This is a genomic window from Mycobacterium sp. ST-F2, from assembly GCF_001905655.1.
Lineage (GTDB): Bacteria > Actinomycetota > Actinomycetes > Mycobacteriales > Mycobacteriaceae > Mycobacterium.
In genome coordinates, this window is sequence record NZ_JMHT01000069.1 from 1 (window position 1) to 57,671 (window position 57,671).

Below are 57,671 nucleotides of genomic sequence, written 5' to 3' on the forward strand. Positions count from 1 at the left end.
TTACGTGACGGACAACCCCTCAAACCTGGGGAAATACGTGACCGCTGACAGTCGGCCGGTCCGCACACGATCGGTGCCGGGTCGGCGAGGAAGAGAGCCAGTTCGGCGCGCATGAAGATCTGTCGGCCGTCCTGCACCGCGTCGAGATGAAGCGGCTCGACCCGATCGATCAGCTCGCGGGCCAGATGCGCGGCGCCTGCGTCCATGGCGGCCTCCGCCGCGGCGAGTAGTCGGCTGTTTCGCGTGGGACAGGGTGGGGTGAGATCGGCGGCACGGGCCAGCAGCCGCGCCTGCGAGCCGCGCCCACCGCGCCTGGCCGCCAGTCCCGCGACCGCTTCAAGTCGATCGGCTACCCCCGCATCGAGCCCAGAGACGGCTTCGGCTGAGTGCCACGCCTCCAACTCGATCAGTCCTTGGCGTTTCGCTTCCGTGGCCAACGCATCATGGGCGCGACGGCGATCAGGTCCTGTGGCCGCGCCATACACCGCCGACCGCACCAACGGGTGGCGGAACGCCACCGTATCGCTGATCGTCACCAGGCCGGCCTGTTGGGCCTCCGTCGCGCAATCTGGCGAAAGACCCAGTGCGGCAGCGGCATTGGCGATGAGGAAGGACTGGCCCGCCGATTCGGCAGCCGCGACCAGCAACCACCGCTGCACGTCAGGCGACATCTCACGCACCTGGCGTAGGTAATGCGCCATCAACTGCCGGCTCAGCGGTATCGGGTCATATGACAGCGAGAGGTCCCCTAATTGCCGGATGCTCAAGTCCCGGGCGAGGTCGATGAGGGCAAGCGGATTACCGCCCGTGGCCACGGCAATCTGGATGGCCGCGTAGGGGTCGATGACGTCGGATGCTCGCGCTGTCAACAGTTGTACCGCCGCACGCTGGTCCAGACCGGTCAGGCGCAACGTTGAGACGCCCGCCAGCGCAGCATCGGACTCGTCGTTGTCACGCGCACCGAAGAGCAACACCGTCGACTCCGCCTGCAGGCGCCTCGCGACGAACGCGAGCACGACCCGCGACTCCGAGTCGATCCAATGCGCATCATCGACCACACAGATGACCGGCCGCTGGCCACCGGCTTCCGCGAACAGACCGAGCATGCCCAGCCCGACCAGATACGGCTCGGGCGCAGGTCCATCGTCGACGCCCCACGCGACACGCAGCGCCTGTTGCTGGCGAACGGGCAGTGCGTCGATGTATTCGGCCAAGGACAGCCCTATTCGCTGCAATGCGGCATACGGCATCGACAATTCCGCTTCGTAACCGTCGGAACGGATCACGGTGACACCGGTCAGGTTGGCCGTGACGTTCGTCAGCAGGGCCGACTTACCGATTCCCGGATCGCCACGCACCACCAGCGCCCCACCGGCTCCGTTGCGTGCTCGTGTCACAAGGGCACGCAGTACGCCCAATTCCACGGATCGGCCAAACAGGGCCATCCCATCGTTGTGCTCGATGCGTTGAAGAATAGAGCCGCGGCCAAGCCCTGGCCACACAACCTCGAACAAATGCCTACCGTCGTGACCGCCGGTGGCCCGTCGCCGCGACGGTTGCCACTGCGATGCAGACGGCGGTGCCCAGGAAGGCGATTCGTCGCGACGGTCGTTGATCCGGGCCGGGGGCAGGCGCCGACGGTGTGGCAGCTACCCGCGCCGGGGCAGGCGCGGGCGCACCGCCACTCACCGCCGCCAAAGGGTCGATCACACCGCGTCCCACCTGGGCGTTCCAGCCGTCAGCCGGATGGTGTGCGGTGTCCTCGATGCGGGCCATCACCTGCCGGGCCGACAGTTGCGGGAATCGTGAACGGACGAGTGCGACAACACCGCTGACAACGGGTGCGGCGAAACTGGTCCCCGACAGCGGGCGTCCGTCCGCCCGGCGGTCGACCAGGCCGTCGCCCTGCGCACTCAGCGACACCACCGACTCTCCCGGTGCGGCGACGTCGACCCAGGGGCCTGCCAGGCTGAATTGTGAAGGTGCGCCGGCGGGGTCGACCGAACCGACCGTCAGCACGTAGTCGTCGTACCACGCCGGGCTGACCACGGTGTGCACGTTGTCCCAGTCCGGTGTGCCCGGATGCTTGGGGTCGGACAGTGGATTCTGTTGTGCGCATTCACCATTGGTCGTGCCTGCGGCAGAGACCACTACGACGTTGCGGACCTCCACGGCGTAGGCCAGCGCGGCCCCCAACGACCGGTCGTCGAGCGGGTCGGCGACGGGCATGCAGGCGACCGACGAGATGTTGATGACGGTTGCGCCGGCGTCGGCAGCCGAGCGCACCGCGCGGGCGAGTGTCTCGACGTCGCCGACCCCAGAGGTGGCATGGTCGCTGGAGAGCCGGAACTTGTTGCTGGACTGGCGAATCGCCATGATGGTCGCCTCGGGCGCCACGCCGCGGAAGGAGCCGGGTTCGGTATCCGGGGGCGCGGCGCCGACCAGGCCCGCGATCGCGGTGCCGTGGCCATCGCAATCCTGCGTACCGTCGCCCGAGGAGACATAGTCCCCGCCGGGGACCAGGTGGGGCAGCAACCGGTGGCGGGTGACGCCGGTATCGATCACCGCCACCGTCTGTCCGCCGCCGCGGGAAAGCGGCCATACCGCAGCAAGGTTGAGCCCGTCGAGTTGACGTGTGGTGCGGTCGTCGGCGGGCTTCGCTGTGGCGCACCGGTCGGCCTGTTCGGTTCTGCCCGGCGGCGCCGGGGCCTCCGGCGCAGGCAGTTGACCCTGATCGACCGGCTTCGGAGCGATGGCGTGGGCGGCGGGAACCAGCGCCACCATCGCGACCGTGACGGCGACGGCGATGGCCGAACCGACGACGCTCATCGTCCGCGTACCAGCATGAAGATGTCTGCGGCCCAGAGTGCGGACGGCGGAACGGCAGCCAGCGCCGCGTATTCGAGGTAGCTGACGCGCTGGGCCATCGCGACGCTGACTGATCCCATCCGCCGGATACCCAGCGCCACCGCGACGATGCTGCCACCGAGCCAAGCCGTCCAGGCGGGGAACGTCGTCGCGGTGACCGCGAAAGCCGCAGTGGTGCAGACCATTCCGGCGACCAGAACAGTCCATCGGCGTACCGGCAGCCGATAGGAGGGTGCTCGCAGCGTCAGGGCGGCCGCTACTGCCCAACTGAACGCCAACGTTGCGATGCCGGACCGGTGCACGGCGGCCACGGCCACCACGACTGCACCGACCGCGACGGCTGCTGCGGCGCCCATCACCATCGCTGTGAGCGCCAGATGGGCCCGCTCGACTCGCCCCGGGTCACCCTCGGTCACTGTCGCCGACGGGGGCGCGAGCCCCGCGACGGTGACGGCGCACCGGGGTGCGGCAGACAGCACGACCAAAGCCACGGCGCTGAGGGCCACGCCGGTGCCGGTCAGCGGAATGGGCCAGGTACTCGCCACCGTCGTCACCACGATCATCGGCGCCGAAAATGCCATGGCCGCAATGGATACCGCGTGCACGCCGACTCGTAACAACACCAGGGCCACCGCGAACGCCGCCGCGGCACCGAGGAGGACATTCGGAGCGGCGGGCCCACCCGGTACCGCCGTGAACCCAGCGGTGAACGCCAGCACGAGGGCGGAGACGGACCACGCGGCAGGCCCGGACCGTAACGTCACCATCAACGCGCCCAGGGCGCCACCACACGCGATGGCGGCTGCGATCGTCTGGTCGCCGCGCGCCGCGGACCAGATCAGCATGCCGGAGGCGACGGTCACCGCCCACAACCCGAGTGTGGGTACGGCCAGGTGACCGGTACGGTCGGGCGTGGGCGTGCCGGCGGCCATTGTCACCGTCTGTGCCCGCCGCGCGCCGAGTACCGGGATGGTGGCGGACACCAGTTGCAGCACGTCCCCATCGTGAACGTCGTTTTGCCGCAACGACAATGATCCGTTGATCGGATCGCCGACTGTTCGATCGAGGTACCAGCTCACGCCGTGAGCCGGGCTCTGCGGACGAGCCAGTGCCACGATGTCCGGTAACAGCGTGTCCACGGCGGCGCCCGCCGGCAAGACCAGATCGGTGGTCTCGCTGGTGTATTCGCCATGTGACTGCACTGAAAGACGACAAACAGAGTCGGACATCGCACCCCCCGGATCGACATGCCCGATCTCACGGTAACTGCACATCGGACCCCTGCCCGACACGAAAATCGATGGAACCGAACAGTGTCCTGCTGCGTCTGAACATGCGATGGAATTCACGAGAGTCGCGCGATCTGCGGCAGCCGAACCAGCTCAGGGGGACATCGAGGTCCGCACACCGCCACAGGTGCCGCGGCTGGCGCCGGGCCACGTCGTCACCCGCGTCGCTCCGGTCCTGATGCTGGTGGCGATGGCCGGCATGATGGTGTTCTACTTCCGCTCGGGTTCGGTGACCGGACGCAGTCCGGTGTTCCTGCTGTTTCCGGCCATGATGGTGCTGTCCATGATCGGTAGCACCGTTCTCGGGTCGCGCGGTGCGCGCCGGGCCGGCGAGATCGATGCCGATCGCCGTGAGTACCTGGTGTACCTCGACGCGCTTGAGGAGTGTGCCGGCCGGACCGCCGCTGAGCAGCATCGCCTGCTGCATCAGAACCATCCGCCGCCCGCCGCCCTCTGGACCTTGACCGGGACCGACCGGATGTGGCAACGCCGTTGGAACGATGAGGACTTCACCGAGATGCGGGTGGGGGTCGGGGAGCGACCGCTGTGCACCAGGCTGGTCCCGTCGCCGGCGACCGGGGGCGAAATGACCGACCCAGTGGCCGCTTCGGCATTCGAACGGTTGCTGACAACCGGCGCCACCGTGCCGGAGGTTCCGGTGACCGTCGTATTGCGCCGCCACCGGCGCCTCGATGTCGGAGATGCCCCGGGACTGGCCCGCGCCATGGTGTGCCAGTTGGCGGTGTGGCACGGCCCTGATGAGGTGAAGATCGCTGCGGTCACCGGGGCTGCGGGGTGGGACTGGCTGAAATGGCTGCCGCACCATTACCGTTCGGGTGTCATCGGAGGGGCGCCGCTGCGCTTCGCCGAAGCCGCAGCCGTGCCCGTCATACCCGGCTGCCATCTGGTGGTGCTGGTGGACAGCGTCGCGGCCACCGCGTTCGACGGATCGGACGGGGTCACACTGCTGGTGCTCGGTCGGCCAGGATCGGCGTCAACGCTGCCGCGATGTTCGACGACCGATGCGCTGACGGTTGAGCAAGCCGAGACCTGTGCGCGCAGACTCGCGCGCTACCGATTGGCCGGCACCGCGGACGCGGCGCGGTGGCACCATGATTGGACACCGTCGTGGTCGCCCCGGCCGGCCCGGCACCGCTTGCGGGTCCCGATCGGCACCGACACCACTGGGGCGTCCGTCGAACTCGACCTCAAGGAACCCGCCGAGCACGGCATGGGACCGCACGGTTTGTGCATCGGCGCAACGGGTTCCGGCAAGTCCGAGTTTCTCCGCACCCTGACGTTGGGTCTGATCACCACGCATTCGCCGGACGAGCTGAACCTGGTCCTCGTCGATTTCAAAGGTGGTGCAACATTTCTCGGCTTCGAGAAGGCCAACCATGTCGCGGCCGTCATCACCAACCTGGAACAGGAGGCACATCTGGTGGCCCGGATGCGCGACGCCCTGGCCGGCGAGATGACCCGGCGGCAGGGGCTGTTACGGGCGGCGGGGAACCTGTCGGGCATCGGCGACTATCGCCGGGCCCGCGCGGCCGACGCCGAGCTTGCTCCGCTGCCCGCCCTGTTCATCGTGGTCGACGAATTCTCCGAATTGCTCAGCCACCATCCGGATTTCGCGGAGCTGTTCGTTGCCATCGGGCGTCTCGGCCGGTCGCTGGGCATCCATCTGCTTTTGGCCAGCCAGCGGCTGGACGAAGGCCGTCTGCGGGGCTTGGATACCCACCTCTCGTATCGGGTCTGTCTCAAGACCTTCTCGGCGGCCGAGTCCCGGGCGGTCATCGGGGTCACCGACGCCCACGAGCTGCCGGGGACACCCGGCGCGGGCTTGCTGCGGACCGCAGACGGAAAGCTGATGCGATTCCACACCACATTCGTTTCGGGCCCCGCACCGGACACCCACGGTGAGGACCCGGGCCCGGCGCTGTTCACCGGCGGGCCGGCTGCGACAGCAGATCCGGCAGCCGGTCCGAGCCTGCTGGACACGACTGTGCACCGGCTGGCAGGGCTTGGTCCCGACGCCCATCAGGTCTGGTTGCCGCCCCTCACCGAATCGCCCGCGTTGTCCGAACTGCTCATGACCGAGCCGGCCGGCCGGCCGCTGCGGGCACCGATCGGATTGGTGGACAACCCGTTCCAGCAATGCCGTGATCCACTGGTCGTCGACCTCAATGGCGCCGGCGGGCACGTGGCCGTCGTCGGGGGTCCGCGGTCCGGGAAATCGAGTGCGCTGCAGACACTGCTGCTCGGCCTGACCGCCACCGCGGCGCCACGACGACTCAGCATCTACGGTTTGGATCTCGGCGACGGCGTGCTCACGGCGCTGCGGCAGCACCCCCACGTCGGTACGATCGCCGGCCGGCATGAGCCGGAATTGCTGCGGCGCATCGTCTCTCAACTGTCCGCGCTGTGCCGCCGTCGCCAGGAGTTCCGGCAGCAGCACGGGCCGGCAGTGCCCTTCCCGGATCGATACGGCGATGTCATCCTGGCGGTCGACGGCTGGGCGGTGCTGCGCCGCGAGTCCGACGCGCTCGAGGACACCATCACGGCAATGGTGGCACAGGGACTGTCGGTCGGAATCCACGTGGTGCTCACCGCCAACCGGTGGGCTGAACTGCGCCCCATGCTGAAAGACCACATCGGTACCCGGATCGAATTGCGGCTCGGCGACCCCACCGAGTCCGAAATGGATCGTCGCCGTGCGCAGCTCCTCGCCAATTGCCCGCCGGGGCGCGGCCTCACCAGCGACGGCAAGGAGTTCGTGGTGGCGCTGCCGCAGCTCGACGTGGTGGCGGCCCAGCCCGAGCAACCCGCGCCGGTCATCGAGCTGCTGCCGCACCACGTGGACTACGCGGAGGTGGTCACGGCGACCGGCGGGGAATCATCCCGCCATGTCATCGGTATCTCCGAGGCGGAACTACAGCCGTTCGCCCTCGAAGCCGGTCCATACCTGATCCTGTTGGGCGACAACGGTTGCGGCAAGACGTCCGCGCTGCGGACCCTGTGCCGGGCGATCATCAGCCAGAGCGAGCCGGAGCAGGTCCGTGTGCTGATCGTCGATTTCCGTAGGACCTTGCTGGGCGTGGTCGAGTCGCCGCACCTGTGCGGCTACGCGATGTCGAGTGTCACGGCCACCGCGGAGCTGACGGCCGCGCTATCCGTTCTGACGGCTCGGCTGCCGGGCCCGGGCGTCACCCAGCAGCAACTCCGCGACCGATCCTGGTGGTGCGGCCCCGACATCCACATCGTCGTCGACGACTATGACCTGGTCGCGGGCGCGGCGGGAAATCCGTTGAGTCCCTTGCTCGACCTGCTGCCGCACGCCTCGGACATCGGCCTGCACCTGGTGATCGCGCGGCGCGCCGGCGGTGCCGCCCGAGCCATGTTCGACCCACTGTTCGCCCGGATGCGGGACCTCGGCGCCACCGGCATCCTCATGAGCGCCGACACCGAGGAGGGGCCGCTGCTGGGTGTTGCGCGTCCGATGATGCTCCCGCCAGGCCGTGCTGTCGTGGTGCGGCGTGGCCGGCCCGATGAGCTGGTCCAGATCGCCTGGACCGATCCGCCGTGACGGTCGTGGTGGTCGGCCCGGCGACCATCGTTGGACCGGGAAACGTTGATGCCGAGCTGGTTTCGGCGGCACTGGAGTGCGTCGACGAGCAGTTGGGCCTGCTCGACGCGGCAGTCCTGCCGGCCGAACGTATCTGGCGTGACGCGATGGCCGCGGCGATCGGCACCGCGCGCACCGTGACGGTGGTGTGCCCGGCCTGGTGGTCGGCGTCGAGGGTTCAGAGGGTGCGATCGGCCGCGGACGCCAACGGAGTATGTGTCGTTGTCCGGCGCCGAATCGACGCAATCCGGATCGCCTCCGGTGAACCGGATTGCACCGTGGTCGAAGTGGGGGAGGACCTGGTGACCGTCTCTCGGCCGGGAACGGCCTCGTCGGTCGTACGACGAACCGACAGCGCTGCCACGGACACAGTGGTTGCCCGCGCGGCAATGGACAGCCACGTCGTGGTCGATGCGCCGATCGGTGTTCCGGGTGCCGCGCCGCTGGCCGTGGAAATCCAAGCGCGGCTGCAGGATCATGGCGTCACGACACAGGTCCTCCGTTGCGACGACCTACTCGATGACGCCGACGTTGGCAGCGCGCCGGCCGTGGCGCACTCCACGCGGGGCCGCATCGCGATCGCCGCGGCGGCGGTGGTTGCCGTCGCCGGAACAGCGGCGCTGGGCCTGTCCAGCCGGGACGGCCCCGCGGCGGTGGTCCCTGCCGCCGACCCTGATCTCACGTGGCTGGTGGAAGGTCGCGTGGCGGTGCAGATTCCGGCACGCTGGCTGGTCGAGAGGGCGTTGTCGGGCGCGGGATCGGCTCGGGTGCAAATAGTTTCGCCCGACGATCGCGGGCAGATCATCCACCTCACCCAATCGGTGGTGCCACCGGGCCAGACGCCCGATACCGCAGCGCGGTCACTGCGAGAGGCGGCGGCGAAGCTGCCCGGCGGCGTCATCGTCGACTTCGAGGACGCCGGCGTCAGCGCCGGGCGCCCGGCCGTCAGATACCGGGAGGTGCGCGGCGGGCGGACGGTCGAATGGTCGGTCCTGCTCGACGGCCCGGTCCGGATCGCGGTGGGGTGTCAGGGTGACGCGGTCCGTGCGCCGTGTGACACCGCGATCCGCTCCGCGCGCCGAACCGATTGAAAAAACTTGGGCGGCAATGGAACCGAACGCTCACGGAGAACGTCTAAACAAGCAAACCCGAATGGAGAGGAAAACATGACAGCTCCGCTAAGTGGCACGCTGACCACAGATTTCGATCTGATGACAGGAATCGCCGGCAAGGTCGAGGTCCGCAACGAGGAGATCCGGGCCATGCTCGGTAACTTCATCGGCCAGATGACGGCCATCCCGCCGACCGTCTGGGGCGGCGTCGCGGCGGCCCGGTTCCAGGACGTGGTCACCCGGTGGAACGGCGAGTCGATGAAACTGCATGCGACGCTTGCGCGTATCGCCGAGACCATCCGATCGAACGCCACGGTGCTGAGCCAGGCGGCTGAGGCGCACGCCCAGCGCATCGGCGCCACCGGTCACGCGATCTGACGGGACAGAAGGAGGCAATCGGTGCTGTCCTACCACTTCGGCGAGATCGAATTCACTGTCCGCCAACAGATCCACGCCACGTCGGCAAGGATGAACACGGCGCTGGAAGAGCTTCGGCAACTGGTTGCACCGCTGCAGCAGTCGTGGACCCGCGAGGCCGCAGAGGCGTTCCAGGCCGAGCAGGCCCGCTGGAACCAGTCGGCAGCCGCCCTCAACGAGATCCTGCACAGCCTCGGCAACGCGGTCCGCGACGGTGCCGACGACGTCGCCGCAACCGACCGTCGTGCCGCCGGCGACTGGGTGTTCTGACCCATCACGAGCCCTGTGTGGTCCTGCCCCTGGAATGGAGAGCTGGGGGCGGGACCACACAGCACTACCCAACAGCTGCCGCGAAACACCGAGGTCGACTACCCTGGCGGCCACGCAGGTGTGTATCCGACCTGCGAGGAGTGTGAGTGTCGTGGGAATCAGCCGCACCGAGGGGTCGCCGGCCGGCTCAACGCTGCGCGCGGTACACCAGCGGTTCGTCACCGGCGAGATCGACGCCCAGCACCTGGACCCCACGGCCGTCCGCCCCGTCATCGCCGACAGTTGGCGCCGCAGCCTGGCCACGGGCGTGGATCCGGACCTCGGCGGTGCGCAGTTCACGCCCGTCGTGCCCAAGACCTTGGACCAGCTCCGCGCCGAACAACCCATCGCCGCCGCGTTACCGGTGATCAGGAAACTCCTGGTCGAGGACGCCAAGGACAGCGGTGTCATGGTGGCGGTGGCCGCGGCCGACGGCACGCTGCTGTGGGTCGAGGGCGACAAGACGGCCCTGGGCCGGGGCGAGGCCATGAACTTCGTGCCCGGCGCCGACTGGAGCGAGCGCAGCGCCGGCACCAACGCCCCGGGCACCGCGCTGGCCCTGGACCGGGAACTGCAGATCCACGGCTCGGAGCACTTCGCCCGGCTCGTCCAGCCCTGGACCTGCACCGCGGTGCCTGTGCACGACCCGACGACGGGCGAGCTCATCGGCTGCCTGGACCTGACCGGGGACAGCCAGGTCGCCTCGGCGCAGACCCTGGGCCTGGTACGTGCCACGGTGATGGCCATCGAAAATCACCTCGCCCTGCAGCGGCTGCTGCAGCCGGCCACCACCCGGACGACGCTGGCCCGCCTGACGGTGCTGGGCGGCGATCGGCCGCGCTGGGTCGCCACCGGGGACGACGGGCAGCCGCACCAGCACACCCTCAGCGGCCGGCACGCCGACATTCTGGTCCTGCTGAGCCGGCATCCCGAGGGCCTGAGCGCCGACCATCTCGCAATGTTGTTGGACGACAACGATCTTGACTCGGTCACCATCCGCGTCGAGATGTCCCGCCTGCGCCGGGTCATCGGTGCGCAGTACGTGGCGTCGCGGCCGTACCGGCTGCTCACCCCGATCGACAGTGACGTCGCCGACGTCTTCGCCGCGCTGCATCGCGGCGACGTCGACGGCGCGCTGTCCCACTACTCGGGGGCGCTGCTGCCGCAGTCGGTATCGCCGGCGATCGCCCGGTTGCGAACCGAGCTGGGGGAGAGCCTGCGGACCGCGGTGCTGTCGGCGTCCGCCGCCGGGCAGGTCGGACTGTTGCGCCGATGGCTGGCCCTGCCCGACGGCCGCGACGACCGGCACGGCTGGCAATTGCTGCGCAACCACCCGTCGGCGGACGCGGTGGTCCGGGCACAGGCCGTCGGGCACCTGGCGGGATTGGACGCCGACCTCGGCTGACGCGGTCACAGTTCGAACGCGTTCGACGATGCAACTGTGTTGCAACCCACTTCTGCGTAGCGTAGTGACCAGCAGCACATTTGTGTTTGTCAGCCACTGCGAGGAGTGAACCCATGACTGTTTACGCGCGTCCCGGTGCCGAGGGTTCGGTGATGACCTACCCGGCCCGCTACGACAACTTCATCGGCGGCGAATGGGTGGCGCCCGCTGCCGGACGCTACTTCGAGAACCGTACCCCCGTGACGGGCGAGGTGTTCATCGAGATCGCCCGCTCGGACGAATCCGACATCGAGAAGGCGCTCGACGCCGCTCACGCCGCCGCGCCCGCGTGGGGCAAGACCTCACCGGCCGCCCGCGCCCGGGTCCTGAACCTGATCGCCGACCGTATGGAGCAGAACCTCGAGGCCATCGCCGTCGCCGAGTCGTGGGACAACGGCAAGCCGGTCCGCGAGACCCTCAACGCCGACATCCCGTTGGCCGTCGATCACTTCCGCTATTTCGCGGGCGTGCTGCGGGCCCAGGAAGGCTCGATCTCCGAGATCGACGACGACACCGTCGCCTACCACTTCCACGAGCCGCTCGGCGTCGTCGGCCAGATCATCCCCTGGAACTTCCCGATCCTGATGGCCGTCTGGAAGCTGGCCCCCGCGCTGGCCGCCGGCAACGCCATCGTGCTCAAGCCTGCCGAGCAGACCCCGGCGTCGATCATGTACCTGTTCTCGCTCATCGGCGACCTGCTGCCTGCCGGTGTTGTCAACGTGGTCAACGGCTTTGGTGTCGAGGCCGGCAAGCCGCTGGCGTCGAGCAACCGCATCGCCAAGATCGCGTTCACCGGTGAGACCACCACGGGCCGGCTGATCATGCAGTACGCCAGCCAGAACCTGATCCCGGTCACCCTGGAGCTGGGCGGCAAGAGCCCGAACATCTTCTTCAGTGACATCATGGCCGCCAACGACGACTTCCAGGACAAGGCGCTGGAAGGCTTCACCATGTTCGCGCTGAACCAGGGCGAGGTCTGCACCTGCCCGTCGCGCAGCCTGATCCAGGCCGACATCTTCGACGAGTTCCTGGCACTGGCCGCCATCCGCACCAAGGCCGTCCGCCAGGGCGATCCGCTGGACACCGAGACCATGATCGGCGCGCAGGCCTCCAACGACCAGTTGGAGAAGATTCTCTCCTACATCGAGATCGGCAAATCCGAAGGCGCACAGCTGATCACCGGTGGTGAGCGGGCCGAGCTCGGCGGTGACCTCAACGGTGGCTACTACGTGACGCCGACGGTGTTCTCCGGCCACAACGGCATGCGCATCTTCCAGGAGGAGATCTTCGGACCGGTGCTGTCGGTGACGTCGTTCAAGGACTACGACGACGCCATCTCCATCGCCAACAACACGCTGTACGGCCTCGGCGCCGGCGTGTGGTCGCGCAACGGCAACGTCGCCTACCGGGCCGGCCGGGACATCAAGGCCGGCCGCGTGTGGACCAACTGCTACCACATGTACCCCGCGCACGCCGCGTTCGGCGGCTACAAGCAGTCCGGCATCGGCCGGGAGAACCACAAGATGATGCTGGACCACTACCAGCAGACGAAGAACCTGCTCGTCTCGTACTCGACGAAGGCCCAGGGCTTCTTCTGATCGGACCAGCGAGCGCCCGCGTAACCCCCGAATACGCGGGCGCTCGCTCCGTTCATCGGTCGGCGCATTCTCAAATGCATACGGCGACAAAATAATCCGGCCGGCGCCAGATAGCTCCTGGAACCAGGCCATCTCGGCGTCAGCCATCCCTTTTTCAGGAGTATCCAGTGTCCATCACCAACCCACCCAGTGAGCACCACGCTCACGGCGTCGACGAACACGTCGAGAGCAACGAATACCTTGCGAAGCGCCAGCTGAAGAAGGGCACGGCCGGCTGGCTGCTGCTTGCCGGCCTCGGCGTCAGCTATGTCGTGTCCGGCGACTACTCCGGCTGGAATTTCGGTCTGGCGCACGGCGGTTTCGGTGGCCTCGCCATCGCCGCCGTCGTCATCGCCGGCATGTACCTGGCCCTGGTGCTGGGCATGGCCGAGCTGTCCTCGGCATTGCCCGCCGCGGGCGGTGGCTACACCTTCGCGCGCCGCGCCCTCGGCCCCTGGGGCGGTTTCGCCACCGGCACCGCGATCCTCATCGAGTACTCGATCGCGCCGGCCGCCATCGCGACGTTCATCGGCGCCTATGTGGAGTCGTTGGGACTCTTCGGAATTCAGAACGGCTGGTGGGTGTACCTCGCAGCCTATGCCTTCTTCATCGGCATCCACCTGGCCGGCGTCGGTGAGGCGCTCAAGGTGATGTTCGTGATCACCGCCATCGCGCTGCTGGGCCTGGTGATCTTCGCGGTCTGCGCCATCGGGCACTTCGACGTCGCCAACCTGACCAACATCGCCCCCGACGCAGGCGCCGCCGGTGCCTCGTCGTTCCTGCCGCACGGCTACCTCGGCATCTGGGCCGCCATCCCGTTCGCCATCTGGTTCTTCCTGGCCATCGAAGGCGTGCCGCTGGCCGCAGAGGAGACCGCCAACCCGGAGAAGAACGTGCCGCGCGGCATCATCGCCGCCATGACGGTCCTGCTCGTCACCTGCGCTGTCGTGCTGTTCCTGACCACGGGTGTCGGTGGCGCACAACAGATGTCGGGCTCGGGCAACCCGCTGGTCGAAGCGCTCGGCAACGGCACCGGTGCCAAGCTGGTCAACTACATCGGCCTCGCCGGCCTGATCGCGAGCTTCTTCTCGATCATCTACGCCTACTCCCGTCAGCTGTTCGCCCTGTCCCGGGCCGGGTACCTGCCGACACAGCTGTCGGTGACCAACTCGCGCAAGGCGCCGACGCTGGCGCTCATCGTCCCCGGTGTCATCGGCTTCGTGCTGTCGCTGACCGGCAAGGGTGACCTGCTGCTGAACATGGCCGTCTTCGGCGCCGCGGTGAGCTACGTCCTGATGATGGTCAGCCACATCGTGCTGCGTCGTCGCGAGCCCAACATGCCGCGGCCGTACCGCACCCCGGGCGGCGTCGTGACCACGGGTTTCGCGCTCGTCGTCGCCGTCATCGCGGTCATCGCGACCTTCCTGGTCGACCCGTTCGCCGTGGGCCTGTGCCTGGCAGTGTTCGCCGCGTTCATGCTCTACTTCGCGCTCTACAGCCGGCACCGTTTGGTGGCAAACTCTCCTGATGAAGAGTTCGCGATGCTCGCGGAAGCCGAGGACGAGCTGAAATGAAGTACCACCAGCGGATTTCGGGGGTGAACTACACCTTCGACGGGCTTGTGGACCTGATGGCCAAGGCCACGCCGCTGCGCTCCGGCGATGAACTCGCCGGGTGCGCAGCCCACAGCGACGCCGAGCGGGCTGCCGCCGCCTGGGCGCTGGCAGAGCTCCCGCTGGACACCTTCCTCAATGACGCGGTGGTGCCCTACGAGACCGACGAGGTCACCCGACTGATCATGGATTCCCATGACCAGCAGGCGTTTTCGGAAATCTCCCACCTCACGGTGGGAGCCTTCCGGGACTGGCTGCTGGACGCGGTGGCCGGTGACGACGCCGCTGCGAAGATCGCCGCCGTCGCCCCCGGCATCACGCCGGAGATGGCGGCCGCGGTCTCGAAGATCATGCGCAACCAGGACCTGATCGCCGTCACCGCGGCCACCCAGGTGCACGCGGCCTTCCGCAGCACCATCGGGCTGCCGGGCACCCTGGCCACCCGCCTGCAACCCAACCACCCGACCGACGACCCACGGGGCATCGCCGCCGCCGTGCTCGACGGGCTCCTGATGGGTTGCGGCGACGCGGTCATCGGCATCAACCCGGCCACCGATTCGCCTCAGGCGACGGCCGACCTGCTGCACCTTCTCGACAACATCCGCAGCCGCTACGACATCCCCGCGCAGTCCTGCGTGCTGTCGCACATCACCACGACCATCGGCCTCATCGAGACCGGTGCTCCGGTGGACCTGGTGTTCCAGTCCGTCGCCGGTACCGAAGGCGCCAACAAGGCGTTCGGTGTCGACATGGCGCTGCTGCGCGAGGGCAACGAGGCCGGCCGGTCCCTGAACCGCGGCACCGTCGGCAACAACGTGATGTATCTGGAAACCGGGCAGGGGTCGGCGCTGAGTTCGGGCGCACACCTCGGCACCGGCGGCCGGCCCGTCGACCAGCAGACCCTGGAGGCCCGCGCCTACGGCGTCGCCCGCGCGCTGGACCCGCTCCTGGTCAACACCGTCGTCGGCTTCATCGGGCCGGAGTATCTGTACGACGGTCGGCAGATCATCCGCGCCGGGCTCGAAGACCACTTCTGCGGCAAGCTCCTGGGCCTGCCGATGGGCGTCGACGTCTGCTACACCAACCACGCCGAAGCCGACCAGAACGACATGGACACTCTGCTGTACCTGCTGGCCGCGGCCGGCTGTGCGTTCGTGATCACGGTGCCCGGCGCCGACGACGTCATGCTCGGTTACCAGAGCCTGTCGTTCCACGACGTGGTGTCGGCCCGCCGCACGCTCGGGTTGAAGCCGGCTCCGGAATTCGAGGCCTGGCTCAAGAAGGTCGGCATGACCGACGACGCCGGCAAGCTCACCCAGTTCGATCTGCAGCGCTCGGCGCTGCGGGCACTGACGGCGGCGGGATGACCATGACCGAAGACGTGGCAATCCAGGAATTCTGGGACGAGCTCCGCAAGACCACCCAGGCCCGCATCGGGCTGGGCCGCGCCGGCAACGCGCTGCCCACCCGCGAGGTGCTCGAACTGTCGGCGGCCCACGCCGCCGCCCGCGACGCGGTGCACGAACCGCTCGATGTCGACGCCCTCGCGGCGCCGGTTCGGGAGATCGGCCTCGGCGAGCCGGCAGTGGTCCGTAGCCAGGCCGAGTCCCGCAGTGAGTACCTGCGCCGTCCGGACCTGGGCCGGGTCCCGGCCGAGCCCATGGACGTCCCGGAGACCCCGGCCGACATCGGCTTCGTGCTGGCCGACGGGCTCTCGCCCTACGCGCTGGCCAAGCACGGGCCGGCGCTGCTCGCCGAGTTGGTCGCCACCCTGCGCGACGACTACACGCTGGCGCCGCCGGTGATCGCCACCCAGGCGCGCGTCGCGCTCGGCGACCACATCGGTGCGGCGGCGAAGGTGCGGACCCTGATCGTCATCATCGGGGAGCGGCCGGGCCTGTCCGTCGCCGACAGCCTCGGTATCTACCTGACACATCTGCCCATGCCGGGACGCACCGATGCCGACCGCAACTGCATCTCGAACATCCACCCGCCCGAGGGTCTCGGTTACGCCGAGGCCGCGAAGGTCGCCGCGGGTCTGGTGTCCGGTGCCCGCGCCCTGGGCCGGTCCGGCGTCGAACTCAAGGACACCTCCCGCGACACTTCGCTCGAAGCGCCCGGTGCCGCCGAACTGACGTAGACACCCGGTGCCGCAATTGACTGTGCGTCCTCGCAGAATTTTTGCGAGGAGGTGTCTGCGTAGACGCACACTCACAGCCGGTCGGCGTGTCGGCTCTCCTGTGACGCATTCGTTTTGAAGCAGTCAACTTGCCTTGACGGTCAATGCAAGTTGACCGCTGCAGACGAAAGGTGTGCAGGGAGACGTCCGTCGTGGCCTTGAGACTGTGTGCTCGCGCGAACCGTCAACCCGCGTTTTGACCTGCGACGACGCTCGCAGGTAAAGTCCTTCGTTGGTGCGCAGCAGGCCGAGAGGCAGCTGCTTCCCGGGTCACCGTCGGTCGCCGGGAAATCGCAGGTCGCGCACTTGACCGGCACCCGGATAGCACCGGGACTCAACCCGAGAAGAAGAGGTATAGCTGTGCCTACATTCACGCCGAAGGCGGGTGACACCACGCGTAAGTGGTACGTCATCGACGCCCAAGACGTGGTGCTCGGCCGGCTCGCCGTGGAAGCAGCCAAGCTGCTCCGTGGCAAGCACAAGCCGACGTTCACGCCCAACTCCGATGAGGGTGACTTCGTCATCATCATCAACGCCGAGAAGATTGCCCTGTCGGGCAAGAAGCTCACCGACAAGTTTGCTTACCGTCACTCGGGTTTCCCGGGCGGTCTGAGCAAGCGCTCCATCGGCGAACAGCTGGTGAAGCACCCGACCCGCACCGTTGAGAACGCGATCGTCGGCATGCTCCCGCACAACAAGCTGTCGCGCCAGGTGCAGAAGAAGCTGAAGGTGTACGCGGGTCCCGATCATCCGCACGCCGCGCAGCAGCCGATTCCGTTCGAGATCAAGCAGGTGGCCCAGTGACCGAAGTTGACGTGACTGAAGTCACCGAAGTTCCCGAGTTCGAGGCTGTCGAAGAGTCGACCCCCCGCGAGCCCGTGTACATCGACCGTCCGATCCAGACCGTCGGCCGCCGCAAGGAAGCCGTCGTCCGCGTTCGTCTGGTGCCCGGCACCGGCAAGTTCAACCTGGACGGCCGCAGCCTGGAGGACTACTTCCCGAACAAGGTGCACCAGCAGCTGATCAAGGCCCCGCTGGTGACCGTCGACCGCGTCGACACGGTGGACATCTACGCCCACCTCGACGGTGGCGGCCCCTCGGGTCAGGCCGGCGCGCTGCGTCTGGCCATCGCCCGTGCGCTGATCCTGGTTCAGCCCGAGGATCGTCCGGCACTCAAGAAGGCCGGGTTCCTGACCCGTGACCCGCGTGCCATCGAGCGCAAGAAGTACGGCCTCAAGAAGGCCCGCAAGGCGCCTCAGTACAGCAAGCGCTGATCGTTTCTGCTCGTGGGCGGGCGTGTCGCAGTCTGGACACGCCCGCCTTCGGCGTTTCATGGGGGCACTTCTCGAGGAAAGCAGGTCTATGAGTCGGCTGTTCGGCACCGATGGCGTCCGTGGCGTCGCGAACCGTGATCTGACCGCTGAGCTGGCACTGGCGCTGGGTTCGGCTGCGGCCCGTCGGCTGTGTTCGACTTCAGGAGCCGGCCGTTGTGTCGCGGTCGTCGGACGAGATCCCCGGGCCAGCGGCGAGATGCTGGAGGCCGCGGTCATCGCCGGCATCACCAGTGAGGGTGTCGACGTGCTCCGGGTCGGCGTGCTGCCGACCCCCGCGGTGGCCTATCTGACCGCCTCCTATGACGCACAGCTCGGCGTGATGATCTCCGCGTCGCACAACCCCATGCCGGACAACGGCATCAAGATCTTCGGCGCCGGCGGGCACAAGCTCGACGACGACACCGAGGACCGCATCGCCGAACTGGTCGCCGCAGGGCCCGGAGCCCGCCCGACCGGCGCCGGCATCGGCCGCGTGCTCGACGCCGCCGACGCGCTGGACCGCTACCTGACGCACGCCGCCAAGGCCGCGGTCGCTCCGTTGGCCGGGCTCACCGTCGTGGTCGACTGTGCGAACGGCGCCGCCTCGGCGGCTGCCCCACAGGCATATCGCGCCGCGGGCGCGACCGTCATCGCGATCAACGCCGAGCCGACCGGCCTCAACATCAACGACGGCTGCGGCTCCACCCACATGGCACAGTTGCAGCAGGCCGTCGTCGACCACGGTGCGGACCTGGGCCTGGCCCACGACGGCGACGCCGACCGATGTCTGGCCGTCGACGCGTCAGGTGCGCTGGTCGACGGTGACGCGATCATGGTGGTGCTGGCGCTGGCCATGCGCGATGCCGGCGAGCTGGTCTCGAACACATTGGTGGCCACCGTGATGAGCAACCTCGGCCTGCACCTGGCCATGCGCGAGGCCGGCATCGAGGTCCGCACCACGGGCGTCGGCGACCGGTACGTGCTCGAGGAACTGCGGGCGGGCAAGTTCTCGCTGGGCGGCGAACAGTCCGGCCACATCGTGATGCCCGAGCTGGGCACCACGGGCGACGGCATCGTCACCGGCCTGCGGCTGATGTCGCGCATGGCGCAGACGGGGGAGTCGCTGGCGGCACTGTGCGCGCCCATGCAGACGCTGCCGCAGGTGCTGATCAACGTCGAGGTGGCCGACAAGACCACGGTCGCCCAGGCGCCGGCGGTGCAGACCGCGGTCGCCGAGGCCGAGGCCGAACTCGGCGATACGGGACGAATCCTGTTGCGGCCCTCCGGAACCGAACAGGTCGTCCGCGTCATGGTGGAGGCCGCCGACGAGGACACCGCGCGGATGGTGGCGTTCCGCGTCGCCGAGTCGGTCAGCGACCAGCCTTAGCCCGTGCGCGGCATGTGGCTGCGATAATCGGCGGCCTGGTGCACGAGCATCAGGTCGGCGTCATCCAGCGGGAACTCGTGTGACCTGACGGCGTCGAGGACGGCGTCGAATCGGCGCATCACCCGAGGGGTGGTGATCCCGAAATGCGCCAGGGACGCGTCGTTGGATGGTTCCGCACCCGACGCGCAGCCCAGCACAAAGGTGAGGATTCCGCGGTCGTACCAATCAAGGTGCATCGTTGTCTCCCTCTCCTGCAACATCATTCAGCATTCGACGTAGTTCACCGGCACATTGACCGCGAGGCCGCCGGTGGAGGTTTCCTTGTACTTCGACAGCATGTCGGCGCCGGTGGTTCGCATGGTCTCGATGACCTGATCCAGCGAGACGTAATGCGCTCCGTCGCCGCGCAGGGCCATCCGGGCCGCGTTGATGGCCTTGCCTGCCGAGATCGCGTTGCGCTCGATGCACGGGACCTGGACCAGCCCCTGGATGGGATCGCAGGTGAGTCCGAGGCTGTGCTCCATGGCAATCTCGGCAGCGTTCTCGACCTGTTCCGGTGTGCCACCGAGGATTTCGGCGAGTGCGCCCGCCGCCATCGAGGCGGCCGACCCGACCTCGCCCTGGCAGCCGACTTCGGCGCCGGAGATGGACGCCCGCTCCTTGTAGAGCGACCCGATGGCCCCGGCGGTCAGGAGGAACCGCACCGCGGTGCCGTCGGGATCCTGGCGGCCGGCCCGGGTGTAGTGCACCGCGTAGTGCATCACGGCGGGCACGATGCCGGCGGCGCCGTTGGTGGGCGCGGTGACGACGCGCCCACCGGAGGCGTTCTCCTCGTTGACCGCCAGCGCGACGAGATTGACCCAGTCCTCGGCGAATTCGGGCTGCTTGTTCCAGTCCTCGGCGTTGAGCCGCTCAAACCAGTCTCGGGCGCGGCGGCGCACCCGCATGGGACCGGGGAGGTAGCCGTCGCGCGAGATGCCGCGCACTTCGCACTCGACCATCACGTCGCGGATGTGCAGCAGCCGGGCCCGGACCTCATCGGCAGTCCGCGTCTCGCACTCGACGGCCAGCATGAGATCGCTGATGCTGCAACCACGTTGGTGGCACAGCTCCAGCATGTCCTTCGCGGAGTCGAACGACAGGGAGTGGCCCGCGGCGGTACGCGCGGCGGGTTCCCGGCTTTCGGCCTCGGTCACGACGAAACCGCCGCCGATGGAGAAGTAGGTCTGCTTGTGCAGCTCGGCGCCGTGCGCATCGAGAGCGGTCAGTGTCATGCCGTTCGGGTGGAACGGCAGCACCGTCAGCGGGCGCAGGATCATGTCGGCCTCGGTGAGCGCGATCGGGCGTAGCCCCGCGAGCATGATGTGGCCGCTGGCCCGCATCTCCTCGACGCGCCGTTCCATGACATCGGTCCGGATTTCCTCGGGGTGGTTGCCTTCGAGCCCCAGCAGGATCGCTGTCATGGTGCCGTGGCCGGCGCCCGTGGCGGCCAGCGAGCCGTAGAGATCGACCCGGACGTCCGCCACCCCGGCAGCGCCTCCGAAAGCGCCGATGGTGTGCAGATCGTCGACGAATCGGGCGGCGGCCCGCATCGGCCCGACGGTGTGTGAACTCGACGGACCGATGCCGACGGAGAACAGGTCGAACACGCTGATGGTCACCGGAATCTCCCCTTTCGATGTCCGTAGACGTGCTGATAGACGAGTGATATATTAGTTACGTCACATACGGTAGATCAGCATTTGTACCTGGTCAAGCGGTACTTATGGGGTCGTAGACGACGTGTGAACCACGTCCGAACCATCTGAAAGAAACGGACTCGCCCATGGCTCATCAGCTCATCGATCCGCTCCTGCAGCCGTTCCGGCTGAAGAACATGACCCTGCGCAATCGCGTGGTGAGCACATCGCATGAGCCGTCGTACACCGAAGATGGCATGCCGAAGCGCCGCTACCGCCTGTATCACGAGGAGAAGGCCAAGGGCGGCATCTCGCTGACCATGATGGGTGGCTCCGCGGTCGTCGCCCCTGACAGCCCTTCCGCGTTCGGCAATCTGCACGTCTACAAGGACGAGATCGTGCCCTGGCTGAGCGAGCTGGCCTACGGCGTCCATGAGCACGGCGCCGCCGTCATGTGTCAGATCACCCACCTGGGCCGGCGCACCAGCAACTACGACGGCGACTGGCTGCCCGTGGTCTATCCGTCCGCCATCCGTGAACCCGCCCACCGGTCCTTCCCGAAGGTGGCCGAGGAGTGGGACATGGACCGCATCGTCAAGGCCTACGCCGACGCCACCGCACGGTGCCGCGCGGCCGGCCTGGACGGCATCGAACTCGAGGCCTACACCCATCTGCTCGACGCGTTCTGGTCGCCGCTGACCAACCACCGCGACGACGAATACGGCATGGGCAGCATGGAGGATCGACTTCGCTTCCCGCTCAGGGTGATTCGCGCCGTGCGCGAGGCCGCCGGACCGGACTTCGCCGTCGGCATCCGGATGTCACTCGACGAGGACCTGCCCGGCGGGCTGCAGTACGAAGACGGCATCGAGATCGCCAAGCGCCTGGTGCCCGAGGGCATCGACTTCATCAGTGTCATCAAGGGCTACATGGCCAGCGACGAGGCACTCTCGCGGGTGATCCCGCCGATGGGCACCCCGGTCGCGCCGCACCTGTCGTTCGCCGGCCAGGTCAAGAAGGAGCTCGGGATCCCGGTCATGCATGCCTCCCGGATCAACGATGTGGCCACCGCCCGGCACGCGATCCGCGACGGCCTGCTCGACCTCGTCGGCATGACGCGCGCGCATATCGCCGACCCGCACATCGTCGCGAAAATCCAAGCGGGCGATGAGGATCGGATTCGCCCCTGCGTCGGTGCCACCTACTGCCTCGACGAGATCTACCAGAACCGCGACGCCAAGTGCGTGCACAACCCGTCCACCGGACGCGAAGACCGGCTCCCGCACCGCGTCGACAAAACGACCGGGCCGGCGCGGACGGCGGTGGTCATCGGGGGCGGGCCGGCAGGCCTGGAAGCCGCCCGGGTGCTGGGCGAGCGCGGTCACCGCGTCGTCGTTTTCGAGGCCTCCGACTTGCCCGGTGGGCAGGTTCGGATCGCGTCGTCGTCACCGCGCCGGCGCGATCTCATCAGCATCATCGAGTGGCGACTGGACGAGTGCAAGCTGCTCGGCGTCGACATCCGCACCAACCGCTACGTCGACGCCGACGAGGTGCTCGCGGAGAATCCCGACATCGTGGTGGTCGCCACCGGCGGTGTGCCGAACACCGAATTCCTCACCGAGGGAGCCAATCTGGTCACCGATGGTTGGGATGTGTTGTGCGGTGCGGTGCATCCGCGCGGCGAGGTCATGCTCTACGACGACAACGGCGGCCACCCCGGACTGGATGCCGCCGAGGTGCTGGCCCGTAGCGGTGTTGCCCTCGAATTCGTCACTCCCGAGCGGATATTGGCACCTGACGTCGGCGGCGTGAACTACCCCGGCTACTTCAAGGTGTTCGCCGAGCACGGCGTGCGCGTCACGCTCAACGAGCGACTGACCGGGGTGCGCCGCAAGGACGGACGGCTCGAAGTGGACCTCTACAACGAATATGCGCACGCCACCCGGCAGCGCATGGTCGACCACGTCGTCGTCGAACACGGCACGCTGCCGTCCGACGAGCTGTACTTCGGGCTGGTCCCCGGTTCCACCAACCTCGGCGAAGTCGACCAGCAGGCCCTGCTCAACCTGCAACCGCAGAACGTCGTGCGCAATGCCGATGGCGGCTATCAGCTTTTCCGGATCGGTGACGCCGTCGCGAGTCGCAACATCCACGCTGCGATCTACGACGCGTTCCGGCTCTGCCTCGTTCTCTGACCACCCACGTCCTCTGACAAAACCAAGGAGTATCCCTATGCCACAACAAGTTCGAGGTGTCATCGCCCGCTCCAAGGGCGCCCCGGTAGAAGTCACGACCATCGTGATCCCCGACCCGGGGCCGGGCGAGGTCGTCGTGAAGGTCCAGGCGTGCGGCGTCTGCCACACCGACCTGACCTATCGCGAGGGCGGCATCAACGACGAATACCCTTTCCTGCTCGGCCATGAGGCTGCCGGCATCGTCGAAGAGGTCGGCCCCGGTGTCGAATCGGTCGAGGTCGGCGACTTCGTGATCCTCAACTGGCGCGCGGTCTGTGGCCAGTGCCGGGCGTGCAAGCGTGGCCGTCCGCAGTACTGCTTCAACACTTTCAACGCCAGCCAGAAGATGACCCTGGAGGACGGCACCGAGCTGACCCCGGCACTGGGCATCGGCGCCTTCGCCGACAAGACGCTGGTTCACGCGGGACAGTGCACCAAGGTCGACGCCACCGCCGACCCGGCGGTGGTCGGCCTGCTGGGTTGCGGCGTGATGGCCGGGCTCGGCGCGGCGGTCAACACCGGCAACGTCTCCCGCGGCGACTCGGTGGCCGTGATCGGCTGCGGTGGCGTCGGTGACGCCGCCATCATGGGTTCCCGGCTGGCGGGCGCGGGCAAGATCATCGCGGTCGACCGGGATCCGCGAAAGCTGGAGTGGGCCAAGGAACTCGGCGCCACCCACACCGTCAACGCCGCCGAAACCGATACCGTCGAGGCGGTGCAGGAGCTCACCGGCGGGTTCGGTGCCGACGTGGTGATCGACGCCGTCGGTCGCCCGGAAACCTGGAAGCAGGCGTTCTACGCCCGTGACCTCGCCGGCACCGTCGTCCTCGTCGGCGTACCGACCCCGGATATGACGCTGGAGATGCCTCTGGTCGACTTCTTCTCCCGCGGTGGCTCGCTGAAGTCCTCCTGGTACGGCGACTGCCTGCCCGAGCGCGACTTCCCGATGCTGGTCGATCTCTACCAGCAGGGCCGAATCCCGTTGGAGCGCTTCGTCTCCGAGCGGATCAAGCTCGACGAGGTCGAGGACGCGTTCCACACCATGCACGCCGGCAATGTGCTGCGTTCGGTGGTCGTGCTGTGAGCGGCGAGCTCCGCATCGACCGCGTCGTCACCTCGGGGACCTTCAGCCTCGACGGCGGGACGTGGGACGTCGACAACAACGTCTGGGTGATCGGCGATGACTCCGAGGTGGTCATCGTCGACGCGGCCCACACCGCGCCCCAGATCGTCGACGCCGTCGCCGGCCGTAACGTGGTGGCGGTCGTCGTCACCCACGGGCACAACGACCACGTGACCGTCGCCCCGGAGTTGGCGTACGAGTTGCACGCCCCGATCCTGCTGCATCCCGGCGACGACATGCTCTGGCAGACAAGCCATCCCGACGAGAAGTACTGGAACCTCGACGCCGGTCAGCGGATCGGTGTCGCGGGTACCGAGATCGAGGTCATCCACACGCCCGGCCACTCGCCGGGATCGGTGTGCCTGTACCTGCCCGAGGCCGGTGCGCTGTTCTCCGGGGATACCCTGTTCAATGGCGGGCCGGGTGCGACCGGGCGGTCCTACAGCGATTTCCCGACGATCATCGACTCCATCCGGGATTCGATCCTGACACTGCCGGAAGAGACTCGGGTGCATACCGGTCACGGCGATCACACCACGGTGGGTGCCGAGGCGCCGCACCTGGCGGAGTGGATAGCGCGCGGGCACTGATGGCCAAAGGCCACTAACCCGCGGGTCTCAGTTACCAGGTGACTGGAATCAGCGGGTTAGCTGGTCGAACCTGTTCACGCTGCGAGACCGGCAGCGGCGTACGGACATCCAGGCCCACAAGGATGGCCGACCACTGCGATCCCGTGCCGACGCAGAATCTGGGCGATCTTCGCTGCGGTCTGACACGGCCGGTCGAAAACCTGCTGGTAGCTCAGTCGCACCGTCGACCGGCCATCGACTGCGGCATCGAGATCACGCTCGAAATCATCGTTCCGGGCGGCTGCTGAGTCGTGAAACAGCCGGCCGTCGAGCTCTACGATTAAGCGCTGCCCGTACTCGATGTCGCGGTAACGGACTCCCGACGACGAGGACGACCTGGTTTGCCGACTGGGGTGAGGCAGCCCGTGTGCGCGCTCGACGCGATTCAGATAGCGGTGTTCGAGCACGGAACACGTGCCGTCAGCGATGTCGACGAGGACCGCACGCAACCATCTTCGGCGCGGAATTCGTTGTCGCCCATCGAGCGCTGCCAGGAGACGTTGTGCAGTGGTGCGTCGCGACTGGCAGGCATCGGCAAGCACCGCTATCGCGTCGAATTCCGTTGTCCGACATGCGACATCGAGCGCGGCTTCCTCGTAACGGACTCGCGGCGGGCCGGTATGCCACAGCACCCGCTGGTCCAGATGGGCCAGACGGTGGATGCGCACGCCGTCGGGCTCAGCAAGGGTGCTGCGATCCTGGTCGACTGCGATATGGATCACCGGGCCTTCGCGCCACATTGCCGACTCCAGGCACAGCGCCGCAGGTACCGCGTAAAGGACTGCAGCCCAGGCGCGTTGCTGCCAAGTGGGCAAGCCCGTGTGGTTGACGTAGACACCGTCATGGATGCGTGCCCATTCGTTGCGTCTGAGCTTGCGCCGAATGTAGGAGTCGTGTTGGCCGGCTTCGCGTACTTGGCGTCGTGAAATGACACCGTCCTGGTGGGCGAGCACCTCAGCAATCTCGGCATCAGCCGCCCGGCCCCCGTTGTTCACGCCGTCGATCTTGGCGGGTGCGCGCCGCCATCCGCTAGACCCTGGGTCGGCAGCCTGTGGATAACTGCTTAGCCCGCGGGTTGCAGTCAGCAGGTGACTGCAACCCGCGGGCTAAGCAGTCGGGCGCTTCAGGCAGTGAATTCCTCGGCCGCATCGAGCAACCAGTCGGCCAGATAGCCGGCAAATGACGAGCGGACGATGATCCGGTAGTCGGTTCCCTTGTCGTCCAAGGGAATCAGCACGACGGCAGCCAGCGCGAGCATCGTCTGGGCTGCGACACCTGGGCCGAACACCCGTGGGTGCAGATCCAGCGAGCAGCCTTTGGCCAGTACGTCACGGGCATGCGCACCGCGCAGCCGCACCGTGGTGCGCTGTGCGGACACGTCGACGGCAGCACCTCCAGCGGCGGCGACCGCCTCGTGCAGCTGCGCCTCGAGGGCCTCACCGCCGCGCTGCGTCGACGTCACCAGCCACTCCTCGGGTCCGAACCAGATCACCGACGAATCAGGACCGGTGACACAGGTACCCGGTGTCGTCGGCAACGCGGCCAGTCCGAGGAGCCGGGCGGCTTCGGCGCCGCCGGCTCCGGCCGGGTCGACCCACAGATCGACCATGGTGACGAACGGCTCCTCGGTGAGGCTCGCCGCCGCTGGGGTTGCTGCGAACTGGGTGGACCAACCCTGCAATGGGCTACGGCGAGTGAGGGTTTCAGCCATCGCGGCGCGCTCCTTCGGGATCGACGAGGACGGAACCGGTGACCTCGACGGCCACCAGGGCACCGTCCACGGGAACGGTGAGGGTGTCTCCGATGCGGGCGTGGCCGCCCTTGACCAAGGCCAGCGCGAACGGGCGGCCCAGCTCGGCGCTGCGGTAGCTCGACGTGACGTGCCCAAGCATGGGAACCGGCGGCGGTGGCAATGTGCCATCGCTGGGTGTCTCGATGATCTGGGCGCCTTCGGGCAGCACGGTCCGTGCATCGACCGGAAGGAGTCCGACGAACTGCTTGCGCAGCGGATTGACGTTCTCGGCGCGAGTGAACGAGCGCTTCCCGATGAAATCGGGCTTCTTCTTCGACACCACCCAGTTCATCCCGAGGTCTTGTGGCGTCACGGTGCCGTCGGTGTCCTGCCCGATGATCGGGTAGCCCTTCTCGGCCCGCAGCACGTGCATGGTCTCGGTGCCGTAGGGCGTGATGCCGTATGGTTCGCCCGCCTCGATCAGCCTCTCCCACACCGCCGTTGCGTACCAGCCCATGACGTTGACCTCGTACGCGAGCTCGCCGGAGAAGCTCACCCGGCCGATCCGGACGTGGACACCGTCCAGCTGGGTGTCGCGCCAGGCCATGAACGGGAATGCCTCATTGCTGGCGTCGACTCCCGGGAACACCGAGCCGATGACGTCCCGCGAGCGCGGGCCGACGACAGGGAAGGTGTGCCACTGCTCGGTGACCGAGGTGAGGCGCACCCGCAGGTGCGGCCACTCGGTCTGCAGCCATTCCTCCATCCAGTCCAGGATGCGGGCCGCGCCACCCGTGGTGGTGAACACCTGGAAGCGGTCGTCGGCCAGGCGCATCACGGTGCCGTCGTCGATCACCATGCCGTCGACGCCGCACATGACGCCGTACCGCAGCATTCCGACCTTGAGCGTGCTCATCAGGTTGGTGTAGAGCATGTCGAGGAATGCGCCGGCATCGGGACCCTGGACGTCGATCTTGCCCAGCGTCGAGCCGTCGAGGATGCCGACACCCGTTCGTGCTGCGGCGCATTCGCGCAAGACCGCGGTGTCCATGTCTTCTCCCGGCAGCGGGTAGTAGCGCGGGCGCTTCCACTGGCCGACGTCCTCGAACACCGCGCCGCGGGCGACGTGCCAATCATGCACTGCGGTAACGCGTTCCGGGTCGAACATGTGCCCACGGCTGCGGCCGGCCAGCGCCGCGAACGCGACCGGGGTGTACGGCGGCCGGAACGTGGTGACGCCCATCTCGGCCACGGGCACGCCCAGCAGTTCGGCGGTGATGCCCGAGGCGACGACGCCGGACGTCTTGCCCTGATCGTGTGCGGTGCCGATGGTGGTGTAGCGCTTGATGTGTTCCATCGACCGCATGCCGGCGCCGACCGCGCGGACCAGGTCTGCCACGGTCGCGTCCCGCTGGACGTCGACGAACTGCGTTGCACCGGCGGCATCGGGAACCCGCCACAGCACCGCGGGGGCGGACGTCGGGCGAATCGAATCCGATTCTCCGGCAAGCGGTTCGGCCGGAGCGCCGAGTCCGAGAACCCCCAGTGCACGGACGGCGGCCTCACGGCCCGACCGCAGACAGCCGGGGAGGTCGAAGGTGCCTGCCGCCGAACCGGCGACACTCACCTCATCGAGTTCGGCGCCCGGAACGAACGCGCCGAGGACATCGTCGTACCGCAGCGGCCCGCGCACCTGGCTGAACAGGTGCACCGCGGGATTCCAGCCGCCGCTGACCAGAAGCACATCGCACGCCAGGTCTTCGGATGCGCCGTCCGCTCCGGTGACAACGGCTGCACTGACCCGGTTCTCACCGCGGCTGCCGCTGACGACCGACCCGGTCCGCACGGCGATGCCCCGATCAGCGCACGCCGCAAGCAGATCCGCGGCCACCTCGGCGCGCGCATCGATGATCGCGGCGATCGCCACTCCGGCGTCGTGCAGGTCCAGCGCGGCCTGATAGGCGCTGTCGTTGGTGGTGAACACCACGGCCCGCTCGCCGACCAAGGCGGCGTACCGGTGCAGGAAGGTGCGGGCGCCGGCCGCCAGCATGATGCCGGGCCGGTCGTTGTCGGTGAACACCACCGGCCGCTCGTGCGCGCCGGCAGCGACGATGACGTGCCGGGCCCGGATCCGCCAGACCCGCTGGCGGCTCACGCCAGCGGGGGCAGCGGCGCCGAGGTGATCGGTACGCCGTTGCAGCGCAAGGACAAAGCCGTCGTCGTAGTGGCCGAACGCGGTGGTGCGCTGCAGGTGCAGCACATCGGGATAGGTGACGAGTTCGGCGACCGCGGCGGCGACCCACTCCAGGGCCGGGCGACCGGCGATGGTGTCGGCACTGCCCAACAGGGCACCACCGGCTTCGCTCTGCTCGTCGATCAGCACCACGCGGGCGCCGGCGCGGGCGGCCGTCAGCGCGGCTGCCAGGCCGGCCGGGCCGGCCCCGGCGACCAGCACGTCGGCGTGCACATGCGTCGAGTCGTAGCGCGCGGGGTCGGCGACGTCAGCCAGCCGGCCCTGCCCCGGGATGCCCCGAGCGACCAGACCGTCATACAGCTCCACCGTGGTGGCCAGCAGCATGGGCTCGGGGAAGGGGTGCTCGATCTGGACCAGCCCGCCGGTGTCCTCGGCCCACGCCGAGGTGAAACCGCGGGGCCGGCCCATCTTGATGCTCGAGGTGACGTGGTGCACCCCGTTCGCCAGCAGCGCCGAAGCCAGGGTGTCGCCGGCGTGCCCGGTGTACTCCTGGCCGTTGAACGTGAAGGTGTGCACCGTATCCCGATCGATACGGCCACCGGTTTCGGTGCGCAATGAGGTGCTCATCAGATTGTCGGCCTCTGCTCGTCGAGTCGGTAGACACGCTCGAATCGGTAGGTTGCGGTGTCGCGGATGGCGTTGAACCAGCGGCGGCAGCCGGCGCTATGGGTCCAGCGTTCGGCGAACAGCCCTTTGGGGTTGGCGCGGAAGAACACGTAGTGCGCCCACTGTTCGTCGGTCAGCGATTGCGGGTCTTCGGGGTAGGCCACGTGAGCCTGGCCGCCGTAGTGGAATTCGGTTTCCTCGCGTGGCCCGCACCACGGGCACTCGATGAGTTGCATTGGGGCTCCTGGGTTCTAGTGCGCCACGCCGGCGGCGCCGTGTTCGTCGACCAGGGCTCCGGTGACGAACCGGTCGAGACTGAAGGGGGCGATGTACTCGTGTTCGACGCCGCCCGCGATGGTGTCGGCCAGGCACCAGCCGATACCCGGCGTCACCTTGAAACCGCCTGTGCCCCAACCAGCATTGAGGTACAGGTTGTCGTAGCCGACACGGCCGACGATCGGTGACGCGTCAGGGCACACGTCGACGATGCCCGCCCAGGTGCGCAACAGGTGTGCCCGGGCGAAGACCGGGAACAGCTCCACCGCGGCGGCCATCTGGCGTTCGATGATGTGGAAGGCGCCGCGTTGTCCGTAGCCGTTGTAGGAATCGATGCCCGCGCCCATCACGAGTTCACCCTTGTGGGCCTGAGATACGTACACGTGCACCGCATTCGACATCACGACGGTCGGATGCACGGGCTCGAGCAGTTCGGACACCAGCGCCTGCAGCGGGTGGCTCTGCAGCGGGGTGCGGATGCCCAGCATGTCGGTGAGCGTCGACGTGTGCCCGGCGGCGCACAGCGCCACCTGCCCGGCGCCGATGTCACCGCGGGTGGTACGCACCCCGGTGACCCGGTCGCCGTCGGTGACGAACCCGGTGACCTCGCAGTTCTGGATGATGTCGATGCCGGCCTCGTCGGCGCGGCGGGCGAAGCCCCAGGCGACGTAGTCGTGCTTGGCGATGCCGGCCCGTGGCTGGTAGGTGGCGCCCAGCACCGGGTAGCGAATGTCACTGGAAATGTTGACGATCGGGCACAGGTCCTTGACCTCTTTGGGTTCCACCCACTCGGCGTCGATGCCGTTGAGCTTGTTGGCCTCGACGCGCCGGACGCTGTCGCGCACGTCCTGCAGGCTGTGCGCCAGGTTGAGCACACCGCGCTGGCTGAACAGGATCGGGTAGTCCAGGTCCTCCTCGAGCCCCTCCCACAGTTTCAGGGCGTGCTCGTAGATCCGGGCGCTCTCGTCCCACAGGTAGTTGGACCGGATCAGGGTGGTGTTGCGGGCCATGTTGCCGCCGGCCAGCCAGCCGCGTTCCAGTACCGCGACGTTGGTGATGCCGTGGTTCTTGGCGAGGTAATGCGCGGTGGCCAGGCCGTGACCGCCGCCGCCGACGATGACGACGTCGTACGACTTCTTCGGTTCCGGTGTGCGCCAGAGGAATTCGGGGTGGTCGGGCAGATGTGCGCCCGGCGGGAGCGTCGGTGCGGTCACAGTGAGGCCTCCGTGAGGTTGGGGTACAGCGGGAAGCGGGCGGCCAGCACGTCCACGCGGTCGCGCAGCGCGGCCAGGGTCGCGTCGTCGGCGTCGGGTCGCAGTGCCTGGCTGATGACATCCGCGACTTCGCGGAAGCTGTCCAGATCGAAGCCGCGCGTCGCGAGCGCGGCGGTACCGATGCGCACGCCCGAACTGACCATCGGCGGTCGCGGATCGAACGGAACGGCGTTGCGGTTCACGGTGATTCCCACGCGGTGCAACCGGTCTTCGGCCTGCTTGCCGTCCAGTTCGGACTCCCGCAGGTCGACCAGCACCAGGTGGACGTCTGTGCCGCCGGACACCACATTGATGCCCGCCGCGCGGGAATCGTCCTGCAGCAGACGCTCGGCCAGGATCGCCGCGCCGTCCAGGGTGCGCTGCTGCCGCTCACGGAATTCCGGTGCGGCCGCGAGCTTGAACGACACCGCCTTGGCAGCGATGACGTGCTCGAGGGGCCCGCCCTGCTGCCCCGGGAACACCGACGAGTTGAACTTCTTGGCCAGTGCTTCGTCGTTGGTGAGGATGATGCCGCCGCGCGGGCCGCCCAGCGTTTTGTGGGTGGTCGAGGTGACGACGTGGGCGTGTGGCACTGGCGAGGGGTGCAGGCCGGCCGCGACGAGCCCGGCGAAATGGGCCATGTCGACCATGAGGTAGGCGCCGACTTCGTCTGCGATGCGGCGGAATTCGGCGAAGTCGAGCTGCCGGGGGTAGGCGGACCAGCCGGCGAGGATCAGCTTGGGCCGACGCTCACGGGCGATGCGCTCGACTTCGGCCATGTCGACGCGGTGGTCGTTCTCGCCGACGTGGTAGGCGGCGACGTCGTACAGCTTGCCGGAGAAGTTGAGCTTCATCCCGTGCGTGAGGTGGCCGCCGTGCGCCAGATCGAGACCGAGGATGGTGTCGCCGGGGGAGAGCAGCGCCGCCATGGCCGCGGCGTTGGCCTGTGCGCCCGAATGTGGTTGCACGTTGGCGTATTCGGCGCCGAAGAGGCTCTTGACCCGGTCGATGGCGAGTTGCTCGGTGACGTCGACGTATTCGCAGCCGCCGTAGTACCGGCGACCGGGGTAGCCCTCGGCGTACTTGTTGGTCATCACCGATCCTTGCGCCTGCATCACGGCGACCGGCGCGAAGTTCTCGCTGGCGATCATCTCCAGCGTGCTCTGCTGGCGGTGCAATTCGGCCGAGATGGCCTGGTACACATCTGGATCCAGGTCGGCGAGGCTCGCGCTCAGCGTGGGGTTCGTGGCCGTCGGTGCGGTGTCGAGGGTCATCTGGACCTTTCTGACATTGCAGTTTGTAGTGGACTAATATATCAGATGTCGGTTAGATTAGGATCAGCTCGTGGCCGCGTCAATAGGTAGGCCGCAGACACTTTTGGAGGAGTGACGATGACCCTGATGGAGTTGTCGTTCGGCGACCTCGACGGTGCGCCGGCTGTTGCCGAGACCAACGCGGACCGCGCGTACGACATCGTGCGCGAACGCTTGGTGATGCTCGATATCCGGCCGGGTGAGCCCATCAACGACGATCGGCTGGCCGCCGAGCTCGGCTTCGGTCGCACTCCCGTCCGCGAGGCCCTCAAACGTCTCGAGCGCGACCGCCTTGTCGTCACCTATCCGCGCCGGGGCACGTTCGCGGCGGCCGTCGACATGACGGACCTGGCCGACATCTCGGAGATTCGCAAGCTGTTGGAGCCGACGGCAGCCGCCCGTGCCGCCCGGGTCGCGACGTCGGACACCCGTGCCCGGCTGACTGCCCTCGCCCAGGCGATCGCCCGGATCGAGGACACCGACGATCCTCATGCGGTCCTGCGTCACGACGTCCATGTGCACCGCGAGATCTACCGGGCCTCGGGCAATCCGCACCTGGAACAGATCCTCGTCAGTCTCGATGCCCACGCCACCCGGATCTGGTGCTTGTTCCTGGACCGGCTGCCGGGTGTTGCCGGCCACGTTCGCGAACATATCGAGCTGTTGGAGGCCATCGTCGCGGGTGACGAGGACAAGGCGGCGGCTCTGACGCTGGCGCATGTCTGCGGCTTCGAGACGGCCATCCGCGCGTTGCTCTGATGGCTCCGCCGGGTGTTGCCGGCTTCCCGTCATCCATCTGATATATCATTGTCCCGGCTGAACAACGTCAGTTGCCGGCTGGAGAATCAGTGACGTCGGGGAGGCGGGTTGCGATGAGCGTTGCGGGTGTGGAACAGCTCGACGACGTTGCCTCCGAGGAGATGTCGTTTGCCGACCGGGCGTATCTGGTGATCCGCGACAAGCTCATCATGCTGGACATCCGTCCCAATGAAGCCATCGTGGAAAATGATCTGGCTGCGGAACTCGAATTGGGTCGTACTCCCGTACGCGAAGCGCTCAAGCGTTTGGAAGCGGATCGGCTGGTGGTCTCGTTTCCTCGTCGGGGCACTTTCGCCACCGGTGTCGACGTCGCCGACCTCCGGCACATCTCCCAGATTCGGGTGAATCTCGAGCCCGTTGCCGCTCGCTCGGCCGCCGAGAACGCCTCCGCCGACGTGCGTGCGGGCCTGCTCAAGCTTGCCGACCTCACCGAAGCGCTCGATGTGGAGAGCATCCATCGCGACGAACTGATGCGGTGGGACCTGCGCGCGCACCGCGCGATCTACCGGGCCGCCGGAAACCCGCATCTCGAGGACGTGCTGGTCCGCTACGACAATCTCGCGACCCGCATCTTCTGCCTGTTCCTCGACCGATTGCCAACCGTGGCCCGCCACGTCGGCGAGCACGCCGAGCTGTTGCGGACCATCGCCAGTGGCGATGGGGACGCCGCCGCGCAGATCGCACTCGACCACGTCACCGGATTCGAGAAGGCGGTCCGCGCAATCGTCTGAGCGCGTCAGCTGAAGACGACGGTGCGATGGCCGTGCAGCAGTACCCGGTTCTCGCAATGCCAGCGCACGGCCCGCGACAGCGCCAGCGCCTCGGCGTCCTGACCGACGGTGGCGAGCCGTGCCGGGTCGAATGAGTGATCGATCCGGATCACCTCCTGCTCGATGATCGGTCCCTCGTCGAGGTCCGGCGTCACGTAATGCGCCGTTGCGCCAACGAGTTTCACGCCCCGGTCGAACGCCTGGTGATAGGGCTTGGCGCCCTTGAATCCGGGCAGGAACGAGTGGTGGATGTTGATGGCGCGGCCGCGCAGCTTCTCGCAGGTGTCGTCCGAGAGCACCTGCATGTAGCGGGCCAGCACCACCATGTCCGCATCGAGTTCGTCGACCAGCGCGAGCAATGCGCGTTCGGCCTCGGGCTTGGTGTCCGGGGTCACCGGAATGTGCACGAACGGCAGCCCGGCCGCCTCTGCCATCGGGCGTAGCACCTCGTGGTTGGACACCACCGCCACCAGTTCGCCGCCGAGAGTGCCTGCGCGCCAGCGGAAGATCAGGTCGTTGAGGCAGTGGCCCATCTTCGAGACCATCACCAGGACCCTGGGCTTGCGAGTGCTGTCGACGAAGCGGAACGTCATGCCGAATTCGGTTGCCACCGAGGCGAAGTCGTCGGTCAACTGGGCGATGACGTCGACGCTGCCGGCACTGCTGTGCGTGGTGCAGACGAACGTCGTGCGCTGAAAGAACGCCTGGCTGCGGGTGTCGTCGAACTGTTGGTGTTCGGCGATGTCGAAGTTGCGCGAGAACAGGAACGAACTCACGGCATGGACGATGCCCGGGCGCTGCGGGCAGCTCAGGGTGAGCGTGATGGTGTGCGGCATGGTGTTTCTCGCTTGGTCGTTACGCGCGGATCTTGGACATCTCGGGGTCGACGAGCGGCTCGGCCACCACGGTGGCCGGAATGCGGCGACCGAAGTACTCGATCTCGACACCGGTACCCGGCGTCGCCGAGGCGGGCAGCCAGGCATAGGCGATCGGGGTGCCGACGGTGTGCCCGAACGCCGCACTGGTGACGTACCCGGCGGGGGAGCCGTTCAGGTACACCGGTTCGGAGCCGAGCACCATCGACGTCTTGTCGTCGACGGTCAGGCAGACCAGGCGCCGCGTGACGGTGTCGTCGGACACCCCGGCCAGCGCGTCGTGACCGATGTAGCCGTCCTTCTGGGCGCGCACCGCGAACCCGAGGCCGGCCTCGAAGGGGTTGTGCTCGGTGGTCATGTCAGTGCCCCACGAGCGGTAGCCCTTCTCCAGTCGCAGGCTGTTGAACGCGGCGCGGCCGGCGGCGATGACGCCGTGGCGCTGCCCTTCGGCCCACAGCGCGTCCCACAGACGCAGTCCGTTCTCGGCGGTGGTGTAGAGCTCCCAGCCCAATTCGCCGACGTAAGACAGCCGCATCGCGGTGACGGGGACGCCGCCGATGCGGACCTGCTTGGCGCGGAAGTACTTGAATGCGTCATTGGAGAAGTCGTCCCGGCTGAGCGCGGACACCACGTCGCGGGCGCGCGGACCCCACAGTCCGATGCAGCAGGTGCCGCCGGTGATATCGCGCACGGCGACGGTGCCGTCGGCCGGGGCCAGGCGGCGGAAGTAGTCCAGGTCGATGTTGCCGTTCGCGCCGACCTGGAAGGTGTCCTCCGACAGCCGGGCCACCGTGATGTCGCTGCGCACGCCGCCGGCGTTGTCCAGCGCCAGGGTGTAGGTCACCGAGCCGACCGACTTGTCCATCTTGCCGGTGGTGGTGCGCTCCAACAGGTCCAGCGCGCCGGGGCCGGAGATCTCCAGCCGCTTCAGCGGGGTCATGTCGTACATCGCGACCGCGGTCCGGGTGCGCCACGCCTCGGCGGCGGCGATGGGGGAGTGGAACATCGCCGACCATTCGTCACGTGCCGGGGGCTGCCACTGCGGCGGCAGCTCGTCGAGCAGTCTCGCGTTGGCCTCGAACCAGTGCGGCCGCTCCCAGCCCGCGCTCTCCAGGAACACCGCACCCAGTTCGGTCTGCCGGCGGTGGAACGGGCTGACGCGCAGATTGCGCGGTGATTCCTTGGGCTGCAATGGATGAAGGATGTCGTAGACCTCGACGAAGTTCTGCTGCGCGGTCTCGCTGACGTAGTCGGGATCGAGCTGCACCTCTTCGAAGCGGTGTACATCGCAGCCCTGCAGCGCCACTTCGGAGTGTCCGTCGATCAGCAGCTGCGCCACCGCGCGGGCGACGCCCGCCGAGTGCGTGACCCACACCGCTTCGGCGATCCAGAACCCGGCGACGTCAGGGGATTCGCCGATCAGCGGACCGCCGTCGGGGGTGAAGGAGAAGATGCCGTTGAAGCCGGACTCGACCTTCGCGGTCTGCAGGCACGGCAGCAGCAACTTGGCCTGCTCCCAGGCCGGCGCGAAATCCTCTTCGGTGAACGCGAGCATGGAAGGCATTGCGTCCGTGGTGATTTCGCCGTCGGGCAGCTCGTCCAGCGCCGCCGGCATGGGGCGGTGCGCGTAGGACCCGATGCCGAGCCGGTCGACGTGCTCGCGGTAGTAGAGGTCCTGGTCCTGGTGCCGCAGGATGGGCAGGCCGGCCTCGGACACTTCGGTGTTGCGGCCGACGAGTTCGGGGATCTGGTCGGTCTTGGCGTACTGGTGCGCCAGCGGCAGCAGGGGCACGCGCATACCGACGAGCTCCCCGAGGGCCGGTCCCCAGAAACCACCGCACGACACCACGATGTCGGCAGGCACGACGCCGTTGTCGGTGGCCACGCCCGTGACCTTGCCGCCGCTGTGCTCGATGCCGATCACCTTTGTCGAACCACGGAATTCGGCGCCGAGGCCTTGGGCGCGCCGGATCAGTGCCGCGACGACGCGCGGGGCCTTGGCCAATCCATCGCTCGGCACGTAGAGCCCGCCCAGGATGCGGTCGCGATCCAGCAGGGGATGCAGCTTGGCGCACTCCTGCGCGTCGATCACCACGGCATCGACACCCCACGAGGTGGCCCAGCCTTGCTTGCGATACAGGTCGGCCAACCGCTGCTCGGTGGTTGCCACCTCGAGGCCGCCGACCTGGTTGAAGCACCACTGGCCGTCGGACTCCAGCGACAGGAACTTCTCGACGGTGTAGCTCGCCAGCGCGGTCATGGTCTTCGACGCGTTGGTCTGGAACACCAAACCCGGTGCGTGCGAAGTGGATCCGCCCGTCAGCGGCAGCGGGCCCTGGTCCAGCACCGTCACGTTGGTCCAACCGCGGGCGGTGAGTTCATCCGCGAGGTTCGCGCCGACGATGCCGGCTCCGATGATCACAACGCGCGGTGATCCCATGGGCGTGGTCCTCCTGGATGGCAGTGGGCCGACCAATTGATCTACAATTGATATACCAACAATATGGGGTGCATCGGTCAACGGTCAATTCGATCCCGTCGCGTCACTCCCGTCTCGCCGTGCGGGCGCGAGCACACCAAACCTGTGCGCTATCTGGGTATCGTTGCGTAATGAGCAACAGTGCCGTTGATTCCGGCAATGGCGGCGTGCAGTCCGTCGACCGCGCGCTGTATGTGTTGGAGCTCCTCGCGCGCCGGGGCGAAGCCGGAGTCACCGAGCTGGCGTCGGACATCGGCGTGCACAAGTCGACGGTCTCGCGCCTACTTGCGGCGCTCGAGGATCGTGAACTCGTCGAGCAGGCTTTCGAGCGTGGCAAGTATCGGCTCGGATTCGGCATCCTGCGGCTGGCCAACGCGGTGTCGGGCCGCCTCGACGTCACTCGGCAGGGCAGGGAGATCTGCGAGCGGCTGGCGCTCGACGTCGGTGAGACCGTCAACATCGCCGTGCTGCGGTCGGAGTATGCGGTGAACGTGGACCAGGCGCGCGGGCCCTCCGCCATCGGTAGTCACAACTGGGTGGGCGAACTCACCCCGTTGCACGCGACGTCGAGCGGCAAGGTGTTGCTGGCCTTCATGGCCGCGGACGCTCGTCGGGACTTGTTGGCGGCGGCCGGGCTGGAGCGGTTCACCGAGCGCACCATCACGTCGGTCGAGGATTTGGAAGCGCGGCTCCGGAATGTGACCCGGGACGGTTACGTGGTGTCGCTCGAAGAGCTCGAACCCGGGCTCAACGCCGTCGCCGCACCGATTCGCGATCACGCGGGTGAGGTGATCGCCGCGCTCAGCGTCTCCGGCCCGGCGTATCGGCTCACTGCTGAGCGGGCGCGGGATGTCGCGCCGGTGGTGGTCGCGGCGGCTGACGATATCAGCCGCCGAATGGGCTATCAGGGCTGACCGCTCGCGGCCGCAATCCCGCACTTTTGAGGAAATTTTCCGATTCGTCCTGCATATCAGATTAGCGAATCCTAATATATCAAATGTTCGTCACCGGATTGTCTTGCGTCCGGTGACGAACCTCAGTCGATGCCCGGGGGCGGTGTCCACCGCCTGTGCGGCATCGTTGGTTGCCAGGTTTAGGAGCGCGATATGACATCGCCAAATCCGGGATCGCTGGAATCCGACATCAAGGCCAAACTCCACGATGCCTTTCCTGGGCCGGGCGTCCCGATTCCAGAAGGTGTCGACGAGGAAGAACTCATCCGCGGCGTCCCCATGCATGCCCGGCGGTCACCGACAAGATGGTGTTCGGGACCACCGGACGCGGCCTCGATGGTGATGGGCACGCTCTCGCAGAGCGGTTCGTTGTTCCCGTCGCGGTGGGCGGTGGCGTTCTGGGGGCTCAGTACGGGTGCGGTGGCTGTGCTGATGCTCTGGGCCGGAGGCAATGACGCGCTGAACGGCCTGCAGACGATGACGATCATCGTGGCCGCGCCCTTCGTCGTCGTGATGATCGGCATGTGTGTGTCGCTCTATCTGGATGTGACCAGGGACCCCATGGTGGCGCATCTGAGGAACAAGCCTCCGGCGCGGCGAAGGTCTGATTGACGTGCGGTTTTCGCGTGGATCGACGCGATTGAAACGGCCATGTAAACGGTGCGGTTCTGCGCTTGACAAGGACCTGTGACTGCCACCACACTGTTGCGTAATGCGAAGTTAGTTGCGTATTACGCGTCAAACTATCCGAGAAGGCACACCCGATGCTTGAGATTTGTCCGCTCTCCGAACTCCCGCCTGGCGAGGCCCGGCGGGTGGAATCCGACCCGCCGATCGCGGTCTTCCACACCGAGGACGGCGAGGTGTTCGCCATCGACGACACCTGTTCGCACCAGGACGCGTCGCTGGCCGACGGCTGGCTGGAAGGGTGCGATGTCGAGTGCCCGCTGCACGCCTCGCGGTTCAACCTCCGCACCGGAGCGGTCGACGCGCCGCCGGCCAAGTTGCCGGTACGCACGCACACCGTCGTGATCTCCGACGGGGTCATCCACGTCGAGCTGAGCACCGAGAAACCCAACCTGCCCCCGGACATCCGGGCTCGACTCGGCGCGGCGGGAACGCAGTGAAGCACGTCGCGATCGTCGGGGCGTCGCTCGCGGGCCTGTCGGCCGCGAGGGCGCTGCGGGCGCAGGGATTCGACGGCCGGCTGACCGTCATCGGCGACGAGGCGCAGCGGCCGTACGACCGCCCGCCGCTGTCGAAGGAATTCCTCTGCGGCACCGTCTGCGAAGCCGATCTCGCCCTGGAATCCGACGACGACGATCTGCAGGCGGACTGGCGCCTGGGCGTCGCCGCGGCCAAGCTCGACAGTCGTTCCGGCGCAATCGAACTCGCGGACGGGACGCGCATCGATGCCGACGGCGTGGTGATCGCGACCGGCTCCCGCGCCCGCCGCTGGCCCGGCTGCGAGGACATGGCCGGCGTGCACGTCATCCGCACCATCGACGACGCCGTGGCGTTGCGTGCAGAACTGGTGCCGGGCGCTCGGCTGGTCGTCATCGGCGCCGGGTTCATCGGGGCCGAAGTCGCCTCGACGGCCCGCAAGCTGGGTCTGGACGTCACCGTCGTGGAAGCCGCCCCGACTCCGCTGCACCTGCAGCTCGGTAAGTGGCTCGGCGGCGTGGTCGCAGGCGCCCACGCCGCCAACGGAACGACGTTGATCTGTGGTGTCGGCGTCGCCGGACTGGTCGGCGAGGAGCGCGCACTGCGTACCCCCAGCGGTGTGCGACGAGTGGCCGGCGTCGACCTCACCGACGGACGCCACCTGCCGGCTGATGTCGTCGTCGTGGGTATCGGCGGTGTGCCCAACATCGACTGGCTGCGTGACAGCGGTCTGGAGCTCGGCAACGGCGTGCTGTGCGGCACCCGCGGGCAGACGGCCCTGCCGAACGTCGTCGCCGTCGGAGACTGTGCGGCGTGGCTCGACGCGGCCACCAATGCCCACCACCGTGTCGAACACTGGACCGGTGCTTTGGAGCGTCCCGCGCTGGCTGTCGCCTCGTTGCTCGCAGGCGGCGCCCATCAGGAGGCGACGGTGAAGCCGCCGTATTTCTGGTCCGACCAATACGGTTCGCGCATCCAGTTCGCCGGCCTCGCCCGTCCCGACGACGAGATCACCATCGAAGAGGGCAGCTGCGAGGACCGTTGCCTGCTGGCCACGTATCGCCGCGACGGCCGCCTGGTCGCGGTCCTCGGTATCGATCAGCCCCGGCTGTTCACCCGGTGGCGCCGCCAGCTGATGCCCACGCCCGCCGCGGTCTAGGCCGAAATTCCTGCAGCCCAATAAAACTCACGACATGACACCGCAAAGGAGTTCAATGACCGCCACCGTGCCGAGCCTGCCGGAAAGCCTGATTTCCACCCTGGCAGGGCATTACTACACCGATCCGGAGGTCTTCGCCCTCGAGCAGGAGAAGATCTTCGAGACCATGTGGTTCTGCGTTGTGCGCGCCGCGGATCTGGATAAGCCCGGCGCGTTCAAGACCGTCCAGGTCGGCCGCGAGAGCGTTCTGGTGACCAGATCGCGCAAGGGTGATATCAACGCGTTCTTCAACGTGTGCCGTCATCGCGGCGCGCAGCTGTGCACCGAGGACAGCGGCGAGGTCAAGCGCGCGTTCCAATGTCCTTATCACGCATGGACTTACGATCTCGACGGCAAGCTCGTCGCCGCGCCGAACCTGACCAAGATGCCCGACGTCGACCGCGTCGAATATGGCCTGCGCAAGATCTCGGTCCGGGAATGGCTCGGCTATGTCTGGGTGTGCCTGGCCGACGAGCCGCCGTCGTTCGAAGACACCGTCATGCAGGAGATCGTCGATCGACTCGGCGATGTCGAGTCGATCGACCACTACACGGTGGCCAATCTCAGCCTCGGTCGCCGCATCGTCTACGACGTCAAGGCCAACTGGAAGCTCATCATCGAGAACTTCATGGAGTGCTACCACTGCGCCACCATCCATCCCGAACTCACCGAGGTGCTGCCGGAGTTCGCCGACGGCTACGCCGCCCAGTTCTACGTCGGCCACGGTGCGGAATTCGGTGCCGACATCGCCGGCTTCACCATCGATGGCTCAGAGGGTTTCGAGCACATCCCTGGGGTCACCGAGGATCAGGATCGGCGCTACTACGCGATCACGGTACGTCCGCAGGTGTTCGTCAACCTGGTGCCCGATCACGTCATCATCCACCGGATGTTCCCCATGGCGGCGGACCACACCATCGTCGAATGCGACTGGCTGTACCTGCCCGGCGTGGTCGAATCCGGGCGCGACGTGAGCAAGTCGGTGGAGCTGTTCCACCGCGTCAACCAACAGGACTTCGACGCGTGCGAGCGGTGCCAGCCCGCCATGAGTTCACGCGTGTACCGCGATGGCGGTGTGCTCGTGCCCAGCGAACACCACCTCGGGCACTTCCATGATTGGTTGCGCAACAAGCTCGCCGACTGATGCGGGTATTCGGCTCCCGGCAACCGGCCGGGCGTCGATTACCCGCGGAGGTCGGCGCGGTGTCCCGGCCCGCCGGGCCTGGAGAGGCGGCCGTGGCGGGCCGGGACACCACACCACCCCAAGGCTGTACAGGGCGACGAGGCCCTCGACTTCTGCTATTGGCCGAACCCGTCAATCACGAGGAGTAACGATGGCCTACACACTGATCCCTGAGGAGCATGTCCCATGTCCGTGAGCGAAGGCGCTGAGAGAACGTTCTCCGACGACCCGGCCGTGCTGGCGCGTAAGCGCCGGTTCATGGCGCGGATGATCATTGTGTTGGTCGGCGGCATGTTCCTTGATGGCTACATCCTGGGCAGCATCGGTCCGGTCACGCACACCATCGAGCTGGACCCCCGGTTTACCACCGTCTGGATCGGGCTGGAGGCCGCCTCGGCGATGTTCGGCATTCTCGTCGGCTCGCCTTTGGGTGGGTGGCTGGCCGACAAGTTCGGTCGTAAGCCGATTCTGTTCTGGGATCTGGCGCTGTTCACGGCCTTCTCGGCTTTGCAGTTCTTCGTCGACGGACCAGAACAGCTTTTCGCCGTTCGTCTGTTGATGGGCCTGGCCGTCGGCATCGAGTACGCGGTCGGCTTGCCGATGCTGGCGGAGTTCGCGCCGACCCATCTCCGCGGCAGACTGTTGGCCCTGACCCTGGTCGCCTGGTACGGCGGTTTCATGATCGCGTTCGTCATCGGCTACTTCATGGACCAGGCCGGCGTGGATTGGCGGGTCACGCTGGGCAGTACAACGCTCATCGCAGCCGCGCTGCTGATCGGCCGGATCGGGTTGCCCGAGTCGCCGCGGTGGCTGTGGGCAAAGGGCAGGACCGAAGAGGCGCACGGACTGGTCGTCGGGTATCTGGACACCGCGTACCAGACCGACATGATGAAAGCCACTGCGGGCGGCGCGAAGGGCAGTTTCAAGATGCTGTTCTCGCCGGCGGTGTGGCGCTCGACGGTCTTCATGGCCGTGTTCTGGACCTGCGCGGTGACGCCGTACTTCGCCATCGCGACCTTCGCCGACGGCCTGCTGGGCGATATCGGCATGAAGGGCCTGATGCGCGGAGTGGTTCTGTCCGTCGTCGCCTGGTTGGGCGTGATCTTCACGATGTTCATGATCGATCGGTGGGGGCGCCGCAAAATGACTGTTCCGACCCAGTGGATCGCAGGCGGTCTGCTGGTCGCCATCGCCGTCCTCGGTAGCTTCGTGCTTCCGGTGGAGCAGGTCGGTGTGATGTCGATGCTGATGTTGGCGCTGTTCCTGGCGTACTCGTTCGTCAACGCGATGTACACGGCGTTCACTCAAATCTATCCCGCAGAGGTCTTCCCGACCGAGGTCCGGGCGATCGGTACCGGGTTCGCGGCGGCGATCAGCCGCCTCGGTGCTGCTGCGGGTCTGTTCCTGATCCCGCTCTCGATGAAGCACCTCGGTTTCACCTGGACCATGGTCTTTGCGGGAATCATCGCCTTCGTCGGCGCGATCGTGTCGCAGATCCTGGCTCCGGAGACCAGCGGCAAGTCGCTGAGCGAGTTGGACATGAGCCACTGAGCGCTCACAAGGGAGAAGTGACGTCGATGCCCATCCGCGTGGCCGTGATCGGTGATGTGGGTGGGCACGTCGAGGAGTTGCGCCGCGAACTGCGGTCTCTCGGCGCCTCCGAAACCGGTGTGCTGCCAGACGATCTGGTTGTGATCCAGGTGGGGGATCTGGTGCACCGCGGCCCTGACTCTGAAGGGGTCGTTCGTCTGGTCCACTACTACCTGAATGCTTATCCCGGGCAGTGGATTCAGCTCGTCGGCAATCACGAGGCGCTGTATCTGCGGCCGAACAGCTTTCTGTGGGGGGACCGGATCGGCTACCTGGAACAGCGCATCCTGAAGAAGTGGTGGGCCGACGGCAAGCTGCACGCCGCGGTCGCCATCGAGACCGGGGATGAGGATTTCCTCGTGACGCACGCCGGGGTCACCGAGCAGTTCTGGCGGGAGCATCTCCTGGCACCCGGTACCGCGCGGCAGGCCGCGCGCCGAATCAACAGCTTGGCCCGCACGGGATGCCCGACGTTCTACGGCGGCGGTGCCATGCTCGGCCCGCCGAATCCGATGGCCGGCCCGTTATGGGCCAGCCGCACCGATGAGCTGGTTCCCGGGTGGGAAGGCACGACGCTCCCGTTCAGTCAGGTGCACGGGCACAGCGGCTCGCACGGTGAATCCGACCATCCGACAACCACTTATGATGCGCAGCTGCATCATGAGGAGACCTGCTTCCCGGGTGGTCGGATCATCGGCGTCGACCCCGGCCACCTCGCCGAAGCGACCCCGGTGTGGGGTGCCTTCGTCGTGACGACCGGCTCCCGGCCGACCGTCGCGTGAGCGACTCCTGAGAGGACTGCGGCATGTCGACTGAGACCGAGACGGGTCTGGCCGAACTGGCCGACCTGCTGGTGCAATGCCCGCCGTTCGATTCGCTGAGCGAGGCCGATCGCGCCCGCGCGGTGGCCGCGGCGCACATCGAGCAGTACCAACCGGGCGACCTGATCCTGGATGCCTTCGCCACGATGCCTACGGCCATCGGGTTGGTGACGTCGGGAGAGATCAACCTCTGGTTCGATCGGGAGCGAATCGGTGAGGAGCCCGCAGACAAGTTCAGCCGTGGCACGCCCATCGGGTTCACCGCAGTGCTGGCCGGGCAGCCGGTGGGCCCGCGGATCGAGGCGAAGACCACTGTGGTCGTCGCGCACCTGCCCTCCGAGATCGTCATCCCGGCGTTTGCGTCCCGCGGCGGCGCGCGTTTCCTGGCTGACCAGATCGCGCACGTGCGCGGGCTCACTGCCACCGCGCCCCGATACACGCTGCTGTCCGACCTGGTCTACCGCGACCCGCTCGTCGTGCCGGCCGACGAGTCGGTGACGGCGCTCGCAGCGCGCATGACCGAGCTGGGCCTGCCGTATGCCGCCGTCGAGACGGGTACCGGCCAGTTCGGCTTGGTGACGGATGAAGCATTGCGCCGCAAGATAATTGGTGAGGGCCTACCACGGGAATCGCCCGCCGACGCCGTGATGGACTATCCCGCGATCACCGCGTCGGCGAGCATGTCGTCGGCTGACGCCCTGATCATGCTGCTTGATTACGGTGTCTCGTTCCTGCTCGTCACCGGTGATGACGGCCGCCTGAAAGGCGCAGTGGGCGAGCGTGACTTCATGCTCGCGCCCACCACTGCCGGTGTCAGCTTGAACGCACAGATCCGGCAGGCCCGCAGCATCGATGGTCTGGTCACCTATGCGCGTCGGGTTCCGGCGATGCTTGCGGACATCCTGGCGCGCGGCTTGACGGCGGATCGCGTGATCGCCGTGTATTCGGCGCTGATCGCCTCGATCACCCGGCGCGCCATCTTCTTGGTCTTCGACCATGAGGAGTTCAACGATCTGTCGATCGATGCCTTCACCTGGCTTTCGCTCGGCAGCACCGGCCGGCGGGAAGCGGTTCCCTCATCCGATGTCGATGCCGCGGTGACTTTCGAGGATTCGTACGAGGACCAGATCCCGCGCTATCGCGAAGCATTCAGCGTCGTGGGGGACGTGCTCCAGCTCTGTGGCATCGGCGTCGACGATCACCATGCGTTCCCGTCGCACCCGGGGTTCTCGCGTACCGATTCGCAATGGCGGGAGGCAGCGCAGGGCTGGCTCGCCAATCCCCAGCAGAACCAAGGCACCATCATGGCCTCGCTTCTGGTCGACGCCCGGCCGATCTTCGGGGACCCGGCGCTGCCGGAGCCCGCGCGCGTCTTCCGTGACTTCAATCGGCATCCGGCGACAGTCGAACTGCTGCTTCAGGATTCGCTCTCCCGCCGCGCGCGCCTGCTCTCGGTGCGGGACCGGATCATCGGGCGCGACGAGAAGTTCGACATCAAAGGCCGCGGATTGCTGCCGATCGTCAACATCGCCAGGTGGGCATCGCTCAGCGCCGGTTCCCCGGAGCTGCACACTGTTGACCGGCTCCGCGTCGCCGCGGGGTCGGAGGTGCTGACGGACCGTTCCGCGAGCAGGCTGATCGAAGCGTTCGACGCACTCCAACTGCTCCGGCTGGAACACCAGTTGCGTCAGATCGACGCGGGTCAGCGTCCCGACGACATCATCGACCTCAACGAGCTCTCACCCATCGACCGCAGCACCATCGAGCAGACCGTCAAAGAGATCGCCGATGTGCAGCGCCGCATGGGACGCGTCGCGCACATGAATTCGGGTGCCGAACTTGTCAAACGCGGCCAGCCGGGCGCGACGTCGAGGAAGACCAGATGAGGTCACCCATGTGCACGGCGACAGACCCCGAAAAATTGGTCAGATAATCGATCTCAATCCCGCGCGACGCTGATCAACTGGTGATATATTAGTTGGCGACAGCGCTGAGGCGCGGCGCCTCGGTCGTGGTCCGGGTCCCGTCGCCGAGGCCAAACTGCCTCCGGCGCGAATGCGGAAGCGAGCGGCGATGCCAAGAGTGAATCGCAGGACGGCTGCGGCCGAAAATGCCATGGGCACAGCGGGTTACGAGTATGGTCGCCGCCGGGTGTCCTGTCGCCCAGGCGAGCACCGGTAGTCGAGGAGGCAACGTGGACGGTGTACCGGATCTGCTCATCGGATCGCAGTGGCGGCATGCCGCTGACGGCGGTTTCCGGGAGATCATCAATCCCGCCACCGGCAGGGTCTTCGCGACCGTCGACGAGGCCACGCACGACGATGCGCTGGCGGCCGTGGCCGCCGCCCGTGCGGCATTCGACGCCGGTGACTGGCCGGCCACGCCGGTCGCCGAGCGGGCTGCGCTGCTCGACCGCATCGCCGATCTGCTGGCCCGGGACAAGGAGTCGCTGGCGGCGGTGGAGACCGCTGACACCGGAAAAACCTTGGCGGAGAGCCGGATCGACATCGATGACGTGATCTCGGTATTCCGCTACTACGCACGCTTGGTGGCGACGCAGTCCGATCGACTGGTCGACGTGGGCAACCCGACCGTCATCAGCCGGGTGGTGCACGAGCCCATCGGGGTGTGTGTGCTGATCGCCCCGTGGAACTATCCGCTGTTGCAGATCTCGTGGAAGATCGCGCCGGCGCTGGCCGCCGGCTGCACCATGGTGGCCAAACCCAGTGAAGTGACACCGCTTTCGACCATCGCCTTCGTGCGGCTGGCGCAGGAAGCGGGGGTGCCCCCGGGCGTGCTCAACCTCATCCAGGGCAGCGGAGCCGCTGTCGGTGCGGCCCTCACCGACAACGCCGACGTCGACCTCATCTCGTTCACCGGCGGCCTGAGCACGGGGCAGAACATCGCCAGGAGTGCCGCCGCGCATGTGAGCAAGGTGGCCCTGGAACTCGGTGGGAAGAACCCGCACATCGTCTTTGCCGATGCCGATTGGGAAAGCTCGGTGGACCAGGTGCTCACCGGCGTGTTCCTGCACTCGGGTCAGGTGTGTTCGTCGGGCACCCGGGTGATCATCGAGGAGTCCATCGCCGACGACTTCGTCGCCCAGCTCGCTGAGCGTGCGGAGAAAATCCGGATGGGCGACGGTACCGACCCGCGTAGCGAGACCGGCCCGCTGGTGTCCAAACAACAGCTGGACAAGATGGAAGCCTTTGTGGCCCTGGGCATTTCCGAGGGTGCAAAGCTCATCACCGGTGGCACCCGGCCCAGCGATCCGGCGCTGGCGGACGGCTACTTCTTCCTTCCCACGATCTTCGACCGTTGCGACCGCTCGATGCGGATCGTCACGGAGGAGACCTTCGGACCGATCATGACGGTGGAGCGGTTCACAGACGAGGCCGAGGCCATCATGCTCGGCAACGACACGCAGTACGGTCTCGCGGCAGGGGTGCGAACCTCTGATCCGGCGCGGGGCGAACGTGTGGTGCGCGCATTGCGGCACGGCACGGTGTGGTTGAACGACTTCGGGTACTACACCGCGGCAGCGGAGTGGGGCGGATTCGGGAAGTCGGGAAACGGTCGCGAGCTCGGTACCCGGTGTCGGCGAGAACCTTGATGACCACGTCGAGGGCCTGGTGTTCTGGGAGGCGGCCAAGCCGATGGTCACCGAGTCCACGCAGTGGTGGGAGATCGGGCTGTTCGCCACCACCGAGGTCGCCGGGGAAGACCCCGACCACTCCGACCTGATGATGCATTACGGCAGCGTCCCGTTCGACATGAACACGCTGCGGCACGGGTACCCCACCACCGACAACGGGTTCTGCCTGACTCCCAATGTGACGCAAGGACGTTCGCGCGGCACGGTGCGGTTGGCCTCGCGCGACTTCCGGGATCGGGCGAAGGTGGACCCGCGCTACTTCACCGACCCGGAGGAGCACGACGAAAAGGTGATGCTGGCCGGCATCAAGCTGGCCCGCAAGATCGCCGAGCAGGAACCGCTGCAGGAGTGGATCGGACGTGAACTCGCGCCCGGTCCGGACGTGCAGACCGACGAGGAATTGCTCGCGTACATCTACAAGACCCACAACACCGTGTACCACCCGGCCGGTACGGCGCGGATGGGTGCGGTGGACGACCCGCTGGCTGTGCTCGACCCGCAGCTGCGCGTCAAGGGCGTACGCAACCTGCGGGTGGTGGATGCCTCGGCGATGCCGAAGCTGCCGGTGGTCAATCCCAATATCACGGTGATGACCATGGCCGAGAAATGTGCCGACCTCATTCGTAACGGTTGAGTTGGGGCACGATGACGGGGTGACCACTCCGGAGCTGGTGAACTTCCTCGGTTCGCGTCCCCCGTTTCAGACGGCCAGTGACACCGAACTGAACGATCTCGTCGCCGCGTCATCGCTGGAGCAGTACGGTGCCGGGACCGTGATCGCGGACTTCTCCCGCCATGTCCCCGATGACATCTGGATGGTCCTGACCGGTCTGGTCAACCTGCAGGAGGCGGGCGACGGGCAGGTGTTCGACACCATCGAGACCGGCGGAATCTTCGGCTACGTTCCGATGCTGACGGGCGGTGGTATCGAATTCCTGGCTCGCACAACGGAACCCACCATCGTCATCCGCCTGCCCGGTGAGCTCGTGCGGGCGCAGTTCGCCAAGCCGGCGGGGCTGCGTTTCCTCGCGCTGTCCGCGACGCCGTCGTCACAGTCGACGCTGGTGACGGCCGGCGATGCGCGACCGGTCGGCGATCTGGTGCACGGCAGCGTGCTGATCGTCGAGCCCGGGATCTCGGTTCGGGACGCCGTCGTGCAGATGAGCGAACAGCGGGTGTCGTATGCGCTGATCCGGCTTCGTGACGGCGGCGTCGGGATCTTCACCGATCGTGATCTGCGGTCCCGGGTCGTCGCCGCGGGGCTCCCGGTCGATGTGCCGATCACCGAGGTGATGAGTGCGCCCGCGCAGACGGTGACCGCCGACCGCACGGCTGACACGGTGCTGCTCGAGATGCTGGAGCGCGGTATGCGCCACATGCCGGTGATGTCGCCACGTGGTGAGGTTCTGGGCGTCCTGGAGGACGTCGACCTGCTGGCCGCCTCGGCCCGCCAGAGCTTCGTGCTGCGCCGGGCGATCGCGCAGGCGCCCGATGCGGCTGCGCTGCAGCGGCATGGCCGCGAGGTGACGCAGATCGCGGTCGGCCTGTTTCGCACCGGGACGAAGGCGTCGGCCGCGAGCAGCATCGCGTCGATCGTGCTGGATGCGTTGGTACGCAAGGCGTTGGAGCTCGCGTTGGCCGAAGCGGGCCCGGGCCCGACGCAGGATCAGTTCGCCTGGCTGACGCTGGGCAGCATCGCCCGCCGGGAGGCCATGCCGTCCTCCGATGTCGACAGCGCGCTCAGTTGGGCCGACAACTGCGACTCCGAGTGCGCGCAGTTGCGTTCCATCGCCGGCCGCGCGCACGCCATCCTTGACGGTTGCGGGCTGCCGGCCGACAGTAACGGCGCGGTCGCGTCGCACAAGGCATTCGCCCGGTCGGCCTCCGACTGGGCGCAGGCGGCCGAAGGCTGGCTCGATGATCCACTGCGCGGCAAGGGTTTGATCCTGTCCTCACTGCTGATCGACGGCCGCGTGGTGTGGGGGAACCGGGCGTTGCACACCGTGCCCACGGTGTTCCACCGGATGCGTGACGAACACCCGAACGCGCTGCGCCTGCAACTGCTCGATGCCCTGTCGGGCAAGGTGCGCACATGGTCGCTGCGTGACGTGCTGTCGCGGCGTGGCGGCACCTTCGATCTGAAGACGCATGCTGTGACACCGATCGTCAACCTGGCCCGGTGGGGTGGTCTCACGGCCGATATGACCTCGGCCTCGACCCCGGCCCGGCTCGCGGCGGCGGCCGGCACGGGTGCGCTGACGGAACGGGATTCCCGCACTCTCACAGAGGTTTTCGTCATGCTGCAACGGATACGGTTGACGCATCAGGTCGAGCTGATCGAAGCCGGGCGCACTCCCAACGACGTGGTCACCGTCGGTGACCTTTCCCCCCTCAACCGGAGCCTGCTCGGTGACGGATTGCGCGAGATCGCCGCGGTCCAGCGGCGGGCGCGGCAATCAGGAACACACCCCGGGCTGCGCTGAGTTCGCCTGACCTATTGGGCGAGCCGGGACACCAGGCGGTCGGACAGCTGGTCGTACCAGCGCATCGCCCAGCGCGCATCGCCCAGTGCGGTGTGGCGGCAACTGGCGCCCGGAGGCCGGACACCGCACTGTCGCGACAGCTGTGTCGAGTCCCGTTCCGGGGTGCGGCCGTAGTCGAGGACGTACCGGGCGGCCAGGGAGATGACGTCGATGAGTGTGGGACTCCACCCCGGCATCAGCTGATGCCGCGCCAGCATCTGACGCAGACAGTGGGTGTCGAAGCTGGGCACCACGCCGACGATGGTGGCGTCCATGGTCCAGTCACGGACGATCTCCGCGGCTTCGCGTTCACGGTGCACGAGCGGCAGATGAATGGGTCCGTAGACGACCTGCGGATGGCGACTCGCGAAGCGACTGATACGCAGGCCTGCGGGCTCTGCCGCGTCGAGATCGAGGTCGGCCAGGTCGATGTACAACACCGTCCGGGACTCACCGGCGTCGTCGCGCCGGAGCATGGCAATTTCCCAGGGTTGCCGGTCGGCGTGCAGGCCGGTGGTCTCCGTATCCAGGAAGACCAGCGGTTTCATCGTAGAAAGGCTAGCGCCGCCAGCCGTCGGTGAGGCACCTTTCGGCCAGTCGGCGCAGATTCTTTTCCATCGGGTGGAACCGAACGGCCGTGCCATGCGTCATAGCAAGGCATGGGAGAAAGTGACGTCGCTCGGATGGACCCTTCGGCTGTGCGGGACGTCGCGCAGCGCTGTGAATCGGTCGCCGATGCCCTCGGTACCGGGGTGGCGCCGCTGCTGCGGTGGTACTTCGACGGGTTCTGCGGGGGACGCGATCACGTTGCGCGGGCCGCCGCCTTGCGCGCCGCGCTGGACCAGTCGGCTGAGCAGGTTCGCGCCTGGGCCTCCGCATCGGCGGAAGCCGCGGTAGCACTCCGGGTTTCGTCAGGCCGATACCTGGATGTCGACGCCGACCTCGCGGGCCGGTTGGCGTGATGATGGCGTTCGATGTCGCCGGGCGACTTGCTGAGGGTGAGCCGGCGTTGGCGGCGCTGGAAGATTACCTGCAGGCGAGCCGGGTTCTGGGCCTGCCGTCTGAGGTTTCGCCGGCGGAGCTGTATCGCGCCGAGAGCGGTCTGGACCTCGCCGCGCTGGCCGCCGATGCCCGTGCCCTTGACGCTGCCGCGCTGGCCGCGCAGGACGCATTACGGTTGCAGGGCAACGGGTATCGGGAGCTGACGGCCCAGTGGTCGGGTACGGGCGGCGACGCGGCCGCCGGATTTCTGCGCGCCATGACAGTCGCGGCCGAGGACGTGGTCGCGCACCTGCAGCGCGGCGCGCAGGCGCTGACGATACTGCGGGACGAATTGTGGCGCGCCGTCGACGCCAAGGTCGATGCCGTGGTGCGGGCCGACGCGCAGGCCGCCGGGCATCGCGACGCGTGGAGTGCGGCCTCCCGCGCGGTCTTGGCCGGGGTCGGTGATGCCGCGGCTGCCAGTGAGATCGTCGATCAGCAGGTGAAACCCTTCGTGCTCCGGGTGGTCGACGGGGAGCTGCTGCCCGCACTGCTGCGCGCCTCCGATGCCGTTGCGGCAGCCTATGATTCGGCGATCGCCGCGCTCACCCCGGCGGCGGTGTCGTTTGCGGTGCCCGTCGTGCCGGCGCCCGAACGGGCGGCCCCACTGCCATCCGTGTCGTCGCCCATACCGGCGTTTCAGGCGGCGGCACCACAAGCGGCGCTGGGCACCGCGGCGAGTTGGGTGCCGCAGGCGCCGGCGATGGGGGCGGTGCTGGCCGAACCCATGGCCGCGCCCGCACCGATGGCCGCGCCCGCACCGGCACCGGGGCTCGGAGCATCAGCGGCGACTCCGCCGACCGCCGGTCTGCCCGCTGACTTCGGATTGGGTTCCAGCGTCAGCGGTTTCGGGCAGCAGCTGGCCGATGCGCTTGGGGGAGCGCTGGGTTCGGTGGCCGGTCTGGTGCCGGACGCGTCGGAGCTCGGCGGGCTCGGCGGGCTCGGCGATGACCTCGGGCGGGATGAGATGGACGAATCCGCCGACCCCGAGGATCCCGACGATTCCGAAGAGCCCGATGACGAGGCCGACGCGGAAGACGAAGAAGACGAGAAAGACGAACGCGACGACGAGCCCGCGAGCGCCGAGGACGCGGCTCCCGAACCCGATGAGCCGGCGGTTGTGGAGCCGGCTCCCGTGGCACCCGTGCCGCCCGCACCCGAACCCGTGCCGCCGCCGCCCACCGTGCCAACAGAATCTGTTGTCCAACAGGAGAATCCGTCGACAAAGACGCCCTGTCAGATCGCGGCTGACGAGCTTCCTCAGGTCGGTGAGTGAGGGGTGGCGGGGCCGAGATACGCCGGCGGCTCGGCATTCCTCGTACAGACCCTGCTCGACCGTGCGACTTGCGCGTCGCAGCCCCGTGATTCCGCCGTCGTCAGGAAGCGGTTCGGCGGGGATGAGGCCGGCGAGCTCGAAGCGGTCGGCCGTCCCGGTCTTGGCCATGGCTCGATGGATATGGCTCTCCACCGTGCGCACCGACAGCGTCAACCGCTCGGCGATCGCCTGGTTGGTCAGCCCCTCGGCGATCAACATCGCAATCTCGCGCTCGCGGTTGGTCAGTGGCACGTCTTCGGTCGACAGGCGCAGCGCGGGGCTGACGACGCCGCCGCACTGCTCGGCGAGCGCGGCGGCGCGTGCTGAGCAGGTCAGGGCCGAGCCGCGCCGGTCCTGACCGCGGTAGACGTTGGCGGCGTGCGCGGCACAGTCGACCGCGGCGACCAGATCGCCCAATCGCTCGAATTCCGTTGACAGCGCAGCTAACTCATCGCCGTGGGCGGTGTGCAGAGCCGTGGCGAGGCGAGCCGCCAGGCCGACGCGCGGTCCCTCGACACGTGGTTCGAGCGCGTTCAGTCGAGCCCTGCCCGACCGGTCCCCGAACTGGGCCGCGGTCTGCAGGCAGGCCACCTCGGCGGCGAATTGTCCTTTGGCGCCGGCTCTTTCGGCCGCGGCGCGCAGCAGCGTGACGGCCGTGCTGACGGCGCCCTGACCGGCGGCCACCCAGGCCTGCGCGATGCTGCGTTCGTAGTCCAGCGGGCGGAAGGTGCGGGGCACCTTCTCGAGGTCGGCCAGGATGGCGGCCGCCTCGGTGGTGGTGCCGCGCATGGCGAGCGCTGTCGCGTAGCTGATCTGGTACCGGTAGCCCCAGCCGGTGCCGTAGCCGGCGCTGGCCAGTCCCGCGGTCGACTGTTCCAGCAACAGGCCGGCAGTCGGGAGGTGGCCCGCGGCCAGCGCGGCGCGACCGGCCACCGCGGTACCGAGCAGTTGTGCGGTACCCGGCAGGTTGGCGGCCTGGTCGCGCACGCGTTCGGCGACGGCGAGGGCGTCGTGGAGGTGGCCGGCGAGCACCAGTGCGGTGACATGCGAATCGGCGATGTTGAACCGCATGTGCGGTGCGTCGAACGCGCGGTCGGCGACGGAGTAGCCCGTTTCGGCGGCGGTGACGGCTGCGGTGGTACGCCCGGCGTCCGCCGATACGGTGGTCTGCACCCACGCCATCTCGGTGCCGACCACCGGTGGAAGTTGTTCGAGGGCAAGGTGTTCGGCGTATCGCTCTGCCGCGGCCGGATCGTCGGTCGCGAATGCGTGCACCGTGCGGAAGGCGTCGAGATAGCTGCGGGCCTCCGGTGCGTCGGATCCGGACGCGTCCTCGATGACCTGAAGGGCCCGGGTAGGGGAGCCCAGCGCCCACAGCAGGTTGCTGGCCCGCAGGAAGGCGAGGCGGCCCCGTTCGGCATCGGTCAGGGTCTCGGTATCGATGGCGCTGAGGACTTCGTCGGCGTCGTCGCCGCGGCCCAGCCACGACAAGGCGTGTGCCCGAATGAAATTCGGCTGTGGCCCCGCCCCGGCCTGTCCGGCGGCGGCTGCCAGTCGCTCGGCGAGGTGCAGGTCTGCCAGCCACACCGCGCCGTGCGCTGCCCGCACCAGCAGCTCGCAGTCGGGCGGCAGGTCGGAGTCCAGGCTCAGCGTCGCCCGCCGGACCACGACCCGGATGTCGTCGCGGTCGTCGGCCGTGGCCAGCTCGGTGGCGACCAGCCCGCGCAGTCGCCGCAGCCGGGTCGTTGGGGCGCGCCGTCGCCGCACCTCGCCGTAGAGCGGGTGGGCCACCCGCACCTCCATACCGCCTGCCGCGGGTTCGAGGGTGACCAGGCCGCGGGTTTCCGCGTCTTCGACTGCCGCCGCGCTGGTAATCCGCTGCAGCGCAGCCAGTCTGATCGGCTCGCCGACCGCCAGGGTGTCGACCACATCGCCGATCGCCGGCGGCAGGGCACCGATGCGGGACTCGATCAGCTCGATGAGGCTCGGTGGCATGACCGGATCGCCGTTCCACTGCCAGAGCCCGTGCTGCCGGACCAACCGGCCATCGGCGATCTCCCGCTCGACGATGTTGCGCAGATAGAGGGCGTTGCCCTGGGTCAAGGTCCACAGCCGGCGGGCGGCATGGGAATCGATCAACCCGCCGAGCGTCATGGACAGCAGGGCGGTCGTCTTGTCCAGCGTCAGCGGCTGGATGTCGAGGCGGGCGAACTGGCCGGCTTTCAGCATCTCTTGCAGCGCGGCCGAACTCGGCTCGTCGCGGACGGTGAGAAGGACTTTCGCCGCGCCGCGCTGGACCACCTGATGCACGACGAAGATCGACAGTTCGTCGAGCAGTTGCACGTCGTCGACACCCAGCAGCACGGGCCGCGCCGACGACGTGGTGAGTGCGTCGATCACCCCGCGCACCAACTGGATGGTGTCGGTCACGCCGGGCGTGGCCCACGCGGTGAAGGCGCCCAGCGGGATGGTCTGGGCGGCCGAGGTGCCCACGACCCAACGGGATTCGTGCCCGTGGGTTTCGGCCGTCGCCAACGCTTGGCGGGCGATGCGGCTCTTGCCCACACCTGCTGCCCCGCACAGGAGAATCCCGGAGACCTCAGGCGCCGACAGCGCGGCTCGGATGACGCTCATCTCCTCCGCGCGACCGGCTAAGGGCCAGGTCAAGAGCACGTAGGCAGATTAGCCCTTCAGCAGGGCGACGACCTTGTCTTCCAGCGGCGGGATCTCGGCGGCGGGATCGGCCGCGACGGTCTTCGGCAGCACCACGTCGGCGTCGGCGAAATCCTTGTACGTCTTGTCGCCCGTCAGCTGGAACAGCAGGTAGCCGGTCAACAGCGCGCGCACGGTCTTCTGGGTGCGGCGATGCTGCCCCGGCATGCCGAGCAGCTTGGTCAACCGGAAGCCCTCGGCCAGCCCATGCGGTTCTGCCTTGGCGACGGTGCGCACCGTCGCCGTCCGCCACGCGGCGGCCAGCTCGGTGGCGTTGGACTGGATGGTCAGCTCCGCACCCGGTGCGTTCAGGATCAGGCCGGGGACGCGCAGGCCGGCGGCCGGCTGATCGGCGTCGGGCTTACTGGCGGTCGGGAACACCGCGGCGACGGCCTTCAGTGGGTTGGCCGAGCCGAGTCCGGCGGCGGTGAAGACCGCGGCAGAAGCGCCGAAGCCGTGCCCGACGAGCCCCAGCTTGGTCGGGTGCACGCTGATCTTTCCGGGGCCCAGCCGGACCCCGGTGATGATGTCGAGGGTGGTGCCCAGGTCGAAGGACAGGTTCAGTACCGACGGCGCGATACCGGTCTCGGTGTTCGGTGCGGCGGCGACGATGCCCCAGGACGCCAGATGCTCGAGCGTGCCGTTGTAACGTGCGACACCCTGCAACCAGTCGTGGCCGAACGCCACGCCGGGCAGATTCAGCCCGGACTCCGGGGTGTAGACAGTGCCCGGCAGGCCGGCAAAACCCAGGTCACCACGCAGAACGCGGTGCGGTCCGCGGCGGGAGAGGGCACCGAAGAGCTGCTTCGTCTTGGCCACCCGATGACGTTAGCGCAGTAGTTGCGCAATGCGCGCAATGGTTGCGCAGTCCGTGGCCCCGACGGCTGCACTACCCTGGATAACCATGTGTGGAATCGTCGGCTATGTCGGGCAACGGCCGGCCCGCGACATCGTGGTCGACGCGCTGCGACGGATGGAATACCGCGGCTACGACTCTTCTGGTGTCGCGCTGGCCGATGGCCATGGGGGTCTGACCATCCGGCGGCGCGCCGGCCGACTGGCCAATCTGGAAGAGGCGCTGGCGCAGACCGACGCCGCCGAGCTCGAGGGCACCACGGGTGTCGGCCATACCCGCTGGGCCACCCACGGCCGTCCGACCGACCGCAACGCGCATCCGCACAGTGATGCCAGCGGCAAGCTCGCAGTGGTCCACAACGGCATCATCGAGAACTTCGCCGGTCTCCGTGCCGAGCTGGAAGCCGCCGGCGTCGAGTTCCAGAGCGACACCGACTCCGAGGTGGCCGTCCACCTGGTGGCGCAGGCCTACCGGCACGGGCCGACGGCCGGAGACTTCGTCGCATCGGTGCTCGCGGTGCTGCGCCGGCTCGAGGGCCACTTCACGCTGGTGTTCACCAACGCCGACGAGCCGGGCACCATCGTCGCGGCCCGCCGGTCCACTCCGCTGGTGGTGGGCGTCGGCGACGGCGAGATGTTCATCGGCTCCGATGTCGCGGCCTTCATCGAGTACACCCGTGAGGCCGTCGAGCTCGGGCAGGACCAGGCCGTGGTGATCACCGCCGACGGCTACCAGGTCCTGGATTTCGACGGCAACGACGCGTCCGACCGGGCCCGTCCGTTCCACATCGATTGGGACCTGTCGGCCGCCGAGAAGGGTGGCTACGACTACTTCATGTACAAGGAGATCGCCGAGCAGCCTTCGGCCGTCTCCGACACGCTGCTGGGCCACTTCGTCGACGGCAAGATCGTGCTCGACGAGCAGCGGCTCTCCGACCAGGAGCTGCGCGACGTCGACAAGGTCTTCATCGTCGCCTGCGGCACCGCCTACCACTCGGGCCTGTTGGCCAAGTACGCCATCGAGCACTGGACCCGGCTGCCGGTCGAGGTCGAGCTCGCCAGCGAGTTCCGCTACCGCGACCCGGTGCTGGACCGCAGCACGCTGGTGATCGCCATCTCGCAGTCCGGCGAGACGGCCGACACCCTGGAGGCCGTCCGGCACGCCAAGGGCCAGAAGGCCAAGGTGCTGGCCATCTGCAACACCAACGGCTCGCAGATTCCGCGCGAGGCCGACGCCGTCCTCTACACCCGGGCCGGGCCGGAGATCGGCGTCGCTGCCACCAAGACGTTCCTGGCCCAGGTGGCCGCGAACTACCTGGTCGGCCTGGCGCTGGCGCAGGCCCGGGGCACCAAGTACCCCGATGAAGTTGCCCGCGAATACCGCGAGCTGGAGGCCATGCCGGCGTTGGTCGAGCAGGTGCTCGAGC

At 67.7% G+C, this 57,671-nt stretch carries 45 protein-coding genes and 2 pseudogenes (1 of these 47 running past the window's edge); 30 read left to right on the top strand and 17 right to left on the bottom strand.

What is annotated here, in order from left to right; translation table 11 throughout:
* The 3 genes from EB75_RS22660 to eccD all read right to left on the bottom strand — a co-directional run.
* A partial coding sequence (locus EB75_RS22660; protein WP_286150294.1) for an AAA family ATPase occupies positions 1-1,397 on the bottom strand: 1,397 nt, incomplete at its 3' end.
* Positions 1,398-1,518: 121 nt separating this feature from the next.
* On the bottom strand, positions 1,519-2,829 hold the full coding sequence (gene mycP, locus EB75_RS22665) for a type VII secretion-associated serine protease mycosin (RefSeq protein WP_073697522.1): 1,311 nt from the start codon (positions 2,827-2,829) through the stop codon (positions 1,519-1,521).
* A complete protein-coding gene (eccD, locus tag EB75_RS22670; protein WP_073697523.1) occupies positions 2,826-4,070 on the bottom strand; it encodes a type VII secretion integral membrane protein EccD in 1,245 nt (414 codons plus the stop codon). The genes mycP and eccD overlap by 4 nt, the downstream gene beginning before the upstream one ends.
* 136 nt (positions 4,071-4,206) lie before the next feature.
* On the opposite strand from eccD, the gene eccCb reads away from it, so the two are divergent.
* From eccCb to glmM, 12 genes are all read left to right on the top strand, one after another.
* Entirely contained in the window at positions 4,207-7,743 is a 3,537-nt protein-coding gene (eccCb, locus tag EB75_RS22675) for a type VII secretion protein EccCb (RefSeq protein WP_073697524.1), read from the top strand.
* The gene (locus tag EB75_RS22680; RefSeq protein WP_073697525.1) at positions 7,740-8,873 is read left to right on the top strand and encodes a type VII secretion-associated protein; all 1,134 of its coding nucleotides are present in this window, start codon (positions 7,740-7,742) and stop codon (positions 8,871-8,873) included. The genes eccCb and EB75_RS22680 overlap by 4 nt, the downstream gene beginning before the upstream one ends.
* A gap of 75 nt (positions 8,874-8,948) precedes the next feature.
* The gene (locus EB75_RS22685; RefSeq protein ID WP_073697526.1) at positions 8,949-9,272 is read left to right on the top strand and encodes a WXG100 family type VII secretion target; all 324 of its coding nucleotides are present in this window, start codon (positions 8,949-8,951) and stop codon (positions 9,270-9,272) included.
* 21 nt (positions 9,273-9,293) lie between these two features.
* Complete coding sequence (locus EB75_RS22690; protein ID WP_073697527.1) at positions 9,294-9,581, top strand: WXG100 family type VII secretion target; 288 nt, start codon at positions 9,294-9,296, stop codon at positions 9,579-9,581.
* A gap of 151 nt (positions 9,582-9,732) precedes the next feature.
* Positions 9,733-11,025 carry a GAF domain-containing protein gene (locus EB75_RS22695; RefSeq protein ID WP_073697528.1) on the top strand — a complete coding sequence of 431 codons (1,293 nt, stop codon included), beginning with the start codon at positions 9,733-9,735 and terminating at the stop codon, positions 11,023-11,025.
* 113 nt (positions 11,026-11,138) lie between these two features.
* A complete protein-coding gene (gene adh / locus EB75_RS22700) occupies positions 11,139-12,662 on the top strand; it encodes an aldehyde dehydrogenase (protein ID WP_061007210.1) in 1,524 nt (507 codons plus the stop codon).
* Between the two features lie 167 nt (positions 12,663-12,829).
* Positions 12,830-14,275, top strand: coding sequence for an ethanolamine permease (gene eat, locus EB75_RS22705; protein WP_073697529.1), 1,446 nt, complete (start codon positions 12,830-12,832; stop codon positions 14,273-14,275).
* Positions 14,272-15,681, top strand: a complete 1,410-nt coding sequence (locus EB75_RS22710) for an ethanolamine ammonia-lyase subunit EutB (RefSeq protein ID WP_073697530.1) — start codon at positions 14,272-14,274, stop codon at positions 15,679-15,681. The genes eat and EB75_RS22710 overlap by 4 nt, the downstream gene beginning before the upstream one ends.
* Complete coding sequence (gene eutC, locus EB75_RS22715; RefSeq protein ID WP_073697531.1) at positions 15,678-16,454, top strand: ethanolamine ammonia-lyase subunit EutC; 777 nt, start codon at positions 15,678-15,680, stop codon at positions 16,452-16,454. The genes EB75_RS22710 and eutC overlap by 4 nt, the downstream gene beginning before the upstream one ends.
* A 399-nt stretch (positions 16,455-16,853) precedes the next feature.
* Positions 16,854-17,297: a 50S ribosomal protein L13 gene (gene rplM / locus EB75_RS22720; RefSeq protein ID WP_064859820.1), complete on the top strand. Its 444-nt coding sequence runs from the start codon at positions 16,854-16,856 to the stop codon at positions 17,295-17,297.
* A gap of 74 nt (positions 17,298-17,371) precedes the next feature.
* Positions 17,372-17,767: a 30S ribosomal protein S9 gene (rpsI, locus tag EB75_RS22725; RefSeq protein WP_286150302.1), complete on the top strand. Its 396-nt coding sequence runs from the start codon at positions 17,372-17,374 to the stop codon at positions 17,765-17,767.
* 88 nt (positions 17,768-17,855) lie between these two features.
* The gene (gene glmM / locus EB75_RS22730) at positions 17,856-19,193 is read left to right on the top strand and encodes a phosphoglucosamine mutase (RefSeq protein WP_168176101.1); all 1,338 of its coding nucleotides are present in this window, start codon (positions 17,856-17,858) and stop codon (positions 19,191-19,193) included.
* Here the strand turns inward: glmM and EB75_RS22735 are convergent.
* Both EB75_RS22735 and EB75_RS22740 read right to left on the bottom strand, forming a co-directional pair.
* A complete protein-coding gene (locus EB75_RS22735) occupies positions 19,190-19,429 on the bottom strand; it encodes a hypothetical protein (RefSeq protein ID WP_142239770.1) in 240 nt (79 codons plus the stop codon). The two genes, glmM and EB75_RS22735, sit on opposite strands and share 4 nt — an antisense overlap.
* A gap of 27 nt (positions 19,430-19,456) precedes the next feature.
* Complete coding sequence (locus tag EB75_RS22740; protein WP_073697534.1) at positions 19,457-20,854, bottom strand: L-serine ammonia-lyase; 1,398 nt, start codon at positions 20,852-20,854, stop codon at positions 19,457-19,459.
* Positions 20,855-21,018: 164 nt separating this feature from the next.
* Between EB75_RS22740 and EB75_RS22745 the strand changes: the two genes are divergently transcribed.
* The 3 genes from EB75_RS22745 to EB75_RS22755 are packed head-to-tail and all read left to right on the top strand — an operon-like array spanning position 21,019 to position 24,819.
* Positions 21,019-23,067: an NADH:flavin oxidoreductase gene (locus tag EB75_RS22745; RefSeq protein WP_073697535.1), complete on the top strand. Its 2,049-nt coding sequence runs from the start codon at positions 21,019-21,021 to the stop codon at positions 23,065-23,067.
* Between the two features lie 37 nt (positions 23,068-23,104).
* On the top strand, positions 23,105-24,190 hold the full coding sequence (locus EB75_RS22750; RefSeq protein WP_073697536.1) for an S-(hydroxymethyl)mycothiol dehydrogenase: 1,086 nt from the start codon (positions 23,105-23,107) through the stop codon (positions 24,188-24,190).
* A complete protein-coding gene (locus EB75_RS22755; RefSeq protein WP_073697537.1) occupies positions 24,187-24,819 on the top strand; it encodes an MBL fold metallo-hydrolase in 633 nt (210 codons plus the stop codon). The genes EB75_RS22750 and EB75_RS22755 overlap by 4 nt, the downstream gene beginning before the upstream one ends.
* Before the next feature lie 74 nt (positions 24,820-24,893).
* Here EB75_RS22755 and EB75_RS22760 read toward each other — a convergent pair whose 3' ends face one another.
* From EB75_RS22760 to glyA, 6 genes are all read right to left on the bottom strand, one after another.
* Positions 24,894-25,853: a type IV toxin-antitoxin system AbiEi family antitoxin domain-containing protein gene (locus EB75_RS22760; protein WP_073697538.1), complete on the bottom strand. Its 960-nt coding sequence runs from the start codon at positions 25,851-25,853 to the stop codon at positions 24,894-24,896.
* Between the two features lie 128 nt (positions 25,854-25,981).
* Positions 25,982-26,569 carry a sarcosine oxidase subunit gamma gene (locus tag EB75_RS22765; protein ID WP_073697539.1) on the bottom strand — a complete coding sequence of 196 codons (588 nt, stop codon included), beginning with the start codon at positions 26,567-26,569 and terminating at the stop codon, positions 25,982-25,984.
* Positions 26,562-29,411 (bottom strand): 2Fe-2S iron-sulfur cluster-binding protein, encoded by a 2,850-nt coding sequence (locus EB75_RS22770; protein ID WP_073697540.1) that lies wholly within the window; start codon positions 29,409-29,411, stop codon positions 26,562-26,564. The genes EB75_RS22765 and EB75_RS22770 overlap by 8 nt, the downstream gene beginning before the upstream one ends.
* Positions 29,411-29,686, bottom strand: coding sequence for a sarcosine oxidase subunit delta (locus EB75_RS22775; RefSeq protein ID WP_073697541.1), 276 nt, complete (start codon positions 29,684-29,686; stop codon positions 29,411-29,413). The genes EB75_RS22770 and EB75_RS22775 overlap by 1 nt, the downstream gene beginning before the upstream one ends.
* 15 nt (positions 29,687-29,701) lie before the next feature.
* Positions 29,702-30,940, bottom strand: coding sequence for a sarcosine oxidase subunit beta family protein (locus tag EB75_RS22780; RefSeq protein WP_073697542.1), 1,239 nt, complete (start codon positions 30,938-30,940; stop codon positions 29,702-29,704).
* Entirely contained in the window at positions 30,937-32,253 is a 1,317-nt protein-coding gene (glyA, locus tag EB75_RS22785; RefSeq protein WP_073697543.1) for a serine hydroxymethyltransferase, read from the bottom strand. The genes EB75_RS22780 and glyA overlap by 4 nt, the downstream gene beginning before the upstream one ends.
* 117 nt (positions 32,254-32,370) lie before the next feature.
* Between glyA and EB75_RS22790 the strand changes: the two genes are divergently transcribed.
* Together EB75_RS22790 and EB75_RS22795 are read left to right on the top strand one after the other, a co-directional pair.
* Positions 32,371-33,051, top strand: a complete 681-nt coding sequence (locus EB75_RS22790) for a GntR family transcriptional regulator (protein ID WP_168176102.1) — start codon at positions 32,371-32,373, stop codon at positions 33,049-33,051.
* 113 nt (positions 33,052-33,164) lie between these two features.
* Entirely contained in the window at positions 33,165-33,842 is a 678-nt protein-coding gene (locus EB75_RS22795) for a GntR family transcriptional regulator (RefSeq protein WP_073697544.1), read from the top strand.
* A 5-nt stretch (positions 33,843-33,847) separates the two neighbouring features.
* Here the strand turns inward: EB75_RS22795 and purU are convergent, their stop codons facing one another.
* Together purU and EB75_RS22805 are read right to left on the bottom strand one after the other, a co-directional pair.
* Entirely contained in the window at positions 33,848-34,717 is an 870-nt protein-coding gene (purU, locus tag EB75_RS22800) for a formyltetrahydrofolate deformylase (RefSeq protein WP_073697545.1), read from the bottom strand.
* Positions 34,718-34,736: 19 nt separating this feature from the next.
* Positions 34,737-37,196 carry a GcvT family protein gene (locus EB75_RS22805; RefSeq protein ID WP_073697546.1) on the bottom strand — a complete coding sequence of 820 codons (2,460 nt, stop codon included), beginning with the start codon at positions 37,194-37,196 and terminating at the stop codon, positions 34,737-34,739.
* Between the two features lie 170 nt (positions 37,197-37,366).
* On the opposite strand from EB75_RS22805, the gene EB75_RS22810 reads away from it, so the two are divergent.
* The 11 genes and pseudogenes from EB75_RS22810 (at position 37,367) to EB75_RS22860 (ending at position 50,282) form a co-directional block, all read left to right on the top strand.
* Positions 37,367-38,149 (top strand): IclR family transcriptional regulator, encoded by a 783-nt coding sequence (locus EB75_RS22810; RefSeq protein WP_174557709.1) that lies wholly within the window; start codon positions 37,367-37,369, stop codon positions 38,147-38,149.
* 363 nt (positions 38,150-38,512) lie between these two features.
* A pseudogene (locus tag EB75_RS22815) lies at positions 38,513-38,800 on the top strand (BCCT family transporter); the annotation flags it as partial.
* Positions 38,801-38,952: 152 nt separating this feature from the next.
* Positions 38,953-39,315 carry a bifunctional 3-phenylpropionate/cinnamic acid dioxygenase ferredoxin subunit gene (locus EB75_RS22820; protein ID WP_073697547.1) on the top strand — a complete coding sequence of 121 codons (363 nt, stop codon included), beginning with the start codon at positions 38,953-38,955 and terminating at the stop codon, positions 39,313-39,315.
* A complete protein-coding gene (locus tag EB75_RS22825; RefSeq protein ID WP_174557710.1) occupies positions 39,312-40,511 on the top strand; it encodes an NAD(P)/FAD-dependent oxidoreductase in 1,200 nt (399 codons plus the stop codon). Before EB75_RS22820 ends, EB75_RS22825 begins: the two co-directional genes overlap by 4 nt.
* A 55-nt stretch (positions 40,512-40,566) precedes the next feature.
* Positions 40,567-41,694 carry an aromatic ring-hydroxylating oxygenase subunit alpha gene (locus EB75_RS22830; protein ID WP_073697548.1) on the top strand — a complete coding sequence of 376 codons (1,128 nt, stop codon included), beginning with the start codon at positions 40,567-40,569 and terminating at the stop codon, positions 41,692-41,694.
* Positions 41,695-41,919: 225 nt separating this feature from the next.
* Positions 41,920-43,284 (top strand): MFS transporter, encoded by a 1,365-nt coding sequence (locus EB75_RS22835; protein ID WP_073697549.1) that lies wholly within the window; start codon positions 41,920-41,922, stop codon positions 43,282-43,284.
* A gap of 26 nt (positions 43,285-43,310) precedes the next feature.
* Positions 43,311-44,105: a metallophosphoesterase gene (locus EB75_RS22840; protein ID WP_073697614.1), complete on the top strand. Its 795-nt coding sequence runs from the start codon at positions 43,311-43,313 to the stop codon at positions 44,103-44,105.
* A 23-nt stretch (positions 44,106-44,128) separates the two neighbouring features.
* Positions 44,129-46,030 carry a putative nucleotidyltransferase substrate binding domain-containing protein gene (locus EB75_RS22845; RefSeq protein ID WP_073697550.1) on the top strand — a complete coding sequence of 634 codons (1,902 nt, stop codon included), beginning with the start codon at positions 44,129-44,131 and terminating at the stop codon, positions 46,028-46,030.
* A 326-nt stretch (positions 46,031-46,356) separates the two neighbouring features.
* Entirely contained in the window at positions 46,357-47,757 is a 1,401-nt protein-coding gene (locus EB75_RS22850) for an aldehyde dehydrogenase family protein (RefSeq protein ID WP_502689389.1), read from the top strand.
* Positions 47,729-48,433, top strand: a pseudogene (locus EB75_RS22855) (GMC family oxidoreductase); the annotation flags it as partial. The gene EB75_RS22850 and the pseudogene EB75_RS22855, both read left to right, overlap by 29 nt.
* Positions 48,434-48,452: 19 nt before the next feature.
* Positions 48,453-50,282 (top strand): putative nucleotidyltransferase substrate binding domain-containing protein, encoded by a 1,830-nt coding sequence (locus EB75_RS22860; RefSeq protein ID WP_083612524.1) that lies wholly within the window; start codon positions 48,453-48,455, stop codon positions 50,280-50,282.
* 11 nt (positions 50,283-50,293) lie between these two features.
* Here the strand turns inward: EB75_RS22860 and EB75_RS22865 are convergent, their stop codons facing one another.
* Positions 50,294-50,869: a 3'-5' exonuclease family protein gene (locus EB75_RS22865; RefSeq protein WP_073697553.1), complete on the bottom strand. Its 576-nt coding sequence runs from the start codon at positions 50,867-50,869 to the stop codon at positions 50,294-50,296.
* A 135-nt stretch (positions 50,870-51,004) separates the two neighbouring features.
* Here EB75_RS22865 and EB75_RS22870 point away from each other — a divergent pair, with 135 nt between their 5' ends.
* Complete coding sequence (locus EB75_RS22870) at positions 51,005-51,283, top strand: type VII secretion target (protein ID WP_168176103.1); 279 nt, start codon at positions 51,005-51,007, stop codon at positions 51,281-51,283.
* 209 nt (positions 51,284-51,492) lie between these two features.
* On the opposite strand, the gene EB75_RS28550 is transcribed toward EB75_RS22870, so the two are convergent.
* The 3 genes from EB75_RS28550 to EB75_RS22885 all read right to left on the bottom strand — a co-directional run bounded on the left by EB75_RS28550 (position 51,493) and on the right by EB75_RS22885 (position 56,208).
* Positions 51,493-52,020: a hypothetical protein gene (locus tag EB75_RS28550; RefSeq protein WP_083612514.1), complete on the bottom strand. Its 528-nt coding sequence runs from the start codon at positions 52,018-52,020 to the stop codon at positions 51,493-51,495.
* A gap of 123 nt (positions 52,021-52,143) precedes the next feature.
* Positions 52,144-55,311: a helix-turn-helix transcriptional regulator gene (locus EB75_RS22880; RefSeq protein WP_217267724.1), complete on the bottom strand. Its 3,168-nt coding sequence runs from the start codon at positions 55,309-55,311 to the stop codon at positions 52,144-52,146.
* Positions 55,312-55,359: 48 nt separating this feature from the next.
* The gene (locus EB75_RS22885; RefSeq protein ID WP_073697556.1) at positions 55,360-56,208 is read right to left on the bottom strand and encodes a dienelactone hydrolase family protein; all 849 of its coding nucleotides are present in this window, start codon (positions 56,206-56,208) and stop codon (positions 55,360-55,362) included.
* 85 nt (positions 56,209-56,293) lie between these two features.
* On the opposite strand from EB75_RS22885, the gene glmS reads away from it, so the two are divergent.
* Positions 56,294-57,671, top strand: partial view of a glutamine--fructose-6-phosphate transaminase (isomerizing) gene (gene glmS / locus EB75_RS22890; RefSeq protein WP_073697557.1) — the 5' portion only. The gene runs 491 nt beyond the window's last position; the window shows 1,378 of its 1,869 coding nt (coding positions 1-1,378); it begins with the start codon at positions 56,294-56,296; the stop codon falls past the right edge of the window.

Excerpts from the sequence above, each read along its gene's own strand:
- mycP (WP_073697522.1), bottom strand. The coding sequence starts at position 2,829 with ATGAGCGTCGTCGGTTCGGCCATCGCCGTCGCCGTCACGGTCGCGATG.
- eccCb (WP_073697524.1), top strand. The coding sequence starts at position 4,207 with ATGGAATTCACGAGAGTCGCGCGATCTGCGGCAGCCGAACCAGCTCAG.
- EB75_RS22685 (WP_073697526.1), top strand. The coding sequence starts at position 8,949 with ATGACAGCTCCGCTAAGTGGCACGCTGACCACAGATTTCGATCTGATG.
- adh (WP_061007210.1), top strand. The coding sequence starts at position 11,139 with ATGACTGTTTACGCGCGTCCCGGTGCCGAGGGTTCGGTGATGACCTAC.
- EB75_RS22710 (WP_073697530.1), top strand. The coding sequence starts at position 14,272 with ATGAAGTACCACCAGCGGATTTCGGGGGTGAACTACACCTTCGACGGG.
- eutC (WP_073697531.1), top strand. The coding sequence starts at position 15,678 with ATGACCATGACCGAAGACGTGGCAATCCAGGAATTCTGGGACGAGCTC.
- glmM (WP_168176101.1), top strand. The coding sequence starts at position 17,856 with ATGAGTCGGCTGTTCGGCACCGATGGCGTCCGTGGCGTCGCGAACCGT.
- EB75_RS22735 (WP_142239770.1), bottom strand. The coding sequence starts at position 19,429 with ATGCACCTTGATTGGTACGACCGCGGAATCCTCACCTTTGTGCTGGGC.
- EB75_RS22745 (WP_073697535.1), top strand. The coding sequence starts at position 21,019 with ATGGCTCATCAGCTCATCGATCCGCTCCTGCAGCCGTTCCGGCTGAAG.
- EB75_RS22750 (WP_073697536.1), top strand. The coding sequence starts at position 23,105 with ATGCCACAACAAGTTCGAGGTGTCATCGCCCGCTCCAAGGGCGCCCCG.
- EB75_RS22765 (WP_073697539.1), bottom strand. The coding sequence starts at position 26,569 with ATGGCTGAAACCCTCACTCGCCGTAGCCCATTGCAGGGTTGGTCCACC.
- EB75_RS22770 (WP_073697540.1), bottom strand. The coding sequence starts at position 29,411 with ATGAGCACCTCATTGCGCACCGAAACCGGTGGCCGTATCGATCGGGAT.
- EB75_RS22775 (WP_073697541.1), bottom strand. The coding sequence starts at position 29,686 with ATGCAACTCATCGAGTGCCCGTGGTGCGGGCCACGCGAGGAAACCGAA.
- glyA (WP_073697543.1), bottom strand. The coding sequence starts at position 32,253 with ATGACCCTCGACACCGCACCGACGGCCACGAACCCCACGCTGAGCGCG.
- EB75_RS22790 (WP_168176102.1), top strand. The coding sequence starts at position 32,371 with ATGACCCTGATGGAGTTGTCGTTCGGCGACCTCGACGGTGCGCCGGCT.
- EB75_RS22795 (WP_073697544.1), top strand. The coding sequence starts at position 33,165 with ATGAGCGTTGCGGGTGTGGAACAGCTCGACGACGTTGCCTCCGAGGAG.
- purU (WP_073697545.1), bottom strand. The coding sequence starts at position 34,717 with ATGCCGCACACCATCACGCTCACCCTGAGCTGCCCGCAGCGCCCGGGC.
- EB75_RS22805 (WP_073697546.1), bottom strand. The coding sequence starts at position 37,196 with ATGGGATCACCGCGCGTTGTGATCATCGGAGCCGGCATCGTCGGCGCG.
- EB75_RS22810 (WP_174557709.1), top strand. The coding sequence starts at position 37,367 with ATGAGCAACAGTGCCGTTGATTCCGGCAATGGCGGCGTGCAGTCCGTC.
- EB75_RS22820 (WP_073697547.1), top strand. The coding sequence starts at position 38,953 with ATGCTTGAGATTTGTCCGCTCTCCGAACTCCCGCCTGGCGAGGCCCGG.
- EB75_RS22830 (WP_073697548.1), top strand. The coding sequence starts at position 40,567 with ATGACCGCCACCGTGCCGAGCCTGCCGGAAAGCCTGATTTCCACCCTG.
- EB75_RS22835 (WP_073697549.1), top strand. The coding sequence starts at position 41,920 with ATGTCCGTGAGCGAAGGCGCTGAGAGAACGTTCTCCGACGACCCGGCC.
- EB75_RS22840 (WP_073697614.1), top strand. The coding sequence starts at position 43,311 with ATGCCCATCCGCGTGGCCGTGATCGGTGATGTGGGTGGGCACGTCGAG.
- EB75_RS22845 (WP_073697550.1), top strand. The coding sequence starts at position 44,129 with ATGTCGACTGAGACCGAGACGGGTCTGGCCGAACTGGCCGACCTGCTG.
- EB75_RS22865 (WP_073697553.1), bottom strand. The coding sequence starts at position 50,869 with ATGAAACCGCTGGTCTTCCTGGATACGGAGACCACCGGCCTGCACGCC.
- EB75_RS22870 (WP_168176103.1), top strand. The coding sequence starts at position 51,005 with ATGGACCCTTCGGCTGTGCGGGACGTCGCGCAGCGCTGTGAATCGGTC.
- EB75_RS22880 (WP_217267724.1), bottom strand. The coding sequence starts at position 55,311 with ATGAGCGTCATCCGAGCCGCGCTGTCGGCGCCTGAGGTCTCCGGGATT.